A 57,671-nucleotide genomic window follows, 5' to 3' on the forward strand; every position below is an offset into this window, starting at 1 on the left:
GCTTGATTTCTTTGTCCTAATGGCTTAGTCAAGTCGTTCACTTCAAATAAACTTTTTAATTCCTCTGGATATAAAAAATCAGGAATTGGATTACTTACTTTTGGTAAATCTAAATGCAAAAATGGATTATTATCTACTAATTTTTCTCGTTCTAAAAAACGATAAAAGCCTCGTAGTGTTGAAATAACTCTAGCTACACTTCGCTTACTTAACCTTCGCTCATATAATGTCGTTAAGTAGTGACGAATCGTGCTATAATCCACGAGCTTTAAATCCTTTAAATCCTCTGATATTAAAAAATTAAAAAAATCATCTAAATCGCTTTCATAAGCTGAAAGTGTATTAACCGCTACATTTTTTTCAATTTTTAAATACTCGACAAATTTATTTCTTTCTTGTTTGAATAGATTTTTCATAATATAGCTCATCCATCCCTTAAGTTCAATCTTAAAACTTATTCTTTTTATGTATTTATATATCCGGATAAATGGTAACATGGTTTATATAAGGAATCAACGAACTTTGCTAAATTGTAACAACTTTCTGAATTGTTTTAATTGTATATACTTTTCCCACAATTATCTTTTTCTAAACACGATAATATTCTTCCGGTTTAACTACACTTAATACGACTACTTTTTTCTACACAATTTCTTAAAGTAAGTATCCCATAGTTCTATCTATTCAACATCAAACTTATAGTTTCTACAAAATTAAAAACAAAAACTTGTTGTAGAACACATCGTTCACAACAAGTTTTTCTTCCTGTAACACTTTATGATTGAGCTTCTTCTTTATAGGAGCAGGAAGAGCACTCAATTTGCACTGATTTTTTCTGCTTTTTCTCAACCAACATCTTACTACATTTTGGACATTTTCTTGCTACTGGTTTATTCCAAGAGATAAATTCACATTCAGGGTAATTAGAGCAACCATAAAAAATTCTTCTTTTTTTAGATTTTCTTTCAACCACTTCTCCGGTTTTGCATTCCGGACATGGTACACCTATTTCCTTTACAATCGCTTTGGTATTTCTACAATCAGGAAAGTTAGAACAAGCTAGGAATTTTCCATATCTCCCCATTTTGTATACCATTTCATGGCCGCATTTTTCACAATCTATTCCTGCCGGCTCATCTTTTATTTCAATTTTTTCCATTTCTTTTTCTGCTTTTTCTAATCTTTTGTCAAATCCTTGATAAAACTCATCTAGTATTTTTTCCCATTCTTTTTCGCCATCTTCAATTGAGTCAAGGTCCTTCTCCATTTTAACGGTGAAGGCGACATCGATAATTTCAGGGAAAAATTCCTCTATTAATTTTATCACAATCTCTCCTAGCTCAGTAGGAACAAAACGACGATTGTCTAGCGTACAATAGCCTCTTCTTTGAATGGTATCAAGAGTAGGAGCATAAGTAGAAGGTCTTCCAATGCCTTTTTCCTCCATTGTTCTTACAAGCCTTGCTTCTGTATACCGTGGTGGCGGTTGAGTGAAATGCTGATTAGGCGTGATTTCTGTTGCATCAACTGTAGATCCTTCCTTCAAATCAGGCAACCATTTTTCTTCCTCATTTTTATTCTCATCTGTACCTTCAACATAAACCTTCATAAAACCTTTAAACTTAACCTTTGATCCAGTTGCTCTAAATTCAACACCATTATTTAATAAATGCACCGTCATTGTATCCATGACAGCTGAAGACATCTGACTTGCTATAAATCGGTCCCAAATTAGTTTATATAAGCGATATTGATCTCTACTTAAAACGGGTTTCAATGACAATGGATCCCGACCACTAGTTGTTGGACGAATTGCTTCGTGTGCGTCTTGTGAACCTTCTTTATTTTTTGCTTGTTTTGTATTTCCTACATATTCTTTTCCGAATTTTTCTATAATATATTCTTGCGCACTCTTTTTTGCTGTTTCACTTATTCTTGTAGAGTCTGTTCTCATATAAGTGATCAGACCCGTAATTCCACCATCTTTTTTCCCGAGATCAATACCTTCATATAATTGCTGTGCAACCATCATTGTTTTCCTAGCTCGGAAATTAAGCTTTCTAGCAGCTTCTTGCTGTAAAGAAGAAGTAGTAAATGAAGGGGAAGGATTTCTTTTTCTTTCACGTTTATTTACTTTATCTATGGTAAATTTTTTACCTTTTAATGTTTTTGTGACCTCTTCTACTTCTTTTTTATTGCTTAATTTTTGTTTTTTTCCATTTATCCCGTAAAAATTACCTTCAAATTGATGTTTATCTTGTTGAAATATTCCTTCTATTGACCAGTATTCTTCTGGTTTAAAATTATTAATCTCATTTTCACGGTCTATAACCATTTTCACCGCAACAGATTGCACACGTCCTGCACTTAGTCCCTTTTTAACTTTTTGCCATAAAAGTGGACTAATATTATAACCCACCAAACGATCAAGGATTCTCCTTGCTTGTTGAGCGTCAACTAAATCCATATTAATCGTTCTTGGTTGCTTAAATGAATCTTTTACTGCATCTTTTGTTATTTCGTTAAATACTACGCGACACTCAGATTCCACATCAATATCCAAGCTATGAGCTAGGTGCCATGCAATAGCTTCACCTTCTCTATCGGGGTCAGCTGCGAGATATACTTTCTTTACTTTTTTTGCTGCTGTTTTTAAATCTTTTAGTATTGGACCTTTTCCTCGGATGGTAATATATCGAGGTTCATAATTATTTTTTACATCCACACCCATTTGGCTTTTAGGAAGATCCCGCAAATGCCCCATGGAAGCTTTTACTTTATACTTTTTTCCTAAATATCTTTCAATTGTTTTAGCTTTTGCTGGTGATTCTACGATTACTAAATAGTCTGCCATACTCATTAACCCTCCCAAGAGGTTTATCTAAAAATCAAATTTTCTGTTATAAATAGTTTTGTGTAAAAATTCATTTCTTCTATACATATGATAAATCTTCCCTATTATTAAATACTTTCTTGCATTTTGTCAAATAAATCCTTCACTTTTCTTTTTCTTTCGGTGTCAGATTCTATTAAAAATTGCTCCCATGAATATTTTCTGGATTCCCATTCCAATAAAATATCTAAACTATTTTGAACCAGTGTAGCTCCCTCTTGAATCATACGATTACATCCTTTACTCGTTTCCATATGAAGCGCCCCAGGAACAGCAAAAACTTCTCTTCCTTGATCTAATGCCTGCTCAACTGTAATCAATGAGCCACTTCTTTCCTTCGCTTCTATAATTAGTGTTCCAAAGCTTAATCCACTAATTAATCGATTTCGCTCTGGGAATTGAAATCTTCTTGGAGGAGTATTTGGTGAGTATTCAGATATTACTAAATGGTCCATTTCTAATTGGGTACATAATTCTTTGTGTTCAGGGGGATAGACATAGTTTATTCCACTAGCAATAATAGCGATAGTGTTTCCACCTGTCTTCATTGTAATTTCGTGAGCAAGTCCATCCACACCTCTAGCCATACCACTTACAATAGTAAGATTATTTTCAACCAACGGTGGAATTAACTTCCTCATTATAGGTAAAGCGAACTTTGAAGGAAAACGTGTGCCAATAATACTAAGCGAGTTGTGGGTTAAGAGTTGGGGATTTCCTTTTAAATATAAAACAAGAGGTGGATCGGGGATGTTATAAAGTGTTGCTGGATAGTTATTATCTAAAATTGTGATTACATTATAATTTTTTTGGTCACGTTGCACTTCTTCTATTAATAATGGACTCTTTAGATCTTCTTGAATTGCTATGCTTTGTTTTAAAGAAAAATTTAAATGACTTCGCCATGCCAACGTATCCCAATCATAAATACTTTGAAGAGTAGGATCGATTAAAAATAATTTTTTTAAGGTACTTCGTCCTATATACCTACAGCGATATAAATGAATTAACCGCGATTTAATTTTATTCATTTTTCCCTCCATTATAGTAAGGTGAAATAGCCAAGAAAATGACTATTTCACCAACTGATTTAATGCGTTTTACATTTTTCTACCAAATTATTTTTTTCTAACACTTTAATCATGGTTTCGCCCATAACAGAAGGTGTCTCTGCAACTTCGATACCACAGCTATTCATAACCTTAATCTTTTCTTCAGCTGTACCTTTACCACCAGATATAATCGCGCCTGCGTGACCCATACGCTTACCTGGAGGTGCAGTTCGACCACCAATGAAACCAACAACAGGTTTTGTCATGTTCTCCTTAACCCATTCAGCAGCCTCTTCTTCAGCTGTACCACCGATTTCACCAATCATCATAACTGCTTCTGTTTCAGGATCATCATTGAAAGCCTTTAACGTATCGATAAAGTCAGTTCCGTTGACTGGATCCCCACCAATACCAACTGCAGTAGATTGACCATAACCATTTTGAGACAACTGATGAACAGCCTCATAAGTTAATGTTCCAGAACGCGATACAACACCTATATGACCTTTTTTATGAATGTATCCTGGCATAATTCCAATTTTACATTCGTCAGGAGTAATAACACCCGGACAGTTTGGCCCAACTAAACGAGTCTTTTTACCTTCCATATATCGCTTCACTTTTACCATATCTATAACTGGAATGTGCTCAGTTATACAGATTACTAAATCTAGCTCTGCATCGACTGCTTCAATAATTGCATCTGCAGCAAAAGGAGCTGGAACATATATTACAGAAGCATTCGCCCCTGTCTTTGTCACCGCTTCTTCTACCGTGTTATAAACTGGAACACCCTCTACTTCGGTTCCACCTTTTTTAGGTGTAACTCCAGCAACTATTTTAGTACCATACTCTAACATTTGTTTTGTATGAAAAAGTGCTGTCGATCCAGTAATACCTTGAACAAGCACTTTCGTATCTTTATTAATAAATACGCTCATTGAACATAGATCCTCCCTTACAATACTTTTTAAAAGTTGGATTGTTTAATTTTTTAACCATTTACTAAAGCAACAATTTTTTCTGCACCATCTGCCATTGATTCAGCAGTAGTTATATTTAAGCCCGAATCCGCTAAAATTTCTTTACCTTGTTTTACATTTGTTCCTTCTAATCTAACAACTAATGGAATGGTTAAACCTACTTGCTTTGTAGCTTCTACGACACCATCTGCTATTACATCACATTTCATAATTCCACCAAAAATGTTCACAAAGATTCCCTTGACATTTTTGTCGGATAGTATTATTTTAAATGCTTCTGTAACTTTCTCTGCAGTAGCACCGCCCCCAACATCTAAAAAGTTAGCGGGATCGCCGTGGTAATGTTTGATAATATCCATTGTAGCCATCGCCAAACCGGCCCCATTGACCATACAACCAATGTTTCCATCTAAGGCAATATAGCTTAAGTCATACTTAGAGGCATCGATTTCTTTTTGATCCTCTTCATCTAAATCGCGGTATTCTACAATACCTTTTTGACGGAATAAAGCATTATCATCAAAATTTAGTTTTGCATCTAGTGCCAACACTTCACCATCACCAGTTGTAACTAATGGATTTATTTCAGCAATAGAACAATCTTTTTCAACAAATGCTTGATATAAATTCATCATAAATTTCACAGCTTTACCTAAATATTCATTTGGAATATTAATATTGAAAGCTAAACGTCTAGCTTGATAAGGCATTAAGCCCGTAACAGGATCAATTACTTCTTTAAAAATCTTTTCAGGTGTTTCTGCAGCTACCTCTTCAATCTCGGTACCGCCTTCTTCTGAAGCCATCATGGTCACTTTTGATGTAGCTCGATCTAACACTAAACCAACATAGTATTCTTGTTTAATGTCACAACCTTCTTCAATTAGTAACCGCTTTACTTCTTTCCCCTCTGGTCCTGTTTGATGCGTAATAAGCGTTTTCCCTAAAATCTCTTCCGCATATGTACGTACCTCTTCTTCGTTCTTAGCTATTTTCACACCGCCTGCTTTACCTCTACCCCCAGCGTGAATTTGAGCTTTTACAACGCTTACAGAGGATCCCAATTCTTTACCTACTTTTACAGCTTCATCTACTGTAAAGGCAACCTTTCCATTTGGGACAGCTACTCCGTATTGTCGCAAAATTTCTTTGCCCTGATACTCGTGAATGTTCATCTTCCATCCTCCCATCAATTAATCACTGCAAATTCATTGTATAAAACACAGTAGCACTTGTCCACAAATGACTATCATTATTTTTTTGCTTTTTTATCAATTTGATAGACATAAGCAAAAACCTCTGCTACTGCCTGATATAATTCTTCAGGTATTGTTTCATTAATATTCAGTGTTGATAAAAGAGCTACCAATGATGGATCCTCTTGTATAGGTACATTATTTTCTTTGGCTCGATTAATAATTTCTTCTGCCACGTAACCTTTTCCAACAGCTGTAACGCGTGGAGAATGATCTTTATTTTGATCATAGCGAAGAGCTGCTGCACGCTTTTTATAAAATTCTTCACTCATACGCGAAAATCAAACCCTTCTGAGAAATTTTCATGGGAGACTTTATTCTTTTGAGGAAGTGTTTCCTCTTCATTTATTTTTTTAAACGAAACAGATGATAGATGATAGTCTAAATTAGACAAAGCTGTCTTTAAAAGAGCTTTATTACTTTCCTCTAAACCTAGCTCTTCAATAGCGTTATTGTAAATGGCGATATTCACCACTCGGTTTTGTACTGCCATCTGAATAACAGTTTCACCAATATTGGATAATTCCAAATGAAATAATATTTTACAATAATCCGCATCAATTTCTCCATTTTCATTCTTTTTGTATCCTTCAAACTCCATAAACATATCATTTGGAAGTCCTAATTTTTCTCCTGGAATAACTAATTGTAAGTTAGGATTGTTCATCTCAGCCTGTATATTTTGCAATTGCATGCCTGTCAACGTACTTAACAGCTGCATCATTCTATCATTTCCAACCTCACTACTCTGCGCCATGCCTTGCATTAATAATTGTTTCATAGAGAATTCAGTAGGCTGAGGAGTTTCTTTAGAAGGGGTAGCTAGTATAACTTCATCATTCAGACCACTTACTTGTATAAATTCTTTTAATAATGCTAAAAATTGGTGTTTTACTGGAAAGGGAGCCTGTAGGGTCTGTTGATCATTAGCTAAAATTAATGCTCTCATCATTCCACTTTCAACAGGCGTTGTCTGTTTTTGCTGTAAGTTCGTTAACATATTTATGATTTGCTGATTTTCTGTTACTGTAGAAGTCTTGTTCTGAATCCAATTAGTAAGTTGAGCATTTTCATTTTGACTCAACATTGGTTTTACTTTTGTATCTATATTCATTTGGATTATGAATTGTTTCCATTCATTTATTCTTTCCGGTTGATTGATGTTAGTACTTAATCGGTTGATAACATTATTTAATTGTGAATCTTTAAGCAGCACATTTTGTTTTTCTGCTAAGTTACTCAAAGCTTCCATTACTCTTTCAGGAGTAGTATTAAAAGGCAGGGCTCCATTTGTTTGAGTTAAGCCACGTCGTATACTAGATGTAAATTCCGCTTGACTCATGTTTGGCGGGATTAACGCAGCTTTTTGAAATAAAGTAAATAACTCTGTTGGTTGATTATTATTCATTTTTTGCATTACATTTAACATTGTATTATTAGAATTGGTGAGAAATGGAGCTAGACGTTCACGAAGCAGCTGCTCGACAGAAGTTGAAGCAGAAGAAGTGCTTAGACTGTTAGCTACCATTTGAAGTTTATCACCTAGCTGACCTTCTTTTAGAGATGTTAGACTATTAAAGACTTCCCTTGTAATAGGTAAACCCTTCGACATCATTTCCATGATTTGAGCCTTGGTTTCATTCGAATTTCCATATTGTTGTAATAAACTGAGCATTTCTTTAGATTGATTCGGGGTAAATGCAATATTTTGATTAATTAATGATTGTATAAAGCTTCTAGCTTCTTTTGGTACATTTATACCTAATTGTTTTAACATAGCCTCTAACTGCGCGTTATTGCCACCTGTTTGCTCCGTTAATACTTTTAATTTGGTTATGTCACCAGTAGACAATACTTGAAACAAATAAGATTGCTTAGCAGATAAAGAAGTTTCGAGTTGGGCAACGATCTGTTGATTACCTATAGAAATCAATGCTCGATTATTAGGGTAAAGCTCTTGCACTCGACCTGAAATCATTTGTCCAGCCTTTAAATTTGTAGTTGTTGGTTGAATAGCTCGATCTGACTTTAATAAACCCGACAAATGATTTACATTCATCCCAATACCTCCTCGTGTACTTAGCGCTATTTTTTCGTTTAAAGTATTTTCTAATTAATTTAAATCAAGATATTCTTCAAAAAACTTTTTCGATGAATCGGTGAACTACCATTGTTCTTTAATGCTTCGATATGTACATTGGTACCATAACCACTATTAGAATCAAATCTATAAGCAGGATACATATTGTGATATTCTTCCATGATTTGATCTCTTGTGACTTTTGCAATAATACTCGCCGATGCTATTGAGGTACTCATTTGGTCGCCTTTAATTATTGCTTCATAAGAACAATTTAGTTGTTCTAGAGGCATAGCATCAATAAGCACATGATTAGGTGGTGGAGTTAATTTACTTATAGCCTCATACATCGCTTTTTTAGTAGCCTGATAAATATTCATCTCATCTATCGTGTTATTGTCTATGATACCAACACCAATGCTAATCGCTTGTTCTTGAATAAGTTTAAAAAACAATTCACGCTTTGTTTTACTTAATTGTTTCGAATCATTTATTCCAAGCAAAGAAAAATTTTCGGGTAAAATTACAGCAGCAGCTACTACCGGACCTGCTAACGGCCCTCTACCTACTTCGTCCACACCAGCAATAAATCCTACATTGTTGGTATAATATGCTCTTTCATATCGCATCATTTCATCTGCTTTTTCTTTTTGCAGAGCTAACTGATGTTGCTTTTTTTCATATTGTGCAAGTAGTTGTTGCACACCTTTTCTGTCATCTAATTTTAAGTTATTAATTTCTTCCTCTGTTACTTCATTAATCTCTAGTATTTCTTTTATTTTAGCTATAGAAAGTTTACTCAATTAATTTCTACCTCGTTTCCTTACTTATATCGGTTAAAACAGATAAAAATAAAGACACCCGGCATGCGAATGTCTAATTCTAACTATTTGGATCTTCTAAAGTGATTGGACCTAATCTTCCTTGTCTTAAATCCTGCAGAACAATTTCAGCTACCTTTTCGTTTTTAACTCCGCCACCAGATTCTAAGGTTCCTCTTAACCTTCCAATGGTTTCGAAGATTTTTTCCATATCTTTTTCCGTCTTATCCAGTTGGTATCTCTCTACCAACCTTTCAGGATAATTCTCTTTCAAAAATTCCAAAGCAAAAATCGCAATATCTTGTAACGATAATATTTGATCTTTAATCGTACCAATTGCTGCTAATCGATAGCCAATAATTTCTTCATTGAACTTCGGCCACAATATCCCAGGAGTATCTAATAGTTCGAAATCTTTTTTTACTTTTATCCATTGTTGTGCTGTAGTTACACCCGGACGATCACCAGTTTTTGCAACCTTTTTAGAAGCTAGCTTATTTATCAAAGTGGATTTACCGACATTTGGGATCCCTATAATCATTGCTCTAGGCGCACGCGGTCTTACTCCTTTCCTTATTAACCTATCCATTTTATCCTTTGCGACTTCATTTGCTGATTTAATTACTTGCTTGATGTCTTTATTATTTTTCACATCCACAGCAATAGCTTTTAAGCCCTGTTCTTTAAAGTGACTTAACCATTGATTTGTTTTCAGCGGATCAGCTAAATCAGATTTCATTAATACTACTAATTTAGGTTTATTATTGAGAATTTGATGTAACATTGGATTTTGTGAAGAAAAAGGTGCACGAGCATCCACTAACTCAATTACGAAATCAACTAATTTTAACTTTTCTTGAACTTGTCTTCTTGCTTTTGCCATGTGACCCGGAAACCACTGAATTGCCATTATTATTCACCTGCTTTTTCCACTAATCTATTATTTTTATACGATTTAATGGCCAATATAATACAGAAGCTTTGCCAACCATTTGATCCTCACTAATGAAACCTAAATGTCTACTATCCGTTGAATCTCGGCGGTTATCACCCAATACCAAATAATATCCTTCAGGTATAGTTTCATACCCACCTAGAATATCATCCATTGTAAAATCGCTCGTATACGAATTGTTCTGCGTGTAATTCTTTTTTGCTTCTTTTATAAATGGTTCTTTTATCGGCTCTTCGTTTATAAACAATTGGTCATTTTCATATCTTACTGTTTCCCCAGGTAACCCAATTATTCTTTTTATATAATCTCTTTTTAAAGTAGCATGAAAGACAATCACATCAAATCTATCTGGATTAGTTAATGACTGGGATAATTTATTTACAATCATCTGATCTCCACTATGCAATGTAGGTAGCATGGATGGTCCATCTACTACGATAGGCACGAAAATAAATACACGGACAATAAAAGCAATGAATAATGCTATAATGATCGTTTTTAACCAATCCATCCAATCATTCTTTTTAAAAGTCATGGTATTTCCCTTCTAAAAACAGTTATTATTAGTTTTTTATTTATATTTATATAGAAGAAAAAGGAGCCTGACTAAGCAAGCTCCTTTGACACTTTTCATTAACGAATTTCTTTAATTCTAGCAGCTTTACCACGAAGGCTACGTAAGTAATATAACTTAGCACGACGTACTTTACCGCGTCTAGTTACTTGAATCTTATCGATACGAGGTGAATGTACAGGGAATGTACGCTCAACACCAACGCCATAAGAAATCTTACGTACTGTAAAAGTTTCGCTAATTCCACCGTTTTGGCGTTTAATAACTACACCTTCAAACAACTGGATACGCTCGCGAGTACCTTCGACAACTTTTACGTCAACTTTCACCGTGTCACCAGGGCGAAAATCAGGTAAATCTGTACGCAATTGATCTTTTGTAATCTCTTGGATTAATTTTTGCATAACTAACAACTCCTTCCAAACCAATGCTCATAACTGTATTAGAAAGCGGAACATCGTTTATAAGGCCTAAGTCGACACTTAAGCACAACTAATAATATACCATAAACACTATCTCAATTCAACATTAAATTGAGTTAATCCCAAGAATCAATCCACTTTTTTTCTATCTCTGATAGTTTCTTATCTTCTAATAAATCTGGCCGTCTTGTATAAGTTCTTTTAAGTGACTCTTTTTTTCTCCACGCTTCTATATTTGCATGGTTGCCAGAGAGTAAAACATCCGGCACCTTGCTACCTCTAAAGTCAGCAGGTCTGGTGTAGTGAGGATGCTCTAATAACCCACTGGAAAATGAATCTTCTTTGGCAGAGGCATCGTTACCTAATACGCCAGGAAGTAAACGGACAACACTATCAACAATAACCATCGCCCCTAATTCTCCTCCAGTTAAGACATAATCTCCAATAGAAATTTCGTCTGTTACTAGCTCTTGGCGTATTCTTTCATCATAACCTTCATAATGACCGCAAATGAAAATAAGATGATCTTCTAAAGCTAATTCTTCAGCTTTTTTTTGTGTATATGGTTCTCCTTGAGGACATAGCAAAATAACACGTGCTTTCTTTTCATTAGCATTAGTTATAGAGTCTACTGCATCAAAGATTGGCTGTGGCATTAAAACCATTCCCGCTCCACCGCCATAAGGATAATCATCTACTTTATTATGTTTATTTTCAGTGAAATCACGAAAGTTTATGAAGTTATAAGAAAAATAACCAGATTGTGCAGCTTTATTTAAAATAGAAGATTGAAAAACTCCGTTAAACATATCAGGAAATAAGGTTAGAATATCAATTTGCATCAATCTAACAATCCTTCCATTACCTCGATCGTTATTTTCTTTTCAGCTATTTTTACATCTTTAACAATCTGCGGGATATAAGGTATTAATACATCTTTTTTGCCTTGTCTTTTAACTACCCAGACATCATTAGCTCCAGGTGCTAATATTTCCGTAACTTTACCTAAAAATTCACCCTCAAGGGTATAAACGTCACAATCAATAATTTCATGATAATAAAATTCTCCATTTTCAAGTGGCTCAAGCTGCTTTTTATCGACTTTTAATAATGCACCCTTAAACTTTTCTACATCATTTATATTGTCGTAACCTTTAAAATGAAGTAATTCAAATTGTTTATGTGTGCGATGTCCATCAATTTCTACAGGAATCATTTTCTTAGCTTCATCCTCAATAAAAAGCTGTTGATTAAGCTCGAATCTCTCATCAAAATCAGTAATTCTGACAATTTTCACTTCACCTTTAATTCCATGTGTATTTACAATTTTTCCAACATTTAAGTATTCTTGCATTATTTCACCTACTAGTTTAATTTTACGACAACACCATCTTCAATTGTAATTGAACTATTTTGTTTTATTTGCTCCCACTTCATTCCTTCTTCGACCTCTACTAGTGCATCTACCTCACCAGCAGGTATTTCACTTCCTACAGGCAATGAGTCTAGTTGTTGAATTTTATATCGGTACCAATTAATGTGATCATCTCGATTTGAAATTTCTTTTTGAAAACGATCCGTTATCTCTTGCTTTTTTGAAGTGGAATTTGTGCGATGTTCTAATTTTTTCTGTTCAAAAAGAAGCTGCTGACTTTCATTTTCATATTGACGAATGGATTGTTCATACTCTTCCCTTAATTGTTCTCTACTATTATCGGTTAAAATCTTTTTAATCTGCACTTTCTGAATTATTTGCATAGGAAATCATCCTCTCTTGCAAAAAAGATATTTTTTTTAAATAATCACGCACACATGATATCTCTACAAAGATAATTTTAGCTAATAAGAGCAAATCTTACATTAAAGAATAGCATTATTTAAATATTTTTAAAACATTTTCTTTTGGTATTAACTTCAGAAGGAGAAATCTAATAAAAAATAAAATTTTATTTATTAAAATATTTCGCTTCTACCGCAATTTCAAAATACACATTAGAGGCTGTGTTTATCTATGAAAAAATTGGTGCGGATCTAGACAGGTTACAAACATAGTGATAAAAAACTTATTTTTCTCCATAGAAAAAGGAAAGGTTTCCCTTTCCTCTACATGATATCTAAATATATACGCTTATTTGATTTCATCCCAGCTGCATAAACAACTGTCCGCACTGCTTTTGCAATACGTCCATTTTTACCGATAACCTTTCCAACATCATCTGCATGTACTTCAAGGTGGTAGACAATTTTATTCTCTTCTTCCTTTTCTGTTACATGAATTGCTTCTGGATAATCGACTAAAGGGACTACAATATTTTCAATTAAAGCTTTCACGATATCACTCTACTTTACTTAGAATTTTTCTGATCGTGGAACTTTTTCATGATTCCTTCGTTAGAAAACAAATTGCGAACTGTATCACTTGGTTTTGCACCTTTAGTCATCCAGTCTAAAGCTTTATCTTCATCTAACTTCACTTCAACCGGGTTAACTACCGGATTGTATGTGCCAATTTGTTCAATAATACGTCCATCACGTGGTGAACGTGAATCTGCTACAACTACACGATAGAATGGATTTCTTTTAGATCCCATTCTTTTTAGGCGAATTTTTACTGCCATTTCTTGCACCTCCATAAAAATGTTTTACACAAGTTTAGATTTTATCAGAACTTTGATAGTCTGTAAAGTGTTTTTACATTACATGAAAGGAAAATTTAAACCTTTTCCTTTTTTGCCTTTCTTTCCTTGTTGCATATTTGTCATTTGCTTCATCATTTTTTTCATTTCTTCAAACTGTTTTAATAAACGATTCACTTCAGATACAGGACGTCCCGCACCTTTAGCAATCCTTTTTTTTCTGCTTGCGTTCATTAAACTAGGATCCTGTCTTTCTTTAGCGGTCATTGATTGTATAATTGCTTCCACATGATTAATTTGCTTCTCATCAATTTCTAAATTTTTCATGCCCTTCATTTTGTTCGCTCCAGGCATCATACCGATTAAATCATCAAGCGGTCCCATGTTCCTGACTTGCCCCATTTGATCTAAGAAATCGTCAAAAGTAAATGATGCTGACCTCATTTTTTGCTCTAATTCTTTTGCTTTTTTCTCATCAACATTTTCTTGTGCTTTTTCGATTAAAGATAGCACGTCACCCATCCCTAAAATTCGGGACGCCATCCTCTCTGGATGAAAGGCTTCAATTTCGTCTAGTTTCTCACCCGTACCAGCGAATTTAATTGGTTTATCCGTTACTGCTTTAATGGAAAGCGCCGCACCACCTCGGGTGTCGCCATCAAGCTTTGTCAATATTACTCCAGAAATATCTAATTGATCATTAAAGTTTTCAGCAACATTCACCGCATCTTGACCTGTCATAGAATCAACTACTAGAAAGATTTCATCTGGCTTAACCGCATCTTTAATCTGAGCTAACTCATCCATTAAATCTGTGTCCACATGCAACCTACCAGCAGTATCAATAATAACATATTCGTCATGGTTCTCTTTGGCTTGTTCTACACCTTTTTTAGCGATATCAACCGGATTGACTTCGGTTCCCATACTAAAAACTGGCATACTAAGTTGCTTCCCTAAGGTTTCTAATTGATTAATAGCAGCTGGTCGATATATATCAGCAGCCACTAATAACGGCTTTCGATTATGCTTTTTACGTAATAAATTAGCAAGCTTACCTGTGGTAGTCGTTTTACCAGCACCTTGTAAACCGACCATCATAATAACAGTTGGCGGCCTATCAGAAACAGCAATCTTACTTTGATCTCCACCCATTAAAGCAGTTAATTCTTCCTTTACTACTTTGATCACTTGCTGCCCAGGAGTTAAGCTATCCATTACTTCCTGACCAACGGCTCTTTCTTTAACCTTCTTAACAAAATCTTTCACTACTTTAAAATTAACATCTGCTTCTAATAGAGCTAAGCGAACCTCTCTAGTCATTTCTTTTACATCTTGCTCTGTGACCTTACCTTTACCTTTAATCTTTTGAATGGTATTTTGTAGGCGGTCGGCTAAACCTTCAAACGCCATATTACACGCCTCCTATTCTAATTCTTTTAACATTCTTAAATCGTTTTTTAATTTTTCATTACCCAAATTATCCATGTCCTTTTCTAATTGCTCAATAATTTGTCTTCTAGTAACAAATTTACGAAATAGCTCTAGTTTAGCCTCATAATCTTCAAGCATCTTTTCTGTCCTGTGTATATTATCATAAACCGCTTGTCTTGAAACCTCAAAAGTTTCAGCGATTTCACCTAATGACAGATCCTCAAGATAATACATTTCCATATAATTTCTTTGCTTATCTGTTAAAAGGGATTGATAAAAATCGTACAAAAAATTAATACGTGTTGTTTTTTCGAGCATTTCTCCACCTCGTTAAGTAAAAAACCTTTACAAATAAAAACTAACGCAACAAATTAATACTGTCAAGTTATTCTTCTGGATCATCTTGAAGCATATCTGCAAATAATCCATACACAAAAGCCTGGGCATCAAATGTCTCTAAATCTGTAACTTTTTCACCAAGACCCACGAATTTCACTGGAATCTGTAATTCATTACGAATTGCAAGGACAATACCACCCTTTGCAGTTCCATCCAGTTTAGATAAAACAATGCCTGAAACATCTGTCGCTTCTGAAAATGTTTTTGCTTGGCTCATTGCATTTTGGCCTGTAGTTGCATCTAGTACCAGTAAAACCTCATGAGGCGCGCCAGGTACTTCGCGTTCAATCACTCGCTTTACTTTAGAAAGTTCATTCATAAGATTTACTTTGTTTTGTAATCTGCCTGCAGTATCGCAAAGTAATACATCCGCTTTACGCGACTTTGCTGCACGAATGCCATCATAAATTACGGCAGCAGGATCACTACCAGCACTTTGTTTGACGACTTCTACATCTACACGCTTTCCCCACTCTTCTAATTGCTCAATCGCTCCTGCGCGAAAAGTATCGCCAGCAGCCATGACCACGTGTTTTCCACTTTGCTTAAGCTGATAAGCTAACTTTCCAATTGTTGTAGTCTTCCCAACTCCATTAACTCCTACAAAAAGAATAATGGTTAAATCATCCGATTGAAAATTTATACTGGAGCTTGTTACAGCGTCATCCCCGTAATAGATATCAACCAGTTTTTCTGAAATAACATCTTTCATTTCGCTTGTATCTTTAATATTTTGGCGTTTCACTTCCATTTTTAATTCATCAATTAAATCCATTACTGTGTTGACACCAACGTCTGCAGAGATTAATACCTCTTCTAAATCTTCAAAAAAATCTTCATCTACTGTTCGATAACGTGCAACAAGATCGTTTATTCGACTTGAAAAAGATTGTCTGGTTTTTGATAAACCGTCCTTGTATTTATCTGAAACTTCTTCTTGTTGTTCCGTTGATTGAAATTTATCCTTTAATTTTTTTAAAAAACTCATGATTCATACCCTCACTTCTGATTAACTTTCTACTAATGATTCGGTTTCTTCTAGTTTAACAGAAACTAATCGACTTACACCTGATTCTTGCATCGTTACGCCATAAAGAACATCTGCTTCCTCCATTGTACCTTTTCGATGCGTGATAACGATAAATTGTGTTTCTTTACTATAATCCTTTAAGTAACTAGCAAATCTGGCAACATTTGCTTCATCAAGTGCCGCTTCCACTTCATCTAGTACACAAAAAGGAACTGGTCTTACTTTTAAAATAGCAAAAAGTAATGCTATTGCTGTTAATGCTCTTTCTCCACCTGATAATAAACCAAGATGTTGTAATTTTTTACCTGGCGGTTGCGCAACGATTTCTACACCAGTTTCTAACAGTTCGTTTGGATCTGTTAAAACTAATTCTGCTTTCCCACCACCAAATAACTTCCTAAAAACAATCGTAAATTCATCTTTAATGCGATTAAATGTTTCACTAAATCGATACTCCATTTCACTATCCATTTCTCTTATTACTGCATAGAGTGTTTCTTTAGCATCTACTAAATCCTTTTGTTGCACAGATAAGAATTCATAGCGTTGTTCAATTCTTTCGCATTCTTCAATAGCACCTAAATTAACTTCACCAAGTTCAGTCATGGTTTTTTTAATCAATTTTACCTTTTCTCTTGAAGCATTGATATCGGTAGATTTTTCATAGGTATCTTTTGCTCTTTCATAACTTATTTCATATTCACCTTCTAACTTAGATAGGCAATTTTCCAGAGCTACATCTAACCTTGTAACCTTTACTTCAATCTCTTGATTTTCATTCAATGCTTTATTGTATTTTAGTTGATGCTGTTTTAAAATATTTTCCAGTTCTTTTGTGTGGTCCAAACGAGTGGATTTTTCTTTTCTTTGAGCTTCTATCTCCGCAACTGTTATATCTTTCTCTTCTCTTTTTGTAGAGATCTCTTGATTAAGCTTATGCTCCTGGTCCTGCTTTTCACGAAATTCTATAAGTTGTGTGATTTCATTATTCTTTGTATTCATTGATTCATTTATATAGGCTAACTCATTTTTTATACTCGAGACTTTTTCTTGTTGATTTCTATATTCCGTTTCTAGCTCAGCAAAACGAATTTGTTGTTGATTTAATTTTTCTTGGATGTTCTTTGATTGATCCAATGTTTCATTTTGCTTGGAAGATAGGCTATTTATTTCCTCTTCAATCGATTGTAATTGAGGTGAAAGCTTTTTTAAATCCTCTTCTACTTGTTGCTGTCGATTAAAAAGAGTCGTTCGTTCACTCTGAAATTGAAGGTGATCCTGATCATATAAATTAAGTTGTTCCTGTAAATATTGTAGCTCCAGTGCTTTTTCTCTTTTCTCAGCAAGAGATTGCTGTTTTTCTTTTTCTAGTTGCTGAAGCTCTAAAGCGAATTCCTCGAGTTTTTCTTCTTTGTCCACCAAAGCCACTTTTTGATTGTTCACTTCTTTTTCAAATTTCATAATCTTTTCTTCATAACTAGTAACTTTGGATGATATTTCTTTTAATTCACTTTCACGAGAGAATAAAGACTGGTTTGTTTGTTTTTTAGCTCCACCTGTCATAGATCCACCTGGGTTCACAATATCGCCTTCTAAAGTAACGACTCGATATTTCCGTTGAACTTTTTGAGCTAAATAAGTAGCTTCTTTCAATGAGTTAGCTACTATAACATTTCCTAGTAGCGATTCAATTACCCTGCTAATCTGTGGATCATAACTAACTAAATCGGCAGCCATTCCCACATAACCCGATTCCCCAGTCAATTTCGTCATAACTCCTGATGGAATTCTTCTTGATTGCATAGAAGAAATCGGCAGGAAAGTCGCTCTTCCATTATTGGTTTTTTTCAACCAACTAATAGCACTTCTTGCTGATTTATCATCCTCTGTTATCACATGCTGTGCTTGTCCACCAAGAGCTGTTTCTAATGCAGATACATAGGGTTGCTCAATCGAAATAAGTTCAATCACAGCTCCATTAATACCACTTAACGTATTATTTTCTCGAGCCTTTAATACTGCTTTAACTCCTTGGAAAAAACCTTGAAAATCTTCTTTCATTTCGTTTAGAAAATCTTTTTTTGATTTAAATTTATCAAGAATTTGATAACCTTTATATAACTTATCTTGGTTTTGATTATATTCAACTTTAAAAGTTTGAACTTCTTTTTCTAAATTTTCCAACGAAGCTGTTAAGCTCTCTACTTTTTCACTTATGAAGACATTATTTTCATTTATTCTTTCTGCTTCTATCGTTAACTTTTCTTTATCTTCTAATAGCTTATCTAATTTAGAGGAGGTGTTGGTTTTTTTTCCTTTCATTTGGTCCAATTGTTGTGCAATTGACTTTTTTTCATTTCTTTTTGCAGCCTGATCATTTAAAAGCTCTATATATTCACTCTTTAATGTTTCAATCTTTTCTTCTAAATTAACAGACATTCCCTCTAATACGGACTTAGTTTTTTTGATAGAATTTTTAAATTGTTGTCTTTCTTGCTTTAAATTTTCAAGCTTTTTTTGTTCAGTAGTTAAATAATTTTCTTGAATTTCTTTTTTATTTGCCAATTCATCTAAATCTCGATTAAGTTTTTCTTTGTTTTCATGGAAATGTTGAAGTCTTTCAATAACAAGCTTTTTATTTCCTTCTAGACTTTCCAATTCTTTTGTTTGTGCTAAAAGAGTATCTTGAAGAGATGATAAGCGCTGATCAATTTCTTGAATATCTTGTCGTTCTTTTTCTACTCCAGCCTCTTGCTTTTGAATAAAAACCTTTGTTTCTAATAACTCTTCCTGCATCTTTTCAAGAGCTTTTGAATTCGTCTTCCAATTTTCATGTATTTCTTCTATTTCAGCAATAAGTAAGGAAATCTCAGTTTCCGTTAACCGTTCTTTTTGAACGACATATTCTTTTGCCGTAGATGCTTGGTCTCTTAATGGTTCCAGCTGGTTTTCAATTTCATAGATTATATCTTCTACACGATTGAGATTTTCTTGGGTTTCAGCTAGTTTATATTCTGCTTTCTTTTTTCTGTTTTTATATTTTAAAACTCCTGCCGCTTCTTCAAATATAGTTCTGCGTTCTTCTGATTTGGAACTCAGAATTTCTTCTACTTTACCTTGACTAATAATAGAAAAAGCTTCCCGTCCAAGACCAGAGTCTAAAAATAAATCTGTAATATCCTTTAACCGACAAGGCTGTTTATTGATTAAAAACTCACTTTCTCCTGAACGATAAGCTCTTCTTGTAACACTCACTTCTTCGTAATCAATCGGTAAGCGGTGGTCGGTATTATCCAATGTTATGGTAACTTCTGCAATATTTAAAGCTTTTCTTGAATCACTGCCTTGAAAAATAATATCTTCCATCTTTGCTCCACGAAGAGATTTAGCAGATTGTTCACCTAAGACCCATCGAAGCGCATCAGTTATATTACTTTTCCCGCTGCCATTTGGTCCTACGACTACGGTTACTCCTGGAACAAAATCTACACTTATTCTTTCGGCAAATGATTTAAAGCCCATTGTGTCTAATTGTTTTAAAAACATGTCACATACTCCTAAATAATAAAAGATGCATTATAATCAATGTTCATGCATAATAAATAATGTATTCTTCAACCTATTTATTTTATCATAAAGATAGGAACAAGAGAAAGTAGGATTAAGAAACGATAGTATCTTACAAATCAGCTTAAGAAAAACTAAATACTTAAACAAAAAATAAACGAGGAGTGTACTGATGAATTTAGAAGAAGCAAACCAAGAAAATTTAAGTTTTATTATTAATGAAATGGCGGAGAGATTGCAAGTAGTTAATCGTTCTATTATGGATCCTGATGATTATAATTTAGATAATTATGATGAATTAAAATCTTTATATCAAATGATTGAGCAAAAAGGTAGTTTAAGTGTATCAGAAACTCAAGCCTTTATTGAGGAATTAAAGAATTATAGAAAATAATAAGATACAGAAAAAGACTTGGTCTATCCAAGTCTTTTTCTAATTATCTAGCTTGTCTATCGCTTCTTTTGCAGCTCTTTGCTCAGCCTCTTTTTTAGTTCTTCCAATTCCTTTACCAATTGTTTCCCCATTAATAAAAACATTTGCTACAAATTCACGATCATGCGCAGGGCCTTTTTCATCTACAATTTGATATTCTACGGCATGATGTTTTTGTTGTTGAACGAATTCTTGTAATTGACTTTTATAATCCATCGTATGCGAAAAAGCACCGGTTGTAATTTTCGGATAAACAAATGATTCTAGAAATGAGATAACAACCTCATAGCCTTGATCTAAATATAACGCACCAATAAATGCTTCAAATACATCTGCAAGTAAAGCAGGTCTATTTCTACCACCTGTCATTTCTTCGCCTTTACCTAGCAAAATGTAAGTTCCAAAGCCTAAATCTGTTGCAAAATCGACTAAAGAAGGCTCGCAAACAATCGATGCCCGAAGCTTAGTCAATTCTCCTTCAGCCATATCTGTATATTCTCTGAATAAATATTGCGAAATACCCAGCTCAAGTACTGCGTCTCCTAAAAATTCTAACCGCTCATTATCAAGTAAACTTCTCTTGCGATGCTCATTCACATAAGATGAATGTGTAAACGCTTGCTTTAGTAAGCCTTTATCATCAAAATTAATGGATAAATCCCTTTCTAACGCTATAAAATCAGCCATTTTCATTCACCTACCATTACACGCTATTAGAATTTTTATCATTCTTTTATATCCAAACAAATTTTTGTTAAGAGTTTAAGTGTCGGATATAATAAAAAAGAATATATGGAAAGTCTCGTAATTCACGAGACTTTCCACGGTTTATTATTTGCTGTCTATGTAATTCACAGCATCACCTACTGTTGCAATTTTTTCTGCATCCTCATCAGCAATTTCCATATCAAACTCATCTTCAAGTTCCATAACAAGTTCAACTACATCTAATGAATCTGCTTCTAAATCATCCTTAAAAGAAGCCTCTAAAGTTACTTTAGATTCTTCTACATCAAGTCTATCAATAACGATTTGTTTAACGCGATCAAATGTTTCTGCCATTGCGCCTTCACCCCCTTTCAATCATCATATTTTATCTGACATTACATTACCATACCACCGTCTACTTGTATAGTTTGTCCGGTAATATAGGTAGATAAATCGGAAGCTAAAAATAGAGCAACATTTGCTACTTCTTCTGTTTTACCAAGTTTACTCAAAGGAATAATGGATAACATTTGCTCTTTTTGTTCCTCATTTAATTTATCTGTCATATCTGTCTCAATAAAACCAGGTGCTATTGCATTGACCAGTATATTTCTTGATGCAAATTCTTTTGCAGTGGTTTTAGTCAAACCGATTACTCCTGCTTTTGCTGCAACATAATTAGCTTGACCTGCGTTCCCGCTAACACCAACAATAGAAGAAACATTAATAATTCTACCGGATTTTTGTTTCATCATTTGTCTTGTTACACCTTTTGTACACAAAAATACACCTTTTAAATTTGTGTCGATTACATCATCAAAGTCACTTTCACTCATCCGCATTAAAAGATTATCTTTAGTGATCCCAGCATTATTCACTAAAATATCAAGCTGACCAAATTCGTTTATTACTTCTTTAATCATCGCTTTTACATCTGCTTCATTACTTACATCTGCCTTTACTTTAAATGCCTCTGAGCCCAATTCGTTAATTTCATCAACTACTTGCTGTGCTTTTTCTTCACTACCTGCATAATTAACGACTACTTTAGCACCATTTCTAGCAAATGTTAATGCAATTTCTCTACCGATTCCTCGAGATGCACCAGTAACTAGAGCAACTTTATCTTTTATCATATTTCTTCCCCCTCCTTATACCACTCGACAAATGAGTCAATCGACGCTTTATCTTGTAGCTGAAAAGTCTTTTGCTTTCTGTCTATTTTTTTCACTAAACCACTTAATACCTTACCACTACCAACCTCAACGATTGCATCTAACTCTTCTTCCACCAGTGCTTCAATTATTTCTTCGAATCTAACAGGTGAATATAATTGTTCCACTAATAAATCCTTAATTGAATCAGCACTTTTTACTTTTGCTGCTGTTACATTTGCAAATATAGGTACATGCGCATCATTAATTTCTACATTAGAAAGTTCATTATCCAATTTAGATGCAGCTGGTTTCATTAAACTAGAATGGAACGGTCCACTTACATTTAAAGGAAGAACACGTTTTGCACCAGCTTCTTTTAATTTATTAATTGCAAGCTCTATTCCTTCAGATGTACCAGAGATAACGATCTGGCCTGGGCAATTTATATTTGCAAGCTCTACAATTTCACCATTTTTTTCTCGAATTCCAGCAAGAGCTTCTTCTAATTGATCTTTCTGTAAGCCTAATACTGCAGCCATTTTACCTTTCCCTTTAGGGAATGCCTCTTCCATCAACTGACCGCGCTTATGTACAAGTTTAATAGCATCTTCAAACGATATTGCCTTTGCTGCCACTAGAGCACTATACTCTCCTAAGCTATGCCCTGCAGTAACGTTTGGAAGAATGTTTTCTTGTTTTAGAATCTCTGTAATAGCACTACTAACCAATAGAAGTGCAGGCTGTGCATGAACTGTATGTGTTAACGACTCTTCTGGCCCTTGAAACATAAATTCACTTAAATCTACACCTAACAGATCATCTGCCTTTCTGAACATATCTCTTGCTAATGGGTAATTTTTTACAATATCCTGGCCCATTCCTATCGATTGTGAGCCTTGTCCTGGATAAATAAATGCAACTTTTTTCATAATTACGCCTCCTCTTTTGGAAGTGCAGTTACAGCTTCTTCAATTTTTCCAGTAACATTTAATTCCACCATTTGCATCGCTTGCTTAATTGCACTGTAAATTGCTCGTTGATCAGAAGAACCATGCGCTTTAATTACAGGTGATTTTAGACCAAATAATCCTGCACCACCATATTCTGAATAATCTAATTCATCCTTTAAACCTTTAAGTTCTTTTTTTGCAAGCAGTGCTGCTATCTTTGTCTTGGTATTCGTCATAAATTTATTTTTCATCATGGAAAACAAGGTTAAAGCAGTACCTTCCACCGTTTTAAGTGCTATATTTCCACTAAAACCATCTGTTACGACTACGTCACAACCGCCCTCTAGTAAAGATCTAGCCTCAACATTTCCAATAAAATTAATCGGTAGTTCTTCCATTTTTTCATAAGCTTTTTTGGTAAGGTCATTCCCTTTTCCAGCCTCAGTGCCCACATTTAAAAGCCCCACTTTAGGTGAAGTTATACCACGAACCTTTTCAGCGTAAATGGAACCCATTAATGCATATTGAGCTAAATGTTGTGCTTTTGCATCAACATTTGCACCAACATCTAATAATAAAAAGCCTTTACCATCTTTTGTAGGTAATGTTGGACTAAGAGCTGGCCGTTCAATTCCTTTAATGCGACCTACTATAAATAAACCAGCGCTCATAAGTGCACCTGTATTTCCTGCTGAAATACAAGCATCTGCTTTGTTCTCTTTAACCTCGTTCGCCATTAATACTAGTGAAGCATTTTTTTTCTTTCTAACAGCTTTTACAGGCTCATCTTCTGAAGTTATTTTTTCAGTTGTATGAATAATCTCAATTCGTTCAGAATTAGTTAGGTGTTTTTTTATGTCTTCTTCATTACCGACTAAAGTGATGGATAAATCTTTAAAATCTTTAATTGCTGCTTGAGCACCTAAAACAATTTCTTTTGGCGCATGATCTCCACCCATAGCATCTATTACAATTCTCATCTCGCAGCCTCCTTTTTATTTTTTGGAGCGAAACATTTCGAATACACCAGTGAAGACACTGTCATTGTCGACATAACTATGAACTTCTACAAGCGTCCTTGCATTTATATCTGTACCGACTACTCTTGCTTTTGCTATCACACGCTCTCCTTCGACTACTTGTCGTGTGAATTTTATTTCAGCATTTGTGGTGAGAGCAAGTTCATCATCGATTACTGCAACTGCTAGTGAATTTGCTTGTGCAAATATATGATGTCCTCTAGCAATTTTATTCCTTGAAAATACATGCTCTTCTCCAATATCTAAAATTGAAATTGCGCGTTGATCTAATTCAAGGTCTATTATTTCTCCAATTACTTCCTCTATTGGTAAAGCTTTAACTGTTTCATTCCAATGTGTAGTTGCTACTGTTTTAATTCTTTCTCTTAATTCTGGTATCGACAATTCCATTCGGTCTAAACGAATGGTTTGTATACTAACACCAAATTTATTTGCTAGAGCTTCATCGGTGATAAATGGTGTTTGTTCGATGGTTTCTTGTAAAAGCAACTGTCTTTCTCTTTTTGTTCTTTTCATGTCCATTCCACCGTTCATTTTATGACTAGGTACTAACAGTAATATATTATACCATGATTCATATTGCAAGTATCGTTAATTTAATAAATCTTTTAAAATTTTAGTATCGGATGTAATTTTATTTACTAGCGGTATATAAGCTTCCGTTTTCCACTTATTTTGATATACTATATCAATTGCATCCTGTCTAGCAGTTTCTAATGCGCGATGATCATGAATAATATCTCCAACTTTAAAATCCGGCAAACCACTTTGTTTATTTCCGAATAAATCACCCGGTCCTCTTAATTCCAAGTCTTTTTCAGATAATAAAAACCCATCGTTAGTCTCTGTCATAATCCGCATTCTTTCCTTACCAACCTCTCCTTTAGGATCAGCTAGTAAAATACAATAACTCTGGATATCTCCTCTACCAACTCTGCCTCTAAGCTGATGCAATTGTGATAAACCAAATCTTTCCGCATCGTTAATAATCATAAGAGTGGCATTAGGGACATTTACTCCAACTTCAATTACTGTGGTGGAAACAAGCACTTGAATTTTATTGGAGGAAAAATGCTCCATAACTTCATCCTTTTCTTCGCTAGGAAGTCTGCCGTGCATTAAGCCTACTTGAATATTTGGAGCTAGTAATTGTGTTAGCTCAGTAAATAAATCAATCGCATTTTGATAATCCAAATTCTCTGATTCTTCAATCAAAGGACAAATCACATAGGCTTGATGGCCACTTGCTACTTCTTTTTTTATGAAATCAACTACTCTTGCAAACATGTTGTGTTTTACCCAATATGTTTCAATTGTTTTTCTGCCACTTGGCATTTGATTTATTTTCGAAACATCCATGTCTCCATAAGCTGTTATTGAAAGCGTTCTTGGTATTGGTGTTGCAGTCATAAATAAGACGTCCGCTAAGATTCCTTTATCTCTGAGAACATTTCGTTGATTTACACCAAATCTGTGCTGTTCATCTATAATAACAAAACCTAAATTTTTAAAATGGACATCACCTTGAATTAAAGCATGTGTTCCAATTACTACATCGACTTCCCCATTTTGAATACTTTCATATAATTCTTTCCTTTTTTTACCTTTCACTGAACCTGTTAATAATCGTATTTTTATATTGTCCTTAAACCACTCTTTTAGTGAATGTAAATGTTGTTCTGCTAAAATTTCTGTTGGAACCATAAAAGCTACCTGTTTATTCGCTGTGATTGCTGCATATAAGCTTATTGCTGCTACTACAGTTTTACCAGATCCTACATCCCCTTGTAATAATCGATTCATTCGAAAGGGAGATCGCATATCCGCTAATATTTCAGCTAAAGATTTTTTTTGAGCATCAGTTAATATAAAAGGTAGCTGACGTTCAAAAGCTTTTACTTTTTCTTCCTCATAAACTACTTCATTTCCACTCAAGGCTTCTCTATTACGCTTTCTAAAAAATTGCATTTTTAATTGAAATAATAAAAACTCTTCATAGATAAACCTTCTCTTTGCATGTTTTAAAGCTTGAAAAGAACTTGGTTGGTGCATTTCTATTATCGCTTCTCTAAGTGGTGGTAGTTTATAATTAATTAAATATTCTTCTGGTAAAAATTCCTCTAATTCTATACTATATGTATCTAACACTCGCTGAATTAACTTAACAAGTTGAATATTCTTTACTTCTCCTTTTAAAGGGTAGATAGGAGTAATAGGACTATTATTTTGAATTGTCCCTTGTTGATATTGATCTATCGTAATTTGCAATCGATGTTGATCCCATTTCCCACTTAACGTAACTGTCTGACCTTCTTCAAAATGCTTTTTAGCATAAGGTCTGTTAAATATAATCCCTTTGACAGTAATTCCTTCTACTTGAAGATGTAGTAGCAACCTAGATTTCTTTTTTCCATAAAAAGTTAGATTTGGCTGACCGATAATCGTACCACTAATCGTAACTTTTTCATTTTGTCCTAATTCTTGTAACGCTTTTTGTTCGTAATGATCGTACCGATTTGGAAAGTAATAACAAACATCAAGAATAGTATCTATTCCTAAAACATTGAGCTGTTGTTTTGTTTTATCCCCTATACCAGTAAGTGTAGTAATGGATTCATCTATCAAAAAAATCACACTTTCATCCTAATTTATCTTCTACTCCATTATAACCTATTTCTTATCATACATTGAAACCATTTAACTATTAGAAAATGCTCAATTGCAGCTATCTTTTTAAGTAAGTCTTATTTATTTGTTTGACAATAATAATTCCAATCAGTGATATATGATTTTTAAAATATATGTCGCTGTCAGATGTAGAAAAAAAGCCTTATCTATTAAAAGATAAGACTTTTGATTTTATTCTACAGAAAAAATATAAGAGTAGATCGGTTGATTTCCTTTATGAGTTTCTACTTCTATCTCTTCATAATTTGTTTCTATATAATCTATAATTGCATCTACTTCATCTTGATTAGAGTCTTCACCGGAAAGAATCGTTACAATTTCATCAGATTCTTTATCAATTAGGTGATCCACTAATTCTTTTATAACGTCCATTTTATCTTTTGCAGTTGCCTTAATTTTCCCATCAGCAATACCCATAAAATTCTCTTTTTCAATGGTCATTCCATCTATTTGGGTATCACGAACTGCATAAGTTATTTGACCAGTTTTAACACCTTTACTTGCTTCAAGCATATTTTCTTTATTCGTATCAATTGATTCATCTGGATGAAAAGCAAGTAACGCAGCCATACCTTGTGGAATGGATTTAGTAGAAACTACAGCCGCATTTATATCAGCCAAATCACAAGCTTGTTCTGCGGCCATAATAATATTTTTATTATTTGGTAACACAATAACATTTTTGGCATGAGCTTTCTCTATTGCCGTTGCAATATCTTGCGTACTTGGATTCATTGTTTGTCCACCTTCAATTACTACAGTAGCACCAAGACTTTCAAACAATTTTTTCACGCCATCACCCATTGCAACCGTTACAATAGCAAAATTTTGTAAATCCTTAGATTTCTCTTCTTTTTTATCTGACAATAATGCAGAGTGCTGTTCACGCATATTTTCTACTTTAAGAGATAAGAAACTTCCAAATCGTTGACCTAAATTAAGTACTTCTCCTGGATACTCCACATGCACGTGAACTTTCATGATCTCGTCATCTGAAACAACTAATAAAGAATCTCCATGTTCACTTAATTCATTACGGAATTTTTCTTCATCATAAGGGTTTTCCTTTAATTTATCTTCTTCAAATTTAACCATGAACTCTGTACAATAACCAAACTCAATATCTTCGGTATTCATAAAATCTTGCGCCAGCTTATGATGTTCATGACTAACTAAATCATCAATATTTAAATTCTCGTCCTCACTTGCTTCAGGTAATTCTTCACCCTTAAGTGAAGCCAAAAAACCTTCATAAATAACAACAAGTCCTTGTCCACCACTATCAACAACGCCAACTTCCTTTAATACTGGAAGAAGATTAGGTGTATTTTTCAATGACTTTTTACTTGCGCTGACAACGTTTTCTAAAAATTCAATGATATCATCTGTTTCATTTGCAAAACCCTCTGCTTCTTTAGCAGTATCTTTAGCAACAGTTAAAATAGTTCCTTCTACAGGTTTAATTACCGCTTTATACGCAGTTTTCACCCCTTCTTCAAGTGCAATAGCAAATTCTTTAGGCGTTAATGTTTCTTTTCCTTCCACACCTTTAGAAAAACCTCTAAAAATTTGCGAAAGAATTACCCCTGAATTTCCTCGAGCTCCCATTAAAAGACCTTTTGCAAACGCATTTGCAACATTAGACACACTATCTGAATTTGTATTTTTAACTTCAGCTGCTCCAGATGTCATCGATAAATTCATATTTGTTCCCGTGTCCCCATCAGGTACAGGAAAAACGTTTAGTGAATCAATCTTATCTGCATTATGTGACAAATGGTGCGCTCCCGTAAGGACCATTTTCGCTAAAGCTTCCCCATCAATATATTTTACAGTCACCTCAAATATCCTCCTTCTAAACAACTACATGATGTAAAGATACCTTTTCTGCTACATAAATAATTTATTTTTCATAACACTTCATATCGTTTTATAGTAGCTCAATCTTGAGCTACTCTTACACCTTGAATATAGATATTAACTGAAGAGATTTTTAACCCTAAAGTTTTTTCTAAATTATACTTTACCTGTGATTGAACATTATGCGCAACTTCTGATATTTTTGTGCCATAACTAACAATAATGTACATATCAATAAAGATATTATCATCCTCTTGACGAACAATAACACCTTTTGAGAAGTTCTCTTTTCTCAATATTTCTGCGATTCCATCTCGTAATTGTTTTTTTGAAGCCATACCAACAATACCGTAACATTCAATTGCTGCGCCACCTGCAACTGTTGCTACTACTTCATTTGTTATTGTTACGTGACCTTCTTTTGTATTTAATTCAATGGACATATTTAATCCTCCTTGATATAACCATTCATTTAAAGCTATTTTACTATAATATAAAAGAAATAAAAAGAATCCTATTATACAATGGATGATTATCGTTATTATGTCAAGCAATTTATTTCTAAAAGAAAGCGCTCTTAAAGTGTTTTCTAACCTTTAATGAACAAAATATATTGTTCTAAATCTCTTATTAACCTAAAAAGAATAATTGCAATCAACTGGTGATTATGATAAATTAAATAAGTATGTAAGTGAAAGATGTAAGTAGGAGGGATTACTAATGGGACGCAAATGTGTTATTACTGGTCGTAAAACAAGTGCAGGAAATAATCGATCACATGCGCTGAATGCAAATAAACGTACGTTTAAAGCTAACGTGCAAAAAGTACGTATAATGGTTGATGGCAAACCTAAACGTGTATATGTTTCTGCTCGCGCATTAAAATCAGGTAAAGTAGAACGTGTATAATTGATTCAAAAAAAGGCACCCATTATAGAGGTGCCTTTTTATTTTTTGCAAATATGCATATAATACAAAGTAAGCTTAATAAATAAATTAATCCTTTCTCCAAACTCCAATTATAGCGCGAATGAATCCGCCCAAAAATCTCGGGAGTTTTATTGTATAAAACTTCATTACACCCCACCTCACCTTCATTGGCCAAAATCATGCAAAACTTAATCACGACTCTTTATAACTAATAGTATGCCTTCATCAAAAGAAAAAGTACCTTTTTTTCCAATCAGTTGATTAGAAATACATAAGCTATTCGACCAATGAACGCTCTTGTTCTGAAGTGGATAATAAAAATGATCAAGGGTTAAACCATGGATTGGTGAAGAAAAAGGAATAAAAGAAATATAAGGTAAATTTTCATCCATTTGTATTTCGTATTTTCCAGGAAAATATAGCGTAACATGATTATTGTAATCGATTATAGATGCCTCTATTTCTAACGTCCTTAACCTATATAATTGTTGAACATTTATTAATGTATGATCCATTCGTCCACCAGTTACACCAAATAAAAATATTTTTGTTGGCTTTAAATCAATGGCGGCTAATAATGCTAACTCAAAATCGGTTGCATCCTTTTCTCTTGGATGCTGTTCATAGCTTACCGCAAGCTTTCTTACGGTTATTTGGCTTTCTTCATCTAGGGAGTCAAAGTCACCAATGGCTTTTTCTAGTGTTAAATTGCTATCTACAATATACTTAGCCCCTTGATCTGCACCAATCCACACATCTATTTCTTTTTTATACTTAGAAAGTTCAGGCAGAGAATCTTTAGGGCCACCTGCCACTATACCTACAGATACCACGAGTTTCCCCCATTTCTTTATGCCTGATATATCGATTGAATCGCTTTATGACGATCTTCATTGTCAAATATTGCACTTCCTGCAACAAAAACGTCTACACCCGCTTCTTTACAAAGCTTTGCAGTCTCACTATTTATACCACCATCAACTTCAATCTCAAAATCTAGCTCCAGCTCTTTTCGCCAGATAACCGCTTGTTTTACTTTATCCAGTACTTCTGGAATGAATGATTGGCCCCCAAATCCGGGATTTACAGTCATAAATAATACAAGATCCACATGCTTTAAAATAGGCTTAATTGCTTCAACAGGTGTAGCTGGATTTAAAACAACTCCTGCTTTCACTCCATGCTCTTTGATAGAGTGCAAGGTACGATGGAGGTGCCTGCATGCTTCCACATGAACTGAAATAATATTAGCTCCCGCTGCAGCAAAATCATTAATATACTTATCAGGGTCTTCAATCATTAAATGGACATCTAAGGGCAAATCAGTTATAGGACGAATGGAAGAGACCACTAAAGGTCCAATTGTTATATTTGGAACAAAGTGACCATCCATCACGTCTACATGAATATAATCTGCTCCTCCAGCAGCTACATCAGATATTTCCTCTTTTAATATAGAAAAATCTGCTGATAATATAGAAGGTGCAATTTTCATTGTCATATTAATACCTCGGCTTTCTATTTTGAATATCCTCAAAAAATTGAAGATAGTGTTGATATCTTTCTTTATAAATTTCGTTATTCTCAACTGCTTCTTTAACAGCACATTTCGGCTCATTAATGTGATTGCAGCCTCTGAACTTACATTTATCACTTAACCGTACAAATTCAGGAAAACATTCTGGTAATTGATCAAGCGCAATTTCAGCAAAGTCTAGGGAACTAAAGCCTGGTGTGTCTGCAATTAATCCATTGCGATAAGGAATAAGCTCAACATGCCTTGTTGTATGCTTTCCTCTTCCTAAGCTTTCTGAAATCTCCATTGTTTTTAATTCTAAACCAGGAATCAAAGCATTAACAAGCGATGATTTTCCTACCCCAGATTGTCCGGCAAATACAGATACTTTTCCTTCAAGGTGCTTTTCAATTGAATTTAGTTCTTCCATTTTCATACTAGAAAATATCTCAACATGATAACCTATTTCTCTATATACTTCAATGATAGGTAATATATTTTCAATTTCTTTTTCATTTGCTAAATCTTCTTTTGATATAAAGATAAGTGGCTCTATTGACTTTGCTTCCATTACCACTAAAAATTTGTCTAAGAGCATGGCACTAAAATCTGGCTCTTTTAGAGAGACTACAATCACAGCTTGTTCAATATTGGCCACTGGTGGTCTAATCAACTCATTTTTACGTGGCTCGATGCTCTGAATATAGCCTTCCATGTTTCCACTTATATCAAAATCCACTACATCACCAACTAATGGAGTTAGTCCTCTTTTTCTAAAAACACCTCTACCCCTACACTGATAGATATCTTTATCTGCTTGCACATAATAAAATCCACTTAATGCTTTGATGATTTTACCTTGTGGCATTTACTCACCCTCTATTTCTTCATAAGCTATCGATTTTTCCATCACTACTTGATCATCACGCACAACTTTATAGGTTCCTTCACTTTCCGGTGCAATATTTAAACGTAATGTATAAGCTGTATCTTCTGTTATTGTTTCTATTGGTTGATAAAGCTCAGAAATATTATGGTTTATATCTTCCACATAAATACTAACTGTTTGTCCTTCTTGTTCCTGTCCTTCTTCTTGACTTTCAATATATGGAACAGTAAAAGAAACCGTATGGGAAATAGGCTCTTTTTCAGGTGGCCCTAAAGAAACTGTTAAATCTACTACAGTATTTATCTCCACTTCCTCATTTGCACCTGGTGATTGAGAAATGACGTAGCCTTCTTCTATTTCTTCATGATACTCTTCTGTAATATCTGCAGATAATTTTTTATCTTGTAGGTATTCTATCGCTGCATTCATCTCTGTACCCTCTAAATTATTTAGCGTAACTTTTTCGAGTCCTTTACTTACTTCAAAGATTACGTTGGTATTTTTAGGAATAACTTCGTCTCCTGGATCCGGTTGTGTTTGATCAATAATTTCACCAACTGGTCTTTCTGAAAATTTTTCATAAACGCGAATATCTTCAAAACCACGTTGATTCAAAATTCTTTCTACCTGTTGAAAATTACGGCCGACATAATCATCAAACTCAACCGTTTCAGGTCCTAAACTCACATAGACTGTTATTTCTCTTCCTTCTTTTACGACTTCCTGAGCTTTGGGACTGGTTTCAATCACTAACCCTTCTTCTATTTCCTCATCACTTGTTGTTTCTCTTACCACGTTTAAATTTAAGTCGATCAATTCCTGCAACGCTTCTTCATACTCTTTATTAGACACGTCTGGAATCGTCACATCTTTTGGCTGCATAATACTAGGTAAAACAAACAAGGCCATTAGAATAGCTCCTAATAAAATAAATAGTAAACTTGAAACCCAAATAAGCGCTTTTTTTCGTTTTTTCTTCTTAGTTGGATTATGTTTCTCTTCTTGTTTATCATTGCCTTTATGTACAACTGTATCGTCAGCTCCAACTTCTGATTGAATGCTTTCATCCTTAACAATGGGAATTGCTTTCGTTACATCTCCTGTTACTACCGGAGGAGTAAAAACTGCGACATTATCATTATTTGGATCAAGCGCGCTATCAAGAGCGTCTTCCATTTCATGAACATTATCGTATCGATTAAAAGGGTCCTTTGTAGTAGCTTTTAGAACAATATTTTCCACACTCTGTTGCACAAGTGGATTCCATTCTTTAATTGAAGGTGTATCCGATTGTAAATGCTTTAAAGCTATCGAGACAGGTGATTGGCCGGAAAATGGTAGTCTTCCAGTAAGTAACTCAAACATCACAATTCCTAACGAATAAATATCTGATTTCCTATTCGCCTTACCTCCTCTAGCTTGTTCAGGAGATAGATAATGAACAGAGCCCAATACAGAGTTCGTTTGGGTTAAAGCTGTTGCGCTTAAAGCTACTGCTATACCAAAATCTGTTACTTTTACTTGTCCATATTTATCAATCAATATATTTTGTGGCTTGATATCCCGATGCACAATTTCATTAGCATGGGCATGGGCAATGGCAGAACTAACTTGCCTCATAATATCTAAGGTTTCTTCTACTTCTAAAGGAGCATATAATTGAATATATTGTTTTAATGTCATACCTTCTACATATTCCATCACCATATAATAAATATTGTCTTCTTCTCCAACATCAAAAATATTTACGATATTAGGATGAGATAAGCTCGTTGCAGACTGTGCTTCTCTGTGAAATCTTGTAATAAATTCTTCATCATTCGCATACTCCAGGCGCAATACTTTTATTGCCACTTCTCTATCTAGAATCGTATCTTCACCTAAATATACATTGGCCATCCCGCCGCCACCAATTGTTTTTATAACTTTGTATCTCTCATTTAGTATGCGGCCTTCTAACATTCTAAAACACCTGCTTCCTCCACATGATGGACAAACACGATGCTAATATTGTCTTCTCCCCCGTACTCATTCGCCATGCTTACTAAACTTTCAGAGAGCTCTTTTAAATTATCATGATTTAAATTTTCCTCAAGTACAGGGTAATCAATTTTATTACTTAATCCATCAGAGCATAACATAAGTTTATCGTTTGGCTTAAATGGTATGCTCTTAACAAAAGCTTCTTGATTTAATTCTGTACCAAGTGCTTTAAGCAACACATTCTTCCTTGGATGAAACTTGGCATCCTCTTCTGTAATCTGTCCTGATTTAACAAGCTCATTAACTAAGGAATCATCTTCAGTTACCTGTATAAGTTTATTTTCATGATAAAGATAGCCTCTACTATCTCCAACATGCGCAATAGTAATAAAATTATCTTCACAAATGGCCGCTACAACTGTTGTGCCCATTCCTTTACAGTCTTTTTCAGCCTGTCCTTTATTAAAAATCTCATTATTAATTTCTTTAATGTGTTCTTTCAGCCATTTGATGGCTTGCTCTTCCGATAAATAAGCATCATTTTTTTTCCAATTTTCTTCTAAATAATCAATCACTAGATGACTAGCAATTTCACCTGCTTGATGTCCACCCATACCATCTGCAACAACTGCTAAAAGCTGTTGATTTTGATTTTTAAAAACACCTACTGAATCTTGATTTATTTTCCTTACCTTACCTTTATCGGTTATACAAAAGCTTTTCAACAGAACACCCACTTTCTTTGTAAAATAAAGATTCGCTATACATTCAACCTAACACGAAAAAACTTCAAGACTACAAGATTCTCATTACGATTCTTTTTAAAATGTATTGTATTAAGTATTTTTAACTAATCGTGTTAGGAAAAAACCATCTGTTTGAAAATCTTGAGGAAAAATTTGTAGTCCAAACCGTGATAACCCTTGAGTATTTTTTAAAAATGTCGGAAGTTCTGTGAAAAATGCTGGGTCAATCTCAAAGTCAGGATGATTTTCTAAAAATTTTTCTATTTGTTCTTCGTTTTCATGCTTGTCAACTGTACATGTACTGTACATCAATTTTCCATCTTGTTTTAATAATGGGGCTATTTTATCTAATAACGTTTCTTGTATATCAGCTAATTGGAAAATATCTTTTTCCTGTTTATGATATTTTATATCTGGTTTTCCCTTTAACACACCTAGTCCAGAGCATGGTGCATCAACTAATATTCGGTCAAATTTTTCAGGTGGATGAAGTTCTGCTAAATTTCTAGAATCTGCTTGAGCCACTTCTACGTTTGTTAAGTTTAATAGTTCAAGCTTTTTTTTAACTAAATTAGCCTTTTTGGAATGAAGATCATATGCAAATATCTTTCCACTATTAGCAAGTTTTTCAGCAATATGTGATGTTTTACCGCCTGGTGCACTACAAGCATCTAACACGGTCATCCCATCCTCAAGAGCCATCATTTCAGCTACTAACATGGAACTCTCATCTTGTATTGTAATATAGTTTTCTTTAAATAAATCCATGTGCAATATATTACCTTCTTCAATCTTAATACCTTGACCTGAAAATTTAGAGGTTTGAGCTTTAATTCCTGCTTCTTCCATTTGTTCAAGAGCTTGGCCACGATCGATTTTCATGGGTTGAATGCGTATCGACGTTGGTCTATGCGATAAATTTTCCTGACACATATCCTGCGTTGTTTCAAAACCATACATTTCCACCCACCGATTCACTAACCAGAAAGGGTGACTAGTTTCTATACTAAGTCTTTCCACAGGATCTTTTATTTCATCCGTGCTTTTCACACCATTTCTTTGAATATTTCGCATTACACCGTTTACGAAGGATGCTATTCCCTTATGCCCTTTTCTTTTAGCTATCTCAACAGTTTCGTGGATAATAGCATGGTCAGGTATTCTCGATAAATATATTTTTTGGTAAAGAGCAAGTAAAAGAAGCCATTTCACCCAAGGTTTAAGAGCCTTTTTGGATTGAAGAAAAGGGGTTAAATAGTATTCCAATGTTAACTTTCTTTGCATAGTGCCATAAACTAGCTCAGTAAAAAGGGCACTGTCACGTCTATCCAAGTTAAACTTTTTTATATGCTGATCAATCAACAAGTGACTGAAACCGCCTTGGTCTCCAATTCTGATTAATAATTCTAAAGCTGCTTGTCTTAAATGGTATTTATTATCCTCCATTATTTTAATCGCTCTCCTAATTCTAATTTACTTCCTACACCTCGCAAAAATTCAGAGGCAAGCATCTTTTTCTTTCCAGAAGGCTGTAATTCTAATATTTTAATACCTTTTTGATCATCCGTCTTTACTACAAATCCCTCTTCATCGATACTGTCTACTTCTCCAGGGTTACTTGAATTAACTTCATGTACAATTTCTCCCCACCAAATTTTGAGTGGTTGCTCTTCTAGAATTGTATAAGCTACTGGCCATGGATTCAGACCTCTAATTTGATTGTAAATATCACGAGCAGGCCTATTCCAATCAATTTTTTCCTGTTCTCGTTTTATATTGAAAGCATATGTTACTTTGCTTTCATCTTGTTCTTCTTTCTTAGCTTTTTCTGCAATAATATCGGGTAAAGTCTCGATAAGAAGCTCTGTACCTATAATAGAAAGTTTATCGTGTAAGCTTCCTACATGATCATCTTCTTTAATATCAATAGCTTTTTGGCTTATAATATCCCCAGCATCAAGTTTTTCAACCATATACATTATTGTTACACCTGTTTCTTTATGTCCTTCTAGTAATGCATAGTGAATTGGTGCTCCACCTCGTAACTTAGGAAGCAAAGAAGCATGAACATTTATACATCCTAGTCGTGGAAGATCTAATAATTCCTTTGGTAAAATTTGACCAAAAGCAGCTGTAATGATTATATCTGGATTAATGTTTTTAATCGGTTCTATATCATCTTTAATTTTTTCTGGCTGATACACTGGAATATCTAATGCTTCAGCTTTTACCTTCACAGGAGGTGGTGTTAAAACTTTTTTTCTTCCCTTTGGTCTATCTGGTTGTGTGACAACTAAGGCAACATCATACCCCTCTTCAACTAGGCGTCCTAATATAGGGGCTGAAAAATCAGGTGTTCCCATAAATACGATTTTAGTCATATAGAAAGCTCCTTCCTACATTAAATGATTTGGTTCAAAATCAACCTGAATAGATAAATCATTTTTTTTCATTTCATCATGATAGTGTGTCAATATCTTTCTAATTATTTCTTTTAAATTGGGTTCATCTCTATATTTTACCATGCACTGATAACGATATCTATCGTTGATTCTTACTAGAGGTGACGGAGTTGGTCCTAATACAGTTGCACGTTCTGAAAGGTGCTTTGTTAATAATTGCCGAATCATTTTTCCAACCTCCATTACTCTAATCTGATTTTGATGTGAAATTGTAATCAGTGTTAAAAAATAATATGGTGGATAATGAAACGTTTTTCTAACCTTCATTTCATGAGCAAAAAACTGATTGTACTGGTACTTACTCGCCATCTCAATACTGTAATGCTCTGGCGTATAGGTTTGAATTACGACTTCTCCAGGAAGCTCGTGTCTCCCTGCTCTACCACTTACTTGTGTTAGTAATTGGAAGGTTTTTTCTGAGGCCCTAAAATCGGCAAAATGTAACATAGCATCTGCTGCAAGAACTCCCACTAAGGTAACATTCTTAAAATCTAGTCCTTTTGCAATCATCTGTGTACCCAGTAATATGTCCGCTTCATGGCCCCCGAACTTTTTAAGCAGAGTTTCGTGAGCCCCTTTTTTCCTAGTTGTATCAACATCCATTCTGATTACCCTTGCTTCAGGAATAAGTTGTTGAATCGATTCTTCTACTTTTTGCGTTCCTGTGCCAAAGAAGCGTATCGTATCACTCTCACATTCTTCACAAGTGGCTGGCATACCCGTTTCATAAGCACAATAATGGCATTTTAATAAATGAGAACTTTTATGATAAGTCAAGGCAATATCGCAATGCGGACAATTCATAACATGTCCACAATCACGACACATAACAAAGGTAGAATATCCTCTTCGGTTTAAAAATAATACAATTTGTTCTTGGCGTGCAATTCTAATTTTAATTTCTTCCATTAACTTTTCAGAAAACATTGTTCGATTACCCCGGTGGAGTTCATTTCGCATATCTACAATTTCAACCGCTGGCATCGGTCCTTCATTCATGCGGTGTGGTAGTTCCAACAAGTGATATACACCTTTTTTTGCTCTTGCGAAGGTTTCCAATGTTGGTGTTGCACTTCCCAGGACTACTGGACAATTATGATAACGAGCACGATACTTAGCAACTTCCTTTGCATCATATCTCGGTTGTTCATCCTGTTTATAGGTAGTTTCGTGTTCTTCATCGATAATGATAATACCTAGGTTTTCAAAAGGCGCAAATATTGCTGATCTGGCACCGACTACAACTTGGACTTTTTTCTGCTGAATTTTTCTCCATTCATCAAATTTTTCCCCTTTTGAAAGAGCGCTATGGAGAACAGCAACCTTCTTTCCAAACCTACCTTTAAATCTGTTTACCATTTGAGGTGTAAGAGCAATTTCTGGTACAAGTACGATAGCTTCTTTGCCATTATTAAGTACTTGTTCGATTGCTTGTAAATAAACCTCTGTTTTTCCACTACCAGTTACACCATGGAGTAAAAAGACTTCATGCTGCACCTTTTGAATAGCTTTTAAGATAGGGTTAATCGCTTCTTGTTGCTGCACAGCTAGTGGGAGGGCATACGTTCTTTCTAAATCTTTATTTTTAAAAGGGTCACGGTAAACTTCCTTGTATTCTTTCTTGATCAGACCTAATTTAATCAAAGGATTTATAGATCCAGCTGTTGTTTGAAATTTTTCTAATAGTTCTTTTTGTGGAATAGATTCTGGATTATATAAAAAGTGTTCGACTATAATTCGCTGTTTTTTCGCTTGTAGCGGGATATCCTGGAGTGCTTCATCAAAAGCCTGTATCTCTTTTATCGGAGTAAGATAAAGAATAGTCTTTTTAGTTGCCTTTGACTTCACCATATAGGAAATTTCAAGTAAACCTTCCTGTGCTGCCTTTAATAGCTGCGAATAATTTCCGTTTCTCTGTTGGAATTCATCAAAATCAATCAAGTCTCTATCTGCCATTATTGCAGCAATTGAGGAAGGTAGTTCCTCCTTATTATCTGTTAAAAGTTCAATTTGCTTATGATATTTCACTTTTAGTGCTTGAGGTAGCATTGCTTGAAACGTAATAATATAGAAACTAATCGTTTCCTCCGCAATCCATTTTCCGAGATCTAATAATTCATCAGTTAGCACCGGGAATACATCCATCGCTTCTGATATTTTTTTTAAAGCTGAATTGGTAATCGCTGTTTCTTCTTTTATTCCAACTACAAAACCCATTACTTTCCTTGGTCCAAAAGGTATAATCACTCTTATTCCAGGCTTAATAACAGCTTCTAGCGTTTCAGGTATTTTATAATCAAAGGTCTTATTTGTTTGACGAGTTGGTACATCTACAATAATCTCGGCAATTTTCACTTCTTATCCTTCCTTATTTCCCCGTCAATCACCTTTAGGATTTCATCTGCAACAATACTTTTCTCTGCTAAGGCAATGGTTTTAGTCTCTTTAGATTCCGTTATTATTGTAACTGCATTTGTATCAGAGGAAAAACCAGCTCCTGGTTTCGATATGTCATTTATTACGATCGCATTTAGATTTTTTCTTTTTAATTTATTTAATCCGTTTTCTAAGACATTTTCTGTTTCAGCTGCAAAACCAACGAGATATTGATCTTTTTTCGTTTTGCCTAGTTCTCCTAATATATCTGTTGTTCGTTCCATCTCAATCATCCAGCTACCAGGCTTCTTCTTCATCTTTTGCTCAAAAGTATCTTTGGGTCGGTAATCAGCAACTGCTGCAGCTTTTATAACGATATCCGCATCATCGTATACCTCTAAAAGAGCTTCATGCATTTCTTTAGCTGTCATGACACTTATCTTTTCAATTCCGGTTGGTGTGGTAATATTGGTCGGACCTGAAATTAAGATAACATTTGCACCCATTTTTTGGGCCGCTTCTGCAATTGCATATCCCATTTTTCCAGAAGAATAATTGGTAAAGAAACGGACAGGATCTATTTTTTCTCTCGTCGGACCTGCTGTAACGATTACTTTTTTATTTTTCCATGCAAGTCTCTCATTATTGTACTGCGTTTCTAAAACGCGAACAATTTCTTCTGGCTCTTCTAATCTGCCTTTTCCAACATAACCACAAGCTAGGTATCCATCTCCTGGTTCTATAAACAGGTAACCGTATTCCTCTAATTGCTTCATGTTTTTAATTACAGCTGGATGCTTATACATATGCACATTCATAGCTGGAGCTATATAAACCGGTGCTTCGGTTGCTAGCAATGTAGTAGATAGCATATCATCTGCAATTCCATTTGCTATTTTAGCAATCATATTCGCCGTTGTTGGGGCAATAATAAAAAAATCTGCCCAATCTGCTAAATCAATATGTGCTATTTTTGCGGGATCCTTTTCGTCAAACGTATCTGTGTAAACCGGGTTTCTTGAAATAGCTTGAAACGTAAGAGGAGAAACAAATTCTATTGCATGCTGTGTCATTATGACTTTAACATCTGCACCTGCTTGGGTTAATTTACTAGTTAAAGCACAAGCTTTATATGCAGCAATTCCTCCTGTAACACCTAATACAATCCGTTTTCCAGTTATACCCATAACCATGCTCCTTTACCCTATTCTTTATTTTAAAGAATTTGATAGAAGAAACCCTCGCTTAAAAACAAGCGAGGGGATTCTATCTTTTTATTTATAAATGCTTTTATTTCTTATTCACTCAAATTTTTGCTGTATAAATCTTGAGAAGAATCTTCTGTTTCTTCACATGTTAGTTTATCTGCTAGAATTTCTTCTAATGCAATTCCTACGAATTTCTCTGATTGCGTATGCTCTAACTGATAGTGATTTGTATCTTGAATTTGTCGTGCTCTTTTTGCGGATAATGTAACCAACGTATACTTAGAATTAATTTTTGTTTGTAATTTATCAATTGATGGCTCTAGTAACATAATTAATCAACCTCCAGTAGTTTTTTGAATTGCTTAGCAATTCTCTCTCGCTTACAATGCTCACTCTTTACAATTGCTTCCACCTTAGTTACCGCATGATCCACATCATCATTTACGACAATGTAATCATAAGCATCCATCATTTCAATTTCTTTTTTGGCTTCATTCAATCGATCTCGTATCAAATCACTCGTTTCGGTACCGCGAAGCATAATTCGATTTTTTAGTTCTTCTAAGGATGGAGGAATTAAGAAAATAAATACACCTGCTGGGAAATTTTCTTTTACCTGCATAGCTCCTTGGACTTCTATTTCTAGAAAAACATCATATCCATCCTCCAAGGTTCTTTCTACATATTCCCTTGGTGTACCATAGTAATTCCCAACAAAGTTCGCGTGTTCTAATAATTTATTCTCATCGATCATTTTTTCAAATTCTTCATGTGTTCTAAAAAAATAATCAATTCCATCTTTTTCACCTTCTCGCATTTTGCGTGTTGTCATAGAGATGGAATATTTAAGATTTGTATCTTTTTCAAATAAAGATTTTCTTACTGTTCCTTTTCCCACGCCAGATGGACCAGATAAAATAAACAGTATTCCTTTTTCTTTCATAATAAAAGTGTCCTCCTACGATTATTCTTCTGTCATCTCGTCATGGCTGATAACACGTTGACCTACAGTCTCTGGTTGAACAGCTGATAACACTACATGATCACTATCTGTAATAATTACCGCTCTTGTTCTTCTTCCATATGTTGCATCTACAAGCTTATTATTATCCCTAGCTATGGTAATAATACGTTTAATTGGTGCAGATTCTGGTGAAACAATTGAAATTATCCTATTTGCTGAAACTACATTTCCGAAACCAATATTTATTAATTTTAAACTCATCTATTATTCCCCTACTTTCTTCTGTCTATTAGTATATGTATTTCAAATAGCTATTCTTCCATTATAGTATAGTTTTTTTTATAACGATACAAACATTACTCGATATTTTGAACTTGTTCTTTAACTTTTTCAATTTCACTCTTCATATTGACTACCTCAACACTTATTTTAGAATCTGTTGATTTTGCTCCAATTGTATTAGTCTCTCGATGCATTTCTTGAATAATAAAATCTAGTTTCCGTCCAATTGCTCCATCTTTTTGGTTGATGGTATCTGAAAATTGACTAATATGGCTCTTTAATCTAATTATTTCTTCTGTAATATCGCCTTTTTCAGCTAGCGTCACCACATCTTGTCGAAATTTAGCTTCGTCAACATAATCTGTCTCTTTTAGATATTCCTTAATCCGTTGCTGAATTCTCACTTGATATTCTTCTCTCACAAGCATACGTAGTGCTTCTAAGGAATCCACGTTTTGCTTAATAATTTCTATCCTTTTTGATAGATCAGTAAGAAGTGATTTCCCTTCCGCTTGACGCATTTTTAAGCAATCTTCAAATGCATTTTTCACGACACTCATAATGAAACTATTGTTAGAATCCTCTATTTGTACTTCCTCTACTTCAAGAGCACCTTCTAATTGTTGAAGATCCTTTAAATCATAAGCCCCATCTAATTGATATTTTTCTTTTAATTCCTTACCCACTTTTATATATTGATCAATTAAATCCCAATTTGGCTTTACTATGTGATTCATTTCCTTTTTGTTTGCTACGTTTATATAAATTTCAATTTTTCCTCGATTAATTTTGGAATTTACAAATTTCTTTATTTCCTCTTCTAATTTCATCAATGACATTGCAGACCTAAACGATATATCCAAATAACGATGATTAATCGTTTTAACCTCCACCTGCACGGTCATTCCATCAATCTCTTCCTTACTCATTCCGTAGCCTGTCATACTATTAACCATTTTATCACATCCATTGTAAAAAGAACTTTACTTCTTTCTTTAGACACTTCTCTATCATAACAAAAATAAAGGAAAATGCCTATTTTTTGTTGTCATTTATTGCATTCATGTATAATGAAGAGATACGACTTATAGAAATTAATAGCTAGACAAATTCTATTTGTATAGGAAAAATAATGTTGAGGTGACAAAAATGGCTTTTGACGGATTATTAACACGAGCAATTGTAGAAGAATTAAGTACTACCTTATCTTCTGCGAGAATCATAAAAATATATCAACCAACAGAATTAGAATTGGTTCTTTCAATAAGGCGACAAGGGAAAAACCACACACTATTGTTATCAGCACATCCAAACTATGCACGAATTCATTTAACCAAGGATCAGTATCAAAACCCAAAAGAACCATCAATGTTTTGTATGTTGCTCCGAAAACATATAAGTGGTAGCTTTATCGAATCTATTGAACAGATCGAAAATGAAAGAATTATCCACATCCATATTAAGAGCACAAACGAGATAGGTGACACAACCTACAAAACAATAGCAATAGAAATAATGGGCAAGCATAGTAATATTATTTTAATAGACAAAGAAAGAAAGATGATATTAGATAGTATTAAACATATTTCGCTTTCTCAAAGTAGGATGAGACCTGTATTACCTGGCCAGCTTTATCAGCTTCCACCAGATCAAGAAAAAGTAAATCCACTGACAGTTGATGGTGAAAACTTTTTAAAGAAGATTGACTTTAATGCGGGTAAAATTGATCGCCAAATGTTACAAGCATTTATGGGATTCTCACCGTTAATAGCAAGAGAAATTGTTTATCATGCTCAGCTGGGTAATAGTGAAAGCTATAAAGATGCTTTCCTTGAACTTAAAGAGAAAATGCTATTGCATCAATATTCTCCTGTTATTTATGAAGAAAATTCCATTTATTACATTACAGAATTATCTCATGTGAAAGAAAATGGAAAACAATATGAGAGTGTAAATGAAATGCTTGATCAATTTTTCTCTGGCAAGGCTGAAAGAGACAGGGTTAAACAAAAAGCTGGCGATTTATTCCGCTTATTAAAAAATGAATTAAATAAAAATGAACGTAAAATTGTAAAGCTGAAGAAAACATTAAAAGATGCTGATAAAGCGTCGAATTTTCAAAAGAAAGGGGAACTTCTAACCGCTAATATGCACCTAGTAAAATTAGGTGACAAATCAGTAACGGTTACTGACTATTACGATGAAGACCAAAAAGAGTTAGAAATAAAATTGAACGAGCGGAAGACACCGAGTGAAAATGCTCAATCATTTTTTAAAAAATATCAAAAATTAAAAAACTCTAAAGTAATGGTTGAAAACGAGCTGAAGAAAACAGCAAAAGAAGTAAATTATTTAAATGAGCTCGTGCAACAAATGGATGACGCTAGAGAACAGGATATAGAAGAAATTAGAGAAGAACTGCAAGATCAAGGATACATTAAGAAGAAGTTTACAAAGGCTAAAAAGAATAAAAAGGTCCATAAACCTGAACCTGAAAAATTTTATGCATCTGATGGAACGTTATTGTTAGTTGGTAAAAATAATAGACAAAATGAATATGTTACTAACCGTCTTGGGCACAAGAGCGACATCTGGTTACACACAAAAGATATACCAGGCTCACATGTTGTTATTAAATCTAATGATCCTTCAGAGGAAACTTTAATCGAAGCTGCTAATTTGGCAGCATTTTATAGTAAATCAAAGAATTCATCAACCGTACCTGTTGACTATACACAAATTAAACATGTTAAAAAGCCTTCAGGAGCTAAACCAGGTTTTGTAACTTATGACAATCAGAAAACTATTTTTGTGACACCTGATAAAAATTTAATTAAAAAGCTAAAAGAAGAACCTTCCTAGTTCTTCTTTTAGCTTTATTTTAAGTATATAACATTCGTTTTTAGACATTTAATAAGAACGCATCCGCTAAAAAAGATAGCGAATGCGTGAATATTAAACCATTATCCTATCAATAGCTAAAAAGTAACAATAACTATGAAAAAAATAGCGAAATATTATATTTTCTGCGGTTGCCCGGGAAATATTTACTCATTTCCTAGGTTATTTCTCCAATTCAATAATTCTTCTTTCTTTGATTCAGTTATTTCTTGCTTATTATATAAAAGATCTATAAGCATATCAAAGTCAGCCAAAGATTCAAATAACAAATCATTCTTATTAAAACCTTGATTTGCTTTCTCTAAACCGTAGCTAAAAATAGAACTTACCGCGATCACTTCTGCACCTTGCTCTCTTAAAGCTAGAGCACTATTTATAGAAGAACCGCCAGTTGAAATTAAATCCTCAATAACAACTACCTTATCTCCCTTTTTTATATGGCCTTCTATTTGATTTTCTTTCCCATGACCTTTTGGTTTATCTCTTACATAAACCATCGGAAGATTAAGTCGATCTGCAAGCCACGCTGCATGAGGGATACCTGCTGTTGCACAACCAGCTATTACATCCGGCTTCCAATTCTTTTCTTCTAGTAATATTTCAAATTGATCAACTATTTTATTTCTTACAGACGGATAGGACATTGTTAACCGATTATCGCAATAAATCGGAGACTTTATCCCTGACGTCCATAAAAAGTAATCATCTGTTTTTAACTGTACCGCTTTAATTTTGATAAGGTCTTCTACTAAAGTAGAGCCGTTACGCATGATTCCACTCCTCTATTACTTTCTCATAAGCTATTTTAGGATTTTCTGCTTGGGTAACGCTTCTTCCAATTACTAAGAAATCGCAGCCATTTTGCTTAGCAAAAGAAGGCGTTGCTACTCTTTTTTGATCATTATTATCAGATTCCACTAATCGAATTCCAGGAGTAATCGTTAAGAAATCTTTTCCACATGCTTCTTTAATCATTTGTGCTTCATATGCGGAGCAAACTACTCCATCTGCTCCACTATATTTTGTTAACTTTGCCAAACGAACAACTGCCTCTGAAACGGATTCTTGTATATTTAATTCATCATGTAAACAAGATTCATCCATGGAAGTTAAAACGGTAACCCCAATAAGTTTAGGCTTTTTTTTCAAAGATGTATTAGATAAAAGGCCTTCTTTCGCTGCTTTTATCATTTCCTGACCGCCACTGGCATGGACATTCACTACATCGATATCCAAACTTGAAAGATTCGCCATAGCTTTTCTTACTGTCGTTGGTATATCATGAAGCTTTAAATCTAAGAAAATAGGATGATCATTTTTTCGCAACCATTCAATGATTTTCGGTCCTTCTCGGTAAAATAATTCCATACCTACTTTAACAGGAATACCGTGAAAATCATTTCTTTTAATGAATTGTTGTACTTCCTCTAATGTTTTGAAATCAAGCGCAAGATAAAATGGTTGCTTCATTCTAGTGCCCCTTTCCAATTGCATCTTGGACAGAATTAAATCCATACTGTTTCAATGTACTTGGTAATTCCTCAATAATCTCTGGACAGACGAGTGGATTTTGAAAATTAGCAGTTCCTACAGCTACTGCATTAGCACCTGCAAGTAAAAATTCCAAAACATCCTCACTTGTCATTATGCCTCCCATTCCAATGATTGGCACATCAAGAGCTTGTCTTACTTCATATATCATTCGGATCGCAATTGGTTTAATAGCAGGCCCTGATAATCCACCAGTTTTATTTGCAATTAACGGTTTTCTTGACTTTAAATGCATTTTCATTCCAGTTAAGGTATTGATCATAGACAAACCGTCAGCTCCCGCATTGACTACAGCTTTTGCCATGCCAACTATATCCGTTACATTAGGGGATAATTTTACATACACAGGATGATTGCTGGCATTTTTCACTTGATACGTAACCTCTGCAGCAAGTTCAGGATCCGTTCCAAATAAAACACCGCCTTCTTTTACATTAGGACAGGAGATGTTTAATTCAAGAGCAGAAACATCATTGGTGTGATTGAAAGCCTTTGTAACTGTCACATACTCTTCAATGGTACTACCAGCAACATTTGCAATGACGGGCACACGATAATTTTTCAAATAAGGTAATTCCTGTTTTATGATTTGCTCTGCACCTGGATTTTGCAAGCCAATTGCATTTAGCATACCACTTGCAGTTTCTGCAACACGGGGGGTTTGATTCCCATAACGTTCATGTTCGGTGGCAGCTTTAATAATAACTGCCCCTAGCTTATCTAATGAATAAAATTGACTATATTCCTTCCCAAAGCCAAAGCAACCAGATGCCGGCATTACAGGATTTTTTAATTCAAGACCAGGTAATGATACAGCTAAATTCATCCTAATAACACCTCATTTGCATCAAAGACGGGACCATCCTTACAGATTTTTTTAGATTTATTTGGGTTATTTTTTAATGGGATTACACATGCATAACACGTTCCAACACCGCAACCCATTCGTTCTTCGAGTGAAATATACCCGTTTTCATCTTTCAGTAAGCTTGTAACTGCTTGGAGCATCGGGGTAGGTCCGCAAGAAAAATAGGTCTCAAACGATAAATTTGAATCTCGGATTACATCTGTAACAAAACCACTATGTCCATATGAACCATCATCTGTTGTGACAAACGTTTCTCCTAATTCTCTAAATTTATCTTCATAAAAAACATGCTCTTTTGATTGGTAACCTAGCACACTAGTAACTTCTACACCTTTTTCTTTTAACTTCTTCCCTAGATAATAGAGTGGTGGAATGCCAATTCCCCCTCCAACTAAGAGAGCTTGTTTTATATTCAAGCTCTCAATTGGATAAGATGTTCCTAGAGGCATTAGTGCATCCACTTCAGCACCTACATGATAATTGCTAAGCGCTTCTGTTCCATCGCCAAATATTTTAAAAATAACTGTAAAGCTTCGATCTATCTCATTCACATCGGCAATGGAAATAGGTCTGCGTAACATAAAACCCTTTACTGCGATATGAATGAACTGTCCTGGCTTAAGATTTAATTCAGTGTCGCTTTTTAAAACCATTTCATAGGTTTGGTAAGCAATATTTTTGATTGACAATACTTTTAGCGCTTGTTTATTTATCACCGAACAACAGCCTTTCCTTCTACAGCAGGTCTTGCTGTAAATGTAGTAGAATCAATTACGTTAACAATTGCTTCAGCAGTGTCTAAACTAGTTAAACATGCAATTCCATGCTCTACTGCTTCTCTACGAATTCTGAAACCATCTGATCTTGGTTTTTTACCGGAGGTTAACGTATTAACAACAAATTGAACCTCCCCATTTTCTATGATTGAAAGCACGGTAGTTCCTGTTGCATCAATTTTTCCAACTGTGGTTACTTCTATTCCTCTTTCACTTAAATAACTAGCTGTTCCTTTTGTAGCAAATAAGCGGAAACCTAAATCATAGAATTTTTTAGCAATTTCATACGCTTCTTCTTTATCTTTATCAGCAACGGTTAATAAAACTGATCCTTCCATCGGGATTTGTAATCCAGATGCTGTTAACCCTTTATAAAGTGCTTTATCTAAATTTCTATCTCGTCCTATTGCTTCTCCTGTTGATTTCATTTCAGGCCCTAACATAATATCAACACTTCTTAGTTTTGCAAAAGAAAATACTGGTACTTTTACCGAAACTGTTTTAGGCTCAGGTAATACGCCATCTTCATAACCCATTTCTCTTAAAGACTCACCCATAATTGCTCTAGTTGCAATGTTTGCCATTGTTACACCGGTAATCTTACTTAAAAATGGAATGGTTCTACTTGCTCTTGGATTTACTTCAAGTACATAAACTTCACCACGGTGTACAACAAATTGAATATTGATTAACCCTTTTACTTTTAATTTTTTTGCAATTTTAATTGTAACATCCACACATTTTTGTTTAATTTCATCAGAAAGTCTTTGACTAGGGTAAACTGCGATGGAATCCCCTGAATGGACTCCTGCCCTTTCAATGTGCTCCATAATTCCAGGAATGATGGTTGTATCACCGTCACTGATTGCATCAACCTCAACTTCAATACCAGTTAAATATTTATCGATAAGGACTGGATGCTTATGTTTAATATGGGTTGTTTTAGCAAGATAACTTTCTAATTCTTCTTCGTTATAAACAATTTCCATCTGACTACCACCAATTACATAAGAAGGTCTAACTAAGACTGGATATCCAATATTGGTAGCTGCTTCTTTAGCCTGGTCTAATTGCTTAACGCTTTTCCCTTGTGGCTGAGCAATGTCTAAATCCTTTAATAATTTTTCAAATTTATCGCGATCTTCTGCAGCATCGATTGCTTCTAGTGGAGTTCCTAAAATTTGGACGCCTCTTCTTTCCAATCCTTCCGCTAAATTAATTGCAGTTTGTCCGCCAAATTGAACGATTACTCCAACTGGTTGTTCTAGTTCGATCACATGCATAACATCTTCTAATGTTAAAGGTTCAAAGTATAATTTATCTGAAACACTAAAGTCAGTGGACACAGTTTCCGGATTACTATTCATAATAATAGCTTCATAACCCGCTTCTTTTAAAGCTAGCACAGAATGAACTGTCGCATAATCAAATTCGATACCTTGGCCAATACGGATAGGTCCAGAGCCAACAACAAGCACTTTTTCACGATCAGATGCAATTGATTCATTTTCTTCTTCATAAGAACTATAAAAATAAGGTGTTTCAGATTCAAACTCAGCAGCACACGTATCTACCATCTTGTATACTGGTTGAATTCCATTATCTTTTCTTAAATTATATACATCATCCACACTTACTTTCCACATTCTAGCAATTTGCGTGTCCGAAAGTCCTAGCTTTTTAGCTTGCAGTAATATATCTAAATCTTGCACATTATTTTCTAAGGTAGTCTCAAACGTAATAATACGATGAATTTTTTCTAAAAAGAATCGATCAATTTTAGTGAGTTGGTAAATATCTTCCACAGTCATCCCTTGTCTGAAGCTTTCACCAATGACATAAATTCTTTCATCATCCGGTTTCTTTAGTCTTTCTCGTAACGTGTCTTCACTTACACCAACTAAGTTATCTAAATAATAATCTTCACCACTTATATCTAGTGATCGGATCCCTTTTAACAATGCCTCTTCAATATTTCTACCGATTGCCATCACTTCACCAGTTGCTTTCATTTGCGTACCTAAATAGCGATTTCCTAGTGTGAATTTATCGAACGGGAATCTTGGAAATTTAGATACAACATAATCCAACGCTGGTTCATAACACGCATACGTAGTTCCAGTTATAGGATTGATTATTTCATCTAAAGTTAAACCAATTGCAATTTTCGCTGCTATTTTCGCAATAGGATAACCTGTTGCTTTTGATGCAAGAGCTGAAGATCTACTAACTCTTGGGTTCACTTCAATAATGTAATAATCAAAGCTATGTGGATGAAGAGCTAACTGTACGTTACATCCACCTTCAATTTTTAACGCGCGAATTATTTTTAATGATGCAGTTCTTAGCATTTGGTATTCACGGTCACTCAATGTCTGTGATGGAGCGACTACAATCGAATCACCTGTGTGAATACCTACTGGATCAATATTTTCCATGTTACATACTACTATTGCTTGATCATTTTTATCTCGCATTACTTCATATTCAATTTCTTTATAGCCAGCAATATTATTTTCAATTAAACACTGGTTTACCGGCGAAAGATATAGTCCATTTCTTGTTATCTCTTTTAATTCTGCTTCATCGTAGCACATACCGCCACCAGTTCCACCAAGCGTATAAGCAGGTCTTACAATTAATGGGAAGCCGATTTCTTTAGAAAAATCTACAGCTTGATCGACGTTGGTAACAATCACACTTTCAGGAACTGGCTCATTTATCTCATGCATTAAATTTCTGAATTTTTCTCGATCCTCAGCTTGTTGAATAGCATCAAGGGGAGTTCCAAGTAATTCAATGCCATACGTTTCTAAAATTCCTGTTGCGTCAATTTCTACTGCTAAATTCAGTCCAGTTTGCCCACCTAAAGTAGGTAATATCGCATCTGGTTGTTCTTTTCTAATAATTTTACTCAAAAATTCTACAGTTAAAGGCTCCATGTATACAGTATCAGCAACAGTATGATCCGTCATAATCGTTGCAGGGTTTGAATTGACTAAGATAACCTTATAACCTTCCTCTTTAAGGGATTGACATGCCTGTGTTCCAGAATAATCAAATTCTGCAGCTTGTCCAATAACAATAGGTCCGGAACCAATTACTAGAATTTTTTCAAGATCGGTGCGTTTTGGCATTACAATACCTCCTGTTTAGATACTTTATGTGCTCTTACATTTTGTAAAAATTGATCAAATAAATAATTTGTATCATCTGGCCCTGGTGAGCTTTCCGGGTGATATTGAACGGAGAAAGCAGCGTATTTTTTGTGTCTTACACCTTCAACCGTTTTATCATTCAAGGCAACCTGGGTTAATTCAAGATCAGTATCCTTAATTGATGATTCTGTAACAGCATAACCATGATTTTGTGAGGTTAAATACGTTCTTTTCGTATCAAAATCATAAACTGGATGATTGGAACCACGATGTCCGAATTTAAGCTTTGATGTATCAGCCCCACAAGCTAATGCAAGAAGCTGATGTCCTAAGCAAATACCGAATAACGGAACAGTCTCAATCACTTCACTGATCATCTCTATTGCTTGCGGTACACTTTTTGGATTACCTGGACCATTTGTCAGCATAATACCATCTGGTTTTAATCTTAAAATTTGTTGTGCATCGTAATCATGTGGAACAACTGTTACATGACAATTCCTTTTACTTAATTCTCTTAAAATACCATGCTTCATTCCGAAATCAACAAGCACAATTCGAAATCCTCTTCCTGGAGCTACATATGGTTTAACGGTTGACACTCGTTCTACTTGATTCGTTAAAAGTGGTGTATTTTCAATTTTTTGAAGAGCCCCTTCTTCACCTTCTCCAGCATCTGTTAATATACCTCTCATTGTTCCGTGTTTTCTTAAAATCTTTGTCAATTTACGCGTATCTATATCTGAAATACCCGGAATATCATTTGCAATAAGGAATTCATCTAGGCTCTCATCACTTCTAAAATTTGATGGTGTATCACAAGCCTCTTTTACCACAAAACCAAAAATGGAAGGATTAATTGTTTCAAAATCATCTCGATTTATTCCGTAATTCCCAATTAATGGATATGTCATAGTGACGATCTGACCACAATAAGAAGGATCTGAAAGGGTCTCCTGATAACCTGTCATCCCGGTATTAAAAACTACTTCCCCAACCTTCCCTACGGGTGAACCAAACGCTTTACCATGAAAAACTGTACCATCTTCTAGAATTAGTTTTCTTTCCATTTATTTTTCCCCCTCATAAACAAGTGTGCCATTATAAATTGTTTTAATAGGTTTACCTATTACCAGTTGATTATCAAAAGGCGTATTTTTACCTAGTGAAACAAATTCTTGTTTATTAATTTTGTGTTCTGAATCTAAATTTAATACAGTAAGGTCTGCTTTTTGACCTTCTTCTAATTTACCATACGGTAAGTTAAACACCTTGGCAGGCTTTATAGTCATCCAATCGATTAACTGTTGTAAGGTAAAGATTTCTTTTTTTACAAAGTGTGTGTGTAGTAAAGAAAAAGCTGTCTCGAATCCAACTATTCCAAAAGGAGCTACCTTCATTCCTTGTGCTTTTTCCTCTTCTGTATGTGGTGCATGATCCGTAGCTATAAAATCAATGGTTCCATCAAGTAACCCTTCTATTAAAGCATCTTTATCTTGTTGTGAACGCAATGGTGGATTCATTTTTAAGTTAGCATCATCTTCTGTAATGGCTGTTTCATCCAATAACAAATGATGTGGTGTAACTTCTGCTGTTACCTTTATTCCTGCTTTTTTTGCATCTCTAATCACACGAACCGACTCTTTTGTACTTACATGACAAACATGATAATGACAGCCAGTTGCTTCTGCTAAAAGCACATCTCTAGCAATTTGGACAGATTCACAGATATTAGGTATTCCTGGTAAGCCTAGTTCCTTACTAACTTTCCCCTCATGCATCACACCTCCGTGAATAAGTGTATTTTCTTCACAGTGTGCGACAATAGGCATATTAATATCGCTAGCCTTCTGCATTGCTTGTAACATCATATCTGCAGACTGAACCCCTACACCATCATCCGTAAACGCAAAAGCTCCACTTTCTTTTAGTTTAGGCATGTCCGTTAACGTATCGCCTAACAATCTTTGCGTGATCGAAGCATATGGCAAGACGCGAATGACTGCATTTTTTTCTATTAAATGATTTATTTTCTCCAGTACTTCTACGCTATCTGGTGTTGGTCTTGTATTAGGCATGGCACAAACAGTAGTATAGCCACCTCTTGCTGCTGAGCTAGTTCCTGTTTCAATTGTTTCCTTTGCTTCTCCACCAGGTTCGCGTAGGTGAACATGTACGTCCACAAATCCGGGAACAACTAATTGTTGCTCACAATCTATTATATTTGCAGACTTTTCTTCAATCTTTTCTGCTATTTTGACAATTTCATCATCGATAATTAAAATTTCACAGGGTATCTTTTCATTATTGCCCGATAATCGCATTGCGTTTGTTAAAATGGTTTTCATTATATTTTCCCCCTTGTTCAAGTAGCGATGAAATAACTGCCATTCTCGCAGCAACACCGTTTTTCATTTGTTTAAATATCCTAGATTTTTCGCACTCTACAAGAGCACTATCAATTTCAACTCCTCGGTTTACCGGAGCAGGATGCATAATAATTGCATGGTCCTTCATTTTCTTTTCTCTTTCTAATGTTAAACCATATTCTTTTAAATAAGAAGATGTGTGCATAAGTGTTTTTTGATCATGCCTTTCGTGTTGAATACGAAGCAACATTACCACATCACAAGTTTCAACTGCCTCATCTATGCTTAGATACGGAAAAGGTAAGGATTCATCCTTCCAATCATCCATGGAACATAATACAACATTTGCACCCAATTTATTTAATGCTATCGCATTGGACCTAGCTACTCTACTATGTTTTACGTCACCTACAATTGCAATTTTAAGTCCAGATAATCGTTGGAATTCTTGATATATAGTGACTAGATCTAGAAGACTCTGTGTAGGATGCTCACCAGTGCCATCACCAGCATTGATGACAGGAATAGATAATTGATCAGCTAACTGTTTTGCAACGTTTTCTGCAGGATGTCTGATGACTATGAATGAAGCACCGATAGACTCAAAGGTTCTAGCAGTATCATATAAACTCTCGCCTTTTTTCACACTTGATTGATCACTCATAAAATCCAATACTTCTATTCCTAATTTTTTTTGAGCCACAATAAAACTCATTTTAGTTCTAGTGCTCGGTTCATAAAAAAGATTAGCACCAAAGTATTGTTCTTTTAAAGGCTTCATTCCTGATTTCGAAATACCATCAGCTTTTTTTACCAGTTGTAATAATTCATATTCAGACAGTTGTTGCATTGAAACAAAGTGATTCATATTCATCCTCCTATGCATCAATTTACTTGATATTTTATTCTGCATCCTCTGATTTAAACATGTTCCCATTTCCATAAGCAGATTCCTTTTCAGGTAAGACTAAATTTAGAGCAACCCCAATTATCGCGGCCAAAGCCATACCTGCAACCGTGACATTTACATCACCGATTTGAATATTTACAATAGCTCCTCCAATTCCAATTACCAGAATGACAGAAGATATAATTAAATTACGTTTTACACCTAAATCTATTTGATTATCAACCAGCATCCGAAGTCCACTAGATGCAATGATACCAAAGAGTAAGATCGATACGCCGCCCATCACAGCAGTAGGGATCGAAGCAATTAACTCAGTAATGATCCCGATAAACCCAAACAGGATAGCTAGTACAGCAGCGCCTCCTATAACGAATACACTAAAGACTCTTGTGATTGCTAAAACACCAATATTTTCTCCATAAGTTGTATTAGGTGGTCCACCTAAACAAGATGCGATAATCGTTGCTACACCATCTCCAAGAATGGATCGATGTAAGCCTGGTTTCTTCAAGAAATTTCGTTCTGCGATTTTAGAAAGAACCATTTGATCTCCGATATGTTCTGCTATCGTTACTGCTGCAACAGGTACCATAATCAAGGCTATTTCCCAGCTAATAACATCCACTGGATTATAATCTACAAATGGAACAACAAATTCCGGAACCAATATCACAGCTTGAAAAAATTCTCCGATTGAACTAGCATCAGTGATTTTAGACCAAGCAGCTGATAATCCGCTGGTATCCACAACATTAACCATAAAGGCATAAAGATAACCGCCAACAATTCCGATAAGGATGGGTATGAGTCCGAAAAAACCTTTGAAAAATAATGAACCTATTATTGTTATTAATAATGTTAATGCCGCTACACTAAAATGCAATCCACTGTATTCACCATCTACGTTCATAGCCATATCAATTGCAGTTGGTGCTAAACCTAAACCAATTACGATAATCACTGGCCCAACTACTACAGGGGGTAAGACTTTAATTAACCAATCTGTTCCAAAAAAACTTATAAGAAGTGCTAATGCGCCATATACTAAACCTGCTAAAAAACTCCCAACCATTGCTCCTGCTACTCCACTTGTGGTCATTGCAGCAACAATTGGTGCAATAAATGCAAAGCTCGATCCCAAATAAGCAGGTATTTGACCTTTCGTAATTAATAAATAGGCAAGTGTACCAGTACCACTCGAAACCAATGCAACCGCAGGTGATAAGTCAGTTAAAAAAGGAACTAGAATCGTTGCTCCGAACATTGCGAACAAATGCTGAATGCTAAATAGTAACCATTTTGATAAGGGTGGAACTTCTCGTATTCCTAAAACCATGTTTTTCTGTGTCATTTTCTTACTCCTCTTTTCTATTCTTTATATAAAAAAACCTCTTTGCAGGTATGCAAAGAGGTTTACGTGTAGCCATTCTCACGCTTCCAATTTAACAAACCTTGCAAGTATCTCTGTACTTTCTTAAAGGTCTATCCTATTTTTCATATATACTAACCATGTCACTTTGATCTATCTCATCTAATGCTACTGTTATTACTTCACTTTGAGCGGTAGGAATATTTTTTCCGATGTAATCTGCTCTAATTGGTAATTCTCTATGTCCACGATCAACTAGCACTGCTAACTGGATTTGCGAAGGTCTACCTTGATCCATTATAGCATCCATGGCAGCACGAACCGTTCTACCAGTATAAAGTACATCATCTACTAAAATAACTTTCTTTCCTGTTATTCGATCGTTTATTTTTGCATCAGCAAGAGTTGGCTCTGAATTTTCTGCAGCATGACTCAAATCATCTCGATATAATGTGATATCTAATTCTCCCAAGGAAACTTCAATGCCTTCGATTTCTTTTATTCTTTCTTGCAACCGTTTAGCTAATGGAAGGCCTCTTGTTTTTATTCCAATCAACATCAGGTCATCCACACCTTTATTTCTTTCAAGAATTTCATGTGCTATTCTCGTTAATGCACGTCTAATCGCTGCGTTATCAAGTACTATCGCTTTTTGATTCACATTCTTACCTCCCTCTTAAAAGCCCAAAGTGCATAAAAAAACCCTTATTCCAGAGAGGAATAAGGGTTTTTGGACATACGTATCCGTTCCGTATCCAATACCTTCTCAGCCTCACGGGACTGTTTTAAAGGACTTATTTATTTGTTTTATTATTTCAAATATATGACCTTATGTCAATAACTTTTCTTAAGATTGTCTAAAACTGTTTGAAAAGCAGATGGTAAAGGTGCTTCGAATTCCATCCATTCATTTGTGCTTGGATGCTTAAATCCAAGTAAATAGGCATGCAAAGCTTGTCCTTCTACGTCAATGGTTTTTCTCGGCCCATATTTTGGATCGCCTACAAGAGGAAAACCTATATATTTCATATGCACCCTTATTTGATGCGTTCTTCCTGTTTCAAGGACACATTTTACAAGTGTAAATTTGTCATGAATTCTTTCTAATACTTCAAAATGCGTGACAGCCGGCTTACCCTTATCAACTACATCCATAAGTTGACGATTTTTCTCGCTTCTTCCGATTGGAGCATCTATTGTACCAAATTCATGCTGAATTTCTCCATGAACGATTAACTGGTAGGCCCTCTTTACCATTTTGTCTTGTAATTGGGAAGCTAAAGCTTCATGAGCTTTATCATTTTTGGCCACCATTAAAAGTCCACTTGTATCTTTATCAATTCGGTGCACAATACCTGGTCTCGCTACCCCATTTATACCGGATAAATCATTGCAATGAAAAAGTAAGGCGTTTACCAAAGTATCTTCTTGATGTCCAGCTGATGGATGAACCACCATTCCGCTTGGCTTGTTTA

57 protein-coding genes (2 of these 57 cut by a window edge) are annotated in these 57,671 nt (G+C 34.7%); 3 read left to right on the forward strand and 54 right to left on the reverse strand.

The genetic code is table 11. From position 1 onward, the window contains the following. The 20 genes from xerC to smc form a co-directional block, all read right to left on the reverse strand. Nucleotides 1-416 carry the 5' portion of a tyrosine recombinase XerC gene (gene xerC / locus DFR57_RS08500; RefSeq protein ID WP_114352719.1) on the reverse strand. 499 nt of this gene lie to the left of the window's left edge, so only the first 416 of its 915 coding nucleotides appear in the window; the start codon lies at nt 414-416; its stop codon lies beyond the left edge, outside the window. Nucleotides 417-775: 359 nt separating this feature from the next. Then, nucleotides 776-2,854, reverse strand: coding sequence for a type I DNA topoisomerase (gene topA, locus DFR57_RS08505; RefSeq protein ID WP_114352720.1), 2,079 nt, complete (start codon nt 2,852-2,854; stop codon nt 776-778). Between the two features lie 107 nt (nt 2,855-2,961). Further along, nucleotides 2,962-3,924, reverse strand: a complete 963-nt coding sequence (gene dprA / locus DFR57_RS08510) for a DNA-processing protein DprA (RefSeq protein ID WP_170132945.1) — start codon at nt 3,922-3,924, stop codon at nt 2,962-2,964. Nucleotides 3,925-3,983: 59 nt separating this feature from the next. Continuing rightward, on the reverse strand, nt 3,984-4,886 hold the full coding sequence (gene sucD / locus DFR57_RS08515; RefSeq protein ID WP_114352722.1) for a succinate--CoA ligase subunit alpha: 903 nt from the start codon (nt 4,884-4,886) through the stop codon (nt 3,984-3,986). A gap of 53 nt (nt 4,887-4,939) precedes the next feature. Further along, nucleotides 4,940-6,103 carry an ADP-forming succinate--CoA ligase subunit beta gene (sucC, locus tag DFR57_RS08520; protein ID WP_114352723.1) on the reverse strand — a complete coding sequence of 388 codons (1,164 nt, stop codon included), beginning with the start codon at nt 6,101-6,103 and terminating at the stop codon, nt 4,940-4,942. A 77-nt stretch (nt 6,104-6,180) separates the two neighbouring features. Further along, the gene (locus DFR57_RS08525) at nt 6,181-6,456 is read right to left on the reverse strand and encodes an EscU/YscU/HrcU family type III secretion system export apparatus switch protein (RefSeq protein WP_114352724.1); all 276 of its coding nucleotides are present in this window, start codon (nt 6,454-6,456) and stop codon (nt 6,181-6,183) included. Beyond that, nucleotides 6,453-8,243, reverse strand: a complete 1,791-nt coding sequence (locus DFR57_RS08530) for a hypothetical protein (protein ID WP_114352725.1) — start codon at nt 8,241-8,243, stop codon at nt 6,453-6,455. The genes DFR57_RS08525 and DFR57_RS08530 overlap by 4 nt, the downstream gene beginning before the upstream one ends. Nucleotides 8,244-8,302: 59 nt before the next feature. Next, a complete protein-coding gene (locus DFR57_RS08535; protein ID WP_114352726.1) occupies nt 8,303-9,067 on the reverse strand; it encodes a ribonuclease HII in 765 nt (254 codons plus the stop codon). A gap of 79 nt (nt 9,068-9,146) precedes the next feature. After that, nucleotides 9,147-9,995 (reverse strand): ribosome biogenesis GTPase YlqF, encoded by an 849-nt coding sequence (ylqF, locus tag DFR57_RS08540; protein ID WP_114352727.1) that lies wholly within the window; start codon nt 9,993-9,995, stop codon nt 9,147-9,149. 22 nt (nt 9,996-10,017) lie between these two features. Next, a complete protein-coding gene (gene lepB, locus DFR57_RS08545) occupies nt 10,018-10,575 on the reverse strand; it encodes a signal peptidase I (protein WP_114352728.1) in 558 nt (185 codons plus the stop codon). Between the two features lie 98 nt (nt 10,576-10,673). Next, complete coding sequence (rplS, locus tag DFR57_RS08550) at nt 10,674-11,018, reverse strand: 50S ribosomal protein L19 (protein ID WP_114352729.1); 345 nt, start codon at nt 11,016-11,018, stop codon at nt 10,674-10,676. Between the two features lie 134 nt (nt 11,019-11,152). Next, nucleotides 11,153-11,878, reverse strand: coding sequence for a tRNA (guanosine(37)-N1)-methyltransferase TrmD (gene trmD, locus DFR57_RS08555; protein WP_114352730.1), 726 nt, complete (start codon nt 11,876-11,878; stop codon nt 11,153-11,155). Continuing rightward, complete coding sequence (gene rimM, locus DFR57_RS08560) at nt 11,878-12,390, reverse strand: ribosome maturation factor RimM (RefSeq protein WP_114352731.1); 513 nt, start codon at nt 12,388-12,390, stop codon at nt 11,878-11,880. Before rimM ends, trmD begins: the two co-directional genes overlap by 1 nt. Nucleotides 12,391-12,401: 11 nt before the next feature. Next, entirely contained in the window at nt 12,402-12,794 is a 393-nt protein-coding gene (locus DFR57_RS08565; RefSeq protein WP_114352732.1) for a YlqD family protein, read from the reverse strand. Between the two features lie 345 nt (nt 12,795-13,139). Then, a complete protein-coding gene (locus tag DFR57_RS08570) occupies nt 13,140-13,367 on the reverse strand; it encodes a KH domain-containing protein (protein ID WP_114352733.1) in 228 nt (75 codons plus the stop codon). Between the two features lie 14 nt (nt 13,368-13,381). Then, on the reverse strand, nt 13,382-13,654 hold the full coding sequence (gene rpsP / locus DFR57_RS08575; protein WP_114352734.1) for a 30S ribosomal protein S16: 273 nt from the start codon (nt 13,652-13,654) through the stop codon (nt 13,382-13,384). A 78-nt stretch (nt 13,655-13,732) separates the two neighbouring features. Further along, nucleotides 13,733-15,085: a signal recognition particle protein gene (gene ffh / locus DFR57_RS08580; RefSeq protein ID WP_114352735.1), complete on the reverse strand. Its 1,353-nt coding sequence runs from the start codon at nt 15,083-15,085 to the stop codon at nt 13,733-13,735. Between the two features lie 12 nt (nt 15,086-15,097). After that, nucleotides 15,098-15,424, reverse strand: a complete 327-nt coding sequence (locus DFR57_RS08585; RefSeq protein WP_114352736.1) for a putative DNA-binding protein — start codon at nt 15,422-15,424, stop codon at nt 15,098-15,100. Between the two features lie 67 nt (nt 15,425-15,491). Continuing rightward, nucleotides 15,492-16,493, reverse strand: coding sequence for a signal recognition particle-docking protein FtsY (gene ftsY / locus DFR57_RS08590; RefSeq protein WP_114352737.1), 1,002 nt, complete (start codon nt 16,491-16,493; stop codon nt 15,492-15,494). A gap of 21 nt (nt 16,494-16,514) precedes the next feature. Next, the gene (gene smc, locus DFR57_RS08595; RefSeq protein WP_114352738.1) at nt 16,515-20,081 is read right to left on the reverse strand and encodes a chromosome segregation protein SMC; all 3,567 of its coding nucleotides are present in this window, start codon (nt 20,079-20,081) and stop codon (nt 16,515-16,517) included. A gap of 193 nt (nt 20,082-20,274) precedes the next feature. Between smc and DFR57_RS08600 the strand changes: the two genes are divergently transcribed. Then, nucleotides 20,275-20,496 (forward strand): DUF1128 domain-containing protein, encoded by a 222-nt coding sequence (locus tag DFR57_RS08600; protein ID WP_114352739.1) that lies wholly within the window; start codon nt 20,275-20,277, stop codon nt 20,494-20,496. Nucleotides 20,497-20,535: 39 nt separating this feature from the next. On the opposite strand, the gene rnc is transcribed toward DFR57_RS08600, so the two are convergent. The 9 genes from rnc to DFR57_RS08645 all read right to left on the reverse strand — a co-directional run bounded on the left by rnc (nt 20,536) and on the right by DFR57_RS08645 (nt 29,381). Then, nucleotides 20,536-21,222: a ribonuclease III gene (gene rnc, locus DFR57_RS08605; protein ID WP_114352740.1), complete on the reverse strand. Its 687-nt coding sequence runs from the start codon at nt 21,220-21,222 to the stop codon at nt 20,536-20,538. Nucleotides 21,223-21,366: 144 nt separating this feature from the next. After that, complete coding sequence (acpP, locus tag DFR57_RS08610) at nt 21,367-21,597, reverse strand: acyl carrier protein (protein WP_114352741.1); 231 nt, start codon at nt 21,595-21,597, stop codon at nt 21,367-21,369. A gap of 41 nt (nt 21,598-21,638) precedes the next feature. Next, complete coding sequence (gene fabG / locus DFR57_RS08615) at nt 21,639-22,379, reverse strand: 3-oxoacyl-[acyl-carrier-protein] reductase (protein WP_114352742.1); 741 nt, start codon at nt 22,377-22,379, stop codon at nt 21,639-21,641. Further along, a complete protein-coding gene (gene fabD / locus DFR57_RS08620; protein WP_114352743.1) occupies nt 22,376-23,329 on the reverse strand; it encodes an ACP S-malonyltransferase in 954 nt (317 codons plus the stop codon). The genes fabG and fabD overlap by 4 nt, the downstream gene beginning before the upstream one ends. 2 nt (nt 23,330-23,331) lie before the next feature. Beyond that, nucleotides 23,332-24,330: a phosphate acyltransferase PlsX gene (gene plsX, locus DFR57_RS08625; protein WP_114352744.1), complete on the reverse strand. Its 999-nt coding sequence runs from the start codon at nt 24,328-24,330 to the stop codon at nt 23,332-23,334. Nucleotides 24,331-24,345: 15 nt separating this feature from the next. Then, on the reverse strand, nt 24,346-24,906 hold the full coding sequence (gene fapR, locus DFR57_RS08630; RefSeq protein WP_114352745.1) for a transcription factor FapR: 561 nt from the start codon (nt 24,904-24,906) through the stop codon (nt 24,346-24,348). Nucleotides 24,907-24,981: 75 nt separating this feature from the next. Beyond that, complete coding sequence (gene recG, locus DFR57_RS08635) at nt 24,982-27,015, reverse strand: ATP-dependent DNA helicase RecG (protein ID WP_114352834.1); 2,034 nt, start codon at nt 27,013-27,015, stop codon at nt 24,982-24,984. A 234-nt stretch (nt 27,016-27,249) separates the two neighbouring features. Next, nucleotides 27,250-28,917 (reverse strand): DAK2 domain-containing protein, encoded by a 1,668-nt coding sequence (locus tag DFR57_RS08640; protein WP_114352746.1) that lies wholly within the window; start codon nt 28,915-28,917, stop codon nt 27,250-27,252. 101 nt (nt 28,918-29,018) lie between these two features. Continuing rightward, nucleotides 29,019-29,381 carry an Asp23/Gls24 family envelope stress response protein gene (locus DFR57_RS08645; RefSeq protein ID WP_114352747.1) on the reverse strand — a complete coding sequence of 121 codons (363 nt, stop codon included), beginning with the start codon at nt 29,379-29,381 and terminating at the stop codon, nt 29,019-29,021. Between the two features lie 277 nt (nt 29,382-29,658). On the opposite strand from DFR57_RS08645, the gene rpmB reads away from it, so the two are divergent. Then, a complete protein-coding gene (gene rpmB, locus DFR57_RS08650) occupies nt 29,659-29,847 on the forward strand; it encodes a 50S ribosomal protein L28 (protein WP_114352748.1) in 189 nt (62 codons plus the stop codon). Nucleotides 29,848-29,934: 87 nt separating this feature from the next. On the opposite strand, the gene spoVM is transcribed toward rpmB, so the two are convergent. The 14 genes from spoVM to DFR57_RS08720 all read right to left on the reverse strand — a co-directional run bounded on the left by spoVM (nt 29,935) and on the right by DFR57_RS08720 (nt 43,250). After that, nucleotides 29,935-30,036 (reverse strand): stage V sporulation protein SpoVM, encoded by a 102-nt coding sequence (gene spoVM, locus DFR57_RS18665; RefSeq protein WP_211315357.1) that lies wholly within the window; start codon nt 30,034-30,036, stop codon nt 29,935-29,937. 20 nt (nt 30,037-30,056) lie between these two features. Then, on the reverse strand, nt 30,057-30,701 hold the full coding sequence (locus DFR57_RS08660; RefSeq protein ID WP_114352750.1) for a thiamine diphosphokinase: 645 nt from the start codon (nt 30,699-30,701) through the stop codon (nt 30,057-30,059). A gap of 17 nt (nt 30,702-30,718) precedes the next feature. Further along, nucleotides 30,719-31,369 (reverse strand): ribulose-phosphate 3-epimerase, encoded by a 651-nt coding sequence (gene rpe, locus DFR57_RS08665; protein ID WP_114352751.1) that lies wholly within the window; start codon nt 31,367-31,369, stop codon nt 30,719-30,721. A gap of 1 nt (nt 31,370) precedes the next feature. Then, nucleotides 31,371-32,252, reverse strand: coding sequence for a ribosome small subunit-dependent GTPase A (rsgA, locus tag DFR57_RS08670; protein WP_114352752.1), 882 nt, complete (start codon nt 32,250-32,252; stop codon nt 31,371-31,373). Further along, a complete protein-coding gene (pknB, locus tag DFR57_RS08675; protein WP_114352753.1) occupies nt 32,253-34,235 on the reverse strand; it encodes a Stk1 family PASTA domain-containing Ser/Thr kinase in 1,983 nt (660 codons plus the stop codon). It abuts the gene before it with no gap. Further along, entirely contained in the window at nt 34,229-34,981 is a 753-nt protein-coding gene (locus DFR57_RS08680; protein WP_114352754.1) for a Stp1/IreP family PP2C-type Ser/Thr phosphatase, read from the reverse strand. Before DFR57_RS08680 ends, pknB begins: the two co-directional genes overlap by 7 nt. 111 nt (nt 34,982-35,092) lie before the next feature. After that, the gene (gene rsmB / locus DFR57_RS08685) at nt 35,093-36,448 is read right to left on the reverse strand and encodes a 16S rRNA (cytosine(967)-C(5))-methyltransferase RsmB (RefSeq protein WP_114352755.1); all 1,356 of its coding nucleotides are present in this window, start codon (nt 36,446-36,448) and stop codon (nt 35,093-35,095) included. After that, nucleotides 36,448-37,383: a methionyl-tRNA formyltransferase gene (gene fmt, locus DFR57_RS08690; RefSeq protein ID WP_114352756.1), complete on the reverse strand. Its 936-nt coding sequence runs from the start codon at nt 37,381-37,383 to the stop codon at nt 36,448-36,450. The genes rsmB and fmt overlap by 1 nt, the downstream gene beginning before the upstream one ends. A 15-nt stretch (nt 37,384-37,398) precedes the next feature. Continuing rightward, nucleotides 37,399-39,819 (reverse strand): primosomal protein N', encoded by a 2,421-nt coding sequence (priA, locus tag DFR57_RS08695; RefSeq protein WP_114352757.1) that lies wholly within the window; start codon nt 39,817-39,819, stop codon nt 37,399-37,401. Further along, entirely contained in the window at nt 39,816-41,027 is a 1,212-nt protein-coding gene (gene coaBC, locus DFR57_RS08700; protein WP_114352758.1) for a bifunctional phosphopantothenoylcysteine decarboxylase/phosphopantothenate--cysteine ligase CoaBC, read from the reverse strand. The genes priA and coaBC overlap by 4 nt, the downstream gene beginning before the upstream one ends. Before the next feature lie 110 nt (nt 41,028-41,137). Beyond that, nucleotides 41,138-41,377, reverse strand: coding sequence for a DNA-directed RNA polymerase subunit omega (rpoZ, locus tag DFR57_RS08705; RefSeq protein WP_114352759.1), 240 nt, complete (start codon nt 41,375-41,377; stop codon nt 41,138-41,140). Nucleotides 41,378-41,379: 2 nt separating this feature from the next. Next, complete coding sequence (gmk, locus tag DFR57_RS08710; RefSeq protein WP_114352760.1) at nt 41,380-41,994, reverse strand: guanylate kinase; 615 nt, start codon at nt 41,992-41,994, stop codon at nt 41,380-41,382. Between the two features lie 18 nt (nt 41,995-42,012). Continuing rightward, entirely contained in the window at nt 42,013-42,273 is a 261-nt protein-coding gene (remA, locus tag DFR57_RS08715; protein WP_114352761.1) for an extracellular matrix/biofilm regulator RemA, read from the reverse strand. A 95-nt stretch (nt 42,274-42,368) separates the two neighbouring features. Continuing rightward, the gene (locus DFR57_RS08720; RefSeq protein WP_114352762.1) at nt 42,369-43,250 is read right to left on the reverse strand and encodes a YicC/YloC family endoribonuclease; all 882 of its coding nucleotides are present in this window, start codon (nt 43,248-43,250) and stop codon (nt 42,369-42,371) included. A 193-nt stretch (nt 43,251-43,443) separates the two neighbouring features. Between DFR57_RS08720 and DFR57_RS08725 the strand changes: the two genes are divergently transcribed. Beyond that, entirely contained in the window at nt 43,444-45,156 is a 1,713-nt protein-coding gene (locus DFR57_RS08725; RefSeq protein ID WP_114352763.1) for an Rqc2 family fibronectin-binding protein, read from the forward strand. 185 nt (nt 45,157-45,341) lie between these two features. Here the strand turns inward: DFR57_RS08725 and pyrE are convergent, their stop codons facing one another. The 11 genes from pyrE to DFR57_RS08780 form a co-directional block, all read right to left on the reverse strand. Next, complete coding sequence (pyrE, locus tag DFR57_RS08730) at nt 45,342-45,965, reverse strand: orotate phosphoribosyltransferase (protein ID WP_114352764.1); 624 nt, start codon at nt 45,963-45,965, stop codon at nt 45,342-45,344. Then, on the reverse strand, nt 45,958-46,665 hold the full coding sequence (pyrF, locus tag DFR57_RS08735; protein WP_114352765.1) for an orotidine-5'-phosphate decarboxylase: 708 nt from the start codon (nt 46,663-46,665) through the stop codon (nt 45,958-45,960). Before pyrF ends, pyrE begins: the two co-directional genes overlap by 8 nt. A 1-nt stretch (nt 46,666) precedes the next feature. Beyond that, on the reverse strand, nt 46,667-47,572 hold the full coding sequence (locus DFR57_RS08740; protein WP_114352766.1) for a dihydroorotate dehydrogenase: 906 nt from the start codon (nt 47,570-47,572) through the stop codon (nt 46,667-46,669). Continuing rightward, a complete protein-coding gene (locus DFR57_RS08745) occupies nt 47,569-48,330 on the reverse strand; it encodes a dihydroorotate dehydrogenase electron transfer subunit (protein WP_114352767.1) in 762 nt (253 codons plus the stop codon). The genes DFR57_RS08740 and DFR57_RS08745 overlap by 4 nt, the downstream gene beginning before the upstream one ends. Then, nucleotides 48,327-51,527: a carbamoyl-phosphate synthase large subunit gene (gene carB, locus DFR57_RS08750; protein WP_114352768.1), complete on the reverse strand. Its 3,201-nt coding sequence runs from the start codon at nt 51,525-51,527 to the stop codon at nt 48,327-48,329. Before carB ends, DFR57_RS08745 begins: the two co-directional genes overlap by 4 nt. Beyond that, nucleotides 51,527-52,618, reverse strand: a complete 1,092-nt coding sequence (locus DFR57_RS08755) for a carbamoyl phosphate synthase small subunit (protein WP_114352769.1) — start codon at nt 52,616-52,618, stop codon at nt 51,527-51,529. Before DFR57_RS08755 ends, carB begins: the two co-directional genes overlap by 1 nt. Further along, the gene (locus DFR57_RS08760; RefSeq protein WP_114352770.1) at nt 52,619-53,896 is read right to left on the reverse strand and encodes a dihydroorotase; all 1,278 of its coding nucleotides are present in this window, start codon (nt 53,894-53,896) and stop codon (nt 52,619-52,621) included. It abuts the gene before it with no gap. Beyond that, nucleotides 53,853-54,785: an aspartate carbamoyltransferase catalytic subunit gene (locus DFR57_RS08765; protein ID WP_114352771.1), complete on the reverse strand. Its 933-nt coding sequence runs from the start codon at nt 54,783-54,785 to the stop codon at nt 53,853-53,855. The genes DFR57_RS08760 and DFR57_RS08765 overlap by 44 nt, the downstream gene beginning before the upstream one ends. A 34-nt stretch (nt 54,786-54,819) precedes the next feature. Continuing rightward, a complete protein-coding gene (locus DFR57_RS08770; protein WP_114352772.1) occupies nt 54,820-56,178 on the reverse strand; it encodes a solute carrier family 23 protein in 1,359 nt (452 codons plus the stop codon). 136 nt (nt 56,179-56,314) lie between these two features. Next, nucleotides 56,315-56,857 (reverse strand): bifunctional pyr operon transcriptional regulator/uracil phosphoribosyltransferase PyrR, encoded by a 543-nt coding sequence (gene pyrR, locus DFR57_RS08775; protein WP_114352773.1) that lies wholly within the window; start codon nt 56,855-56,857, stop codon nt 56,315-56,317. A gap of 173 nt (nt 56,858-57,030) precedes the next feature. Continuing rightward, a protein-coding gene (locus tag DFR57_RS08780; protein ID WP_114352774.1) for an RluA family pseudouridine synthase crosses the window boundary here: on the reverse strand, nt 57,031-57,671 show its 3' portion. The gene runs 274 nt beyond the window's last position; 641 of the gene's 915 nt are visible here — the last part of the coding sequence; the start codon falls outside the window, past its right edge; its stop codon occupies nt 57,031-57,033.

It is taken from the genome of Saliterribacillus persicus (assembly GCF_003337485.1).
Classification (GTDB): Bacteria; Bacillota; Bacilli; order Bacillales; family Amphibacillaceae; genus Saliterribacillus; species Saliterribacillus persicus.

What these genes read in the sequence shown, in the direction of transcription:
- topA (WP_114352720.1), bottom strand. Translation starts at nt 2,854, where the DNA reads ATGGCAGACTATTTAGTAATCGTAGAATCACCAGCAAAAGCTAAAACA.
- dprA (WP_170132945.1), bottom strand. Translation starts at nt 3,924, where the DNA reads ATGAATAAAATTAAATCGCGGTTAATTCATTTATATCGCTGTAGGTAT.
- sucD (WP_114352722.1), bottom strand. Translation starts at nt 4,886, where the DNA reads ATGAGCGTATTTATTAATAAAGATACGAAAGTGCTTGTTCAAGGTATT.
- sucC (WP_114352723.1), bottom strand. Translation starts at nt 6,103, where the DNA reads ATGAACATTCACGAGTATCAGGGCAAAGAAATTTTGCGACAATACGGA.
- DFR57_RS08525 (WP_114352724.1), bottom strand. Translation starts at nt 6,456, where the DNA reads ATGAGTGAAGAATTTTATAAAAAGCGTGCAGCAGCTCTTCGCTATGAT.
- DFR57_RS08530 (WP_114352725.1), bottom strand. Translation starts at nt 8,243, where the DNA reads ATGAATGTAAATCATTTGTCGGGTTTATTAAAGTCAGATCGAGCTATT.
- ylqF (WP_114352727.1), bottom strand. Translation starts at nt 9,995, where the DNA reads ATGGCAATTCAGTGGTTTCCGGGTCACATGGCAAAAGCAAGAAGACAA.
- lepB (WP_114352728.1), bottom strand. Translation starts at nt 10,575, where the DNA reads ATGACTTTTAAAAAGAATGATTGGATGGATTGGTTAAAAACGATCATT.
- rplS (WP_114352729.1), bottom strand. Translation starts at nt 11,018, where the DNA reads ATGCAAAAATTAATCCAAGAGATTACAAAAGATCAATTGCGTACAGAT.
- trmD (WP_114352730.1), bottom strand. Translation starts at nt 11,878, where the DNA reads ATGCAAATTGATATTCTAACCTTATTTCCTGATATGTTTAACGGAGTT.
- rimM (WP_114352731.1), bottom strand. Translation starts at nt 12,390, where the DNA reads ATGCAAGAATACTTAAATGTTGGAAAAATTGTAAATACACATGGAATT.
- DFR57_RS08565 (WP_114352732.1), bottom strand. Translation starts at nt 12,794, where the DNA reads ATGCAAATAATTCAGAAAGTGCAGATTAAAAAGATTTTAACCGATAAT.
- rpsP (WP_114352734.1), bottom strand. Translation starts at nt 13,654, where the DNA reads ATGGCAGTAAAAATTCGCCTAAAAAGAATGGGATCTAAAAGAAATCCA.
- ffh (WP_114352735.1), bottom strand. Translation starts at nt 15,085, where the DNA reads ATGGCGTTTGAAGGTTTAGCCGACCGCCTACAAAATACCATTCAAAAG.
- DFR57_RS08585 (WP_114352736.1), bottom strand. Translation starts at nt 15,424, where the DNA reads ATGCTCGAAAAAACAACACGTATTAATTTTTTGTACGATTTTTATCAA.
- ftsY (WP_114352737.1), bottom strand. Translation starts at nt 16,493, where the DNA reads ATGAGTTTTTTAAAAAAATTAAAGGATAAATTTCAATCAACGGAACAA.
- smc (WP_114352738.1), bottom strand. Translation starts at nt 20,081, where the DNA reads ATGTTTTTAAAACAATTAGACACAATGGGCTTTAAATCATTTGCCGAA.
- DFR57_RS08600 (WP_114352739.1), top strand. Translation starts at nt 20,275, where the DNA reads ATGAATTTAGAAGAAGCAAACCAAGAAAATTTAAGTTTTATTATTAAT.
- rnc (WP_114352740.1), bottom strand. Translation starts at nt 21,222, where the DNA reads ATGGCTGATTTTATAGCGTTAGAAAGGGATTTATCCATTAATTTTGAT.
- acpP (WP_114352741.1), bottom strand. Translation starts at nt 21,597, where the DNA reads ATGGCAGAAACATTTGATCGCGTTAAACAAATCGTTATTGATAGACTT.
- fabG (WP_114352742.1), bottom strand. Translation starts at nt 22,379, where the DNA reads ATGATAAAAGATAAAGTTGCTCTAGTTACTGGTGCATCTCGAGGAATC.
- fabD (WP_114352743.1), bottom strand. Translation starts at nt 23,329, where the DNA reads ATGAAAAAAGTTGCATTTATTTATCCAGGACAAGGCTCACAATCGATA.
- plsX (WP_114352744.1), bottom strand. Translation starts at nt 24,330, where the DNA reads ATGAGAATTGTAATAGATGCTATGGGTGGAGATCATGCGCCAAAAGAA.
- fapR (WP_114352745.1), bottom strand. Translation starts at nt 24,906, where the DNA reads ATGAAAAGAACAAAAAGAGAAAGACAGTTGCTTTTACAAGAAACCATC.
- DFR57_RS08645 (WP_114352747.1), bottom strand. Translation starts at nt 29,381, where the DNA reads ATGTCCATTGAATTAAATACAAAAGAAGGTCACGTAACAATAACAAAT.
- rpmB (WP_114352748.1), top strand. Translation starts at nt 29,659, where the DNA reads ATGGGACGCAAATGTGTTATTACTGGTCGTAAAACAAGTGCAGGAAAT.
- spoVM (WP_211315357.1), bottom strand. Translation starts at nt 30,036, where the DNA reads ATGAAGGTGAGGTGGGGTGTAATGAAGTTTTATACAATAAAACTCCCG.
- rpe (WP_114352751.1), bottom strand. Translation starts at nt 31,369, where the DNA reads ATGACAATGAAAATTGCACCTTCTATATTATCAGCAGATTTTTCTATA.
- rsgA (WP_114352752.1), bottom strand. Translation starts at nt 32,252, where the DNA reads ATGCCACAAGGTAAAATCATCAAAGCATTAAGTGGATTTTATTATGTG.
- pknB (WP_114352753.1), bottom strand. Translation starts at nt 34,235, where the DNA reads ATGTTAGAAGGCCGCATACTAAATGAGAGATACAAAGTTATAAAAACA.
- rsmB (WP_114352755.1), bottom strand. Translation starts at nt 36,448, where the DNA reads ATGGAGGATAATAAATACCATTTAAGACAAGCAGCTTTAGAATTATTA.
- fmt (WP_114352756.1), bottom strand. Translation starts at nt 37,383, where the DNA reads ATGACTAAAATCGTATTTATGGGAACACCTGATTTTTCAGCCCCTATA.
- coaBC (WP_114352758.1), bottom strand. Translation starts at nt 41,027, where the DNA reads ATGGGTATAACTGGAAAACGGATTGTATTAGGTGTTACAGGAGGAATT.
- rpoZ (WP_114352759.1), bottom strand. Translation starts at nt 41,377, where the DNA reads ATGTTACTAGAGCCATCAATTGATAAATTACAAACAAAAATTAATTCT.
- remA (WP_114352761.1), bottom strand. Translation starts at nt 42,273, where the DNA reads ATGAGTTTAAAATTAATAAATATTGGTTTCGGAAATGTAGTTTCAGCA.
- DFR57_RS08720 (WP_114352762.1), bottom strand. Translation starts at nt 43,250, where the DNA reads ATGGTTAATAGTATGACAGGCTACGGAATGAGTAAGGAAGAGATTGAT.
- DFR57_RS08725 (WP_114352763.1), top strand. Translation starts at nt 43,444, where the DNA reads ATGGCTTTTGACGGATTATTAACACGAGCAATTGTAGAAGAATTAAGT.
- pyrE (WP_114352764.1), bottom strand. Translation starts at nt 45,965, where the DNA reads ATGCGTAACGGCTCTACTTTAGTAGAAGACCTTATCAAAATTAAAGCG.
- pyrF (WP_114352765.1), bottom strand. Translation starts at nt 46,665, where the DNA reads ATGAAGCAACCATTTTATCTTGCGCTTGATTTCAAAACATTAGAGGAA.
- DFR57_RS08740 (WP_114352766.1), bottom strand. Translation starts at nt 47,572, where the DNA reads ATGAATTTAGCTGTATCATTACCTGGTCTTGAATTAAAAAATCCTGTA.
- carB (WP_114352768.1), bottom strand. Translation starts at nt 51,527, where the DNA reads ATGCCAAAACGCACCGATCTTGAAAAAATTCTAGTAATTGGTTCCGGA.
- DFR57_RS08755 (WP_114352769.1), bottom strand. Translation starts at nt 52,618, where the DNA reads ATGGAAAGAAAACTAATTCTAGAAGATGGTACAGTTTTTCATGGTAAA.
- DFR57_RS08760 (WP_114352770.1), bottom strand. Translation starts at nt 53,896, where the DNA reads ATGAAAACCATTTTAACAAACGCAATGCGATTATCGGGCAATAATGAA.
- DFR57_RS08765 (WP_114352771.1), bottom strand. Translation starts at nt 54,785, where the DNA reads ATGAATCACTTTGTTTCAATGCAACAACTGTCTGAATATGAATTATTA.
- DFR57_RS08770 (WP_114352772.1), bottom strand. Translation starts at nt 56,178, where the DNA reads ATGACACAGAAAAACATGGTTTTAGGAATACGAGAAGTTCCACCCTTA.